General features: G+C 63.2%; 53 protein-coding genes and 1 tRNA gene (2 of these 54 only partly in view). 28 read left to right on the forward strand and 26 right to left on the reverse strand.

What is annotated here, in order from left to right; translation table 11 throughout:
* Both AC04SI_RS10740 and AC04SI_RS10745 read right to left on the reverse strand, forming a co-directional pair.
* Positions 1-804, reverse strand: partial view of a trimethylamine methyltransferase family protein gene (locus AC04SI_RS10740; protein ID WP_404277327.1) — the 5' portion only. The gene continues 750 nt to the left of window position 1, outside the view; only the first 804 of its 1554 coding nucleotides appear in the window; it begins with the start codon at positions 802-804; its stop codon lies beyond the left edge, outside the window.
* Positions 805-816: 12 nt separating this feature from the next.
* Positions 817-3231 carry a GcvT family protein gene (locus AC04SI_RS10745; protein WP_404277326.1) on the reverse strand — a complete coding sequence of 805 codons (2415 nt, stop codon included), beginning with the start codon at positions 3229-3231 and terminating at the stop codon, positions 817-819.
* 113 nt (positions 3232-3344) lie between these two features.
* Here AC04SI_RS10745 and AC04SI_RS10750 point away from each other — a divergent pair, with 113 nt between their 5' ends.
* From AC04SI_RS10750 to AC04SI_RS10770, 5 genes are all read left to right on the forward strand, one after another.
* A complete protein-coding gene (locus AC04SI_RS10750) occupies positions 3345-3983 on the forward strand; it encodes a TetR/AcrR family transcriptional regulator (RefSeq protein ID WP_404277325.1) in 639 nt (212 codons plus the stop codon).
* Between the two features lie 158 nt (positions 3984-4141).
* The gene (locus AC04SI_RS10755; protein WP_404277324.1) at positions 4142-6301 is read left to right on the forward strand and encodes a transglycosylase domain-containing protein; all 2160 of its coding nucleotides are present in this window, start codon (positions 4142-4144) and stop codon (positions 6299-6301) included.
* An 89-nt stretch (positions 6302-6390) separates the two neighbouring features.
* Positions 6391-6975: a DUF1214 domain-containing protein gene (locus tag AC04SI_RS10760; protein WP_404277323.1), complete on the forward strand. Its 585-nt coding sequence runs from the start codon at positions 6391-6393 to the stop codon at positions 6973-6975.
* Positions 6968-7516 carry a DUF1254 domain-containing protein gene (locus tag AC04SI_RS10765; protein ID WP_404277322.1) on the forward strand — a complete coding sequence of 183 codons (549 nt, stop codon included), beginning with the start codon at positions 6968-6970 and terminating at the stop codon, positions 7514-7516. Before AC04SI_RS10760 ends, AC04SI_RS10765 begins: the two co-directional genes overlap by 8 nt.
* Before the next feature lie 394 nt (positions 7517-7910).
* Positions 7911-8972 carry a hypothetical protein gene (locus tag AC04SI_RS10770; RefSeq protein ID WP_404277321.1) on the forward strand — a complete coding sequence of 354 codons (1062 nt, stop codon included), beginning with the start codon at positions 7911-7913 and terminating at the stop codon, positions 8970-8972.
* A gap of 15 nt (positions 8973-8987) precedes the next feature.
* On the opposite strand, the gene AC04SI_RS10775 is transcribed toward AC04SI_RS10770, so the two are convergent.
* The 3 genes from AC04SI_RS10775 to AC04SI_RS10785 all read right to left on the reverse strand — a co-directional run bounded on the left by AC04SI_RS10775 (position 8988) and on the right by AC04SI_RS10785 (position 11912).
* Positions 8988-9335 (reverse strand): DUF1491 family protein, encoded by a 348-nt coding sequence (locus tag AC04SI_RS10775; protein WP_404277320.1) that lies wholly within the window; start codon positions 9333-9335, stop codon positions 8988-8990.
* An 83-nt stretch (positions 9336-9418) separates the two neighbouring features.
* Entirely contained in the window at positions 9419-10207 is a 789-nt protein-coding gene (locus AC04SI_RS10780; RefSeq protein ID WP_404277319.1) for a peptidoglycan-binding domain-containing protein, read from the reverse strand.
* Positions 10182-11912, reverse strand: coding sequence for an ATP-binding protein (locus AC04SI_RS10785; RefSeq protein ID WP_404277318.1), 1731 nt, complete (start codon positions 11910-11912; stop codon positions 10182-10184). Before AC04SI_RS10785 ends, AC04SI_RS10780 begins: the two co-directional genes overlap by 26 nt.
* 525 nt (positions 11913-12437) lie before the next feature.
* On the opposite strand from AC04SI_RS10785, the gene AC04SI_RS10790 reads away from it, so the two are divergent.
* A complete protein-coding gene (locus AC04SI_RS10790) occupies positions 12438-12818 on the forward strand; it encodes a DUF5330 domain-containing protein (RefSeq protein WP_192183435.1) in 381 nt (126 codons plus the stop codon).
* Positions 12819-12935: 117 nt separating this feature from the next.
* Positions 12936-13364, forward strand: a complete 429-nt coding sequence (locus tag AC04SI_RS10795) for a SufE family protein (RefSeq protein ID WP_404277458.1) — start codon at positions 12936-12938, stop codon at positions 13362-13364.
* Positions 13365-13485: 121 nt separating this feature from the next.
* Here AC04SI_RS10795 and AC04SI_RS10800 read toward each other — a convergent pair whose 3' ends face one another.
* Both AC04SI_RS10800 and AC04SI_RS10805 read right to left on the reverse strand, forming a co-directional pair.
* Positions 13486-13911 carry a Ros/MucR family transcriptional regulator gene (locus tag AC04SI_RS10800; RefSeq protein WP_404277456.1) on the reverse strand — a complete coding sequence of 142 codons (426 nt, stop codon included), beginning with the start codon at positions 13909-13911 and terminating at the stop codon, positions 13486-13488.
* Between the two features lie 414 nt (positions 13912-14325).
* Positions 14326-14697 carry an SH3 domain-containing protein gene (locus AC04SI_RS10805; RefSeq protein ID WP_404277317.1) on the reverse strand — a complete coding sequence of 124 codons (372 nt, stop codon included), beginning with the start codon at positions 14695-14697 and terminating at the stop codon, positions 14326-14328.
* 111 nt (positions 14698-14808) lie between these two features.
* Here AC04SI_RS10805 and AC04SI_RS10810 point away from each other — a divergent pair, with 111 nt between their 5' ends.
* Both AC04SI_RS10810 and AC04SI_RS10815 read left to right on the forward strand, forming a co-directional pair.
* Positions 14809-16920 (forward strand): S9 family peptidase, encoded by a 2112-nt coding sequence (locus tag AC04SI_RS10810; RefSeq protein ID WP_488474205.1) that lies wholly within the window; start codon positions 14809-14811, stop codon positions 16918-16920.
* A gap of 180 nt (positions 16921-17100) precedes the next feature.
* Positions 17101-17490, forward strand: a complete 390-nt coding sequence (locus AC04SI_RS10815) for an SET domain-containing protein (protein ID WP_404277454.1) — start codon at positions 17101-17103, stop codon at positions 17488-17490.
* Between the two features lie 10 nt (positions 17491-17500).
* Here AC04SI_RS10815 and AC04SI_RS10820 read toward each other — a convergent pair whose 3' ends face one another.
* From AC04SI_RS10820 to AC04SI_RS10835, 4 genes are all read right to left on the reverse strand, one after another.
* Entirely contained in the window at positions 17501-18451 is a 951-nt protein-coding gene (locus AC04SI_RS10820; protein ID WP_404277315.1) for a c-type cytochrome, read from the reverse strand.
* A gap of 9 nt (positions 18452-18460) precedes the next feature.
* Positions 18461-18898, reverse strand: a complete 438-nt coding sequence (locus AC04SI_RS10825; RefSeq protein ID WP_404277314.1) for a c-type cytochrome — start codon at positions 18896-18898, stop codon at positions 18461-18463.
* A 151-nt stretch (positions 18899-19049) separates the two neighbouring features.
* Positions 19050-19649 (reverse strand): superoxide dismutase, encoded by a 600-nt coding sequence (locus AC04SI_RS10830; RefSeq protein ID WP_404277313.1) that lies wholly within the window; start codon positions 19647-19649, stop codon positions 19050-19052.
* Between the two features lie 201 nt (positions 19650-19850).
* Positions 19851-20729 carry a branched-chain amino acid aminotransferase gene (locus tag AC04SI_RS10835; protein ID WP_404277312.1) on the reverse strand — a complete coding sequence of 293 codons (879 nt, stop codon included), beginning with the start codon at positions 20727-20729 and terminating at the stop codon, positions 19851-19853.
* A gap of 151 nt (positions 20730-20880) precedes the next feature.
* On the opposite strand from AC04SI_RS10835, the gene AC04SI_RS10840 reads away from it, so the two are divergent.
* Both AC04SI_RS10840 and AC04SI_RS10845 read left to right on the forward strand, forming a co-directional pair.
* Positions 20881-21543 carry a haloacid dehalogenase type II gene (locus tag AC04SI_RS10840; protein WP_404277311.1) on the forward strand — a complete coding sequence of 221 codons (663 nt, stop codon included), beginning with the start codon at positions 20881-20883 and terminating at the stop codon, positions 21541-21543.
* Positions 21544-21742: 199 nt separating this feature from the next.
* Complete coding sequence (locus AC04SI_RS10845) at positions 21743-22546, forward strand: L,D-transpeptidase (protein ID WP_404277310.1); 804 nt, start codon at positions 21743-21745, stop codon at positions 22544-22546.
* A gap of 155 nt (positions 22547-22701) precedes the next feature.
* Here AC04SI_RS10845 and AC04SI_RS10850 read toward each other — a convergent pair whose 3' ends face one another.
* From AC04SI_RS10850 to AC04SI_RS10870, 5 genes are all read right to left on the reverse strand, one after another.
* A complete protein-coding gene (locus AC04SI_RS10850; RefSeq protein ID WP_404277309.1) occupies positions 22702-23088 on the reverse strand; it encodes a RidA family protein in 387 nt (128 codons plus the stop codon).
* A 90-nt stretch (positions 23089-23178) separates the two neighbouring features.
* Positions 23179-24495: an MFS transporter gene (locus tag AC04SI_RS10855; protein WP_404277308.1), complete on the reverse strand. Its 1317-nt coding sequence runs from the start codon at positions 24493-24495 to the stop codon at positions 23179-23181.
* 37 nt (positions 24496-24532) lie between these two features.
* Positions 24533-25321, reverse strand: a complete 789-nt coding sequence (locus AC04SI_RS10860) for an SDR family oxidoreductase (protein ID WP_404277307.1) — start codon at positions 25319-25321, stop codon at positions 24533-24535.
* A 1-nt stretch (position 25322) separates the two neighbouring features.
* Entirely contained in the window at positions 25323-26309 is a 987-nt protein-coding gene (locus tag AC04SI_RS10865) for a D-2-hydroxyacid dehydrogenase family protein (protein WP_404277306.1), read from the reverse strand.
* A gap of 16 nt (positions 26310-26325) precedes the next feature.
* Positions 26326-27048, reverse strand: a complete 723-nt coding sequence (locus tag AC04SI_RS10870; protein WP_488474206.1) for an RraA family protein — start codon at positions 27046-27048, stop codon at positions 26326-26328.
* Between the two features lie 182 nt (positions 27049-27230).
* Between AC04SI_RS10870 and AC04SI_RS10875 the strand changes: the two genes are divergently transcribed.
* Positions 27231-28178, forward strand: a complete 948-nt coding sequence (locus tag AC04SI_RS10875) for a LysR family transcriptional regulator (protein ID WP_404277304.1) — start codon at positions 27231-27233, stop codon at positions 28176-28178.
* 16 nt (positions 28179-28194) lie between these two features.
* Here AC04SI_RS10875 and AC04SI_RS10880 read toward each other — a convergent pair whose 3' ends face one another.
* Positions 28195-29202 carry an MBL fold metallo-hydrolase gene (locus AC04SI_RS10880; protein ID WP_488474207.1) on the reverse strand — a complete coding sequence of 336 codons (1008 nt, stop codon included), beginning with the start codon at positions 29200-29202 and terminating at the stop codon, positions 28195-28197.
* 505 nt (positions 29203-29707) lie between these two features.
* Here AC04SI_RS10880 and AC04SI_RS10885 point away from each other — a divergent pair.
* A complete protein-coding gene (locus AC04SI_RS10885; protein ID WP_404277302.1) occupies positions 29708-30190 on the forward strand; it encodes a GlcG/HbpS family heme-binding protein in 483 nt (160 codons plus the stop codon).
* Positions 30191-30246: 56 nt separating this feature from the next.
* Positions 30247-31014: a hypothetical protein gene (locus tag AC04SI_RS10890; protein ID WP_404277301.1), complete on the forward strand. Its 768-nt coding sequence runs from the start codon at positions 30247-30249 to the stop codon at positions 31012-31014.
* Between the two features lie 59 nt (positions 31015-31073).
* On the opposite strand, the gene AC04SI_RS10895 is transcribed toward AC04SI_RS10890, so the two are convergent.
* The gene (locus AC04SI_RS10895; protein ID WP_488474208.1) at positions 31074-32009 is read right to left on the reverse strand and encodes a LysR substrate-binding domain-containing protein; all 936 of its coding nucleotides are present in this window, start codon (positions 32007-32009) and stop codon (positions 31074-31076) included.
* Positions 32010-32276: 267 nt separating this feature from the next.
* Here AC04SI_RS10895 and AC04SI_RS10900 point away from each other — a divergent pair, with 267 nt between their 5' ends.
* Positions 32277-33323 (forward strand): Kelch repeat-containing protein, encoded by a 1047-nt coding sequence (locus tag AC04SI_RS10900; RefSeq protein WP_404277299.1) that lies wholly within the window; start codon positions 32277-32279, stop codon positions 33321-33323.
* A gap of 51 nt (positions 33324-33374) precedes the next feature.
* Here the strand turns inward: AC04SI_RS10900 and AC04SI_RS10905 are convergent, their stop codons facing one another.
* Complete coding sequence (locus AC04SI_RS10905) at positions 33375-34922, reverse strand: helicase HerA-like C-terminal domain-containing protein (protein ID WP_488474209.1); 1548 nt, start codon at positions 34920-34922, stop codon at positions 33375-33377.
* A 243-nt stretch (positions 34923-35165) separates the two neighbouring features.
* Here AC04SI_RS10905 and AC04SI_RS10910 point away from each other — a divergent pair, with 243 nt between their 5' ends.
* The 4 genes from AC04SI_RS10910 (at position 35166) to AC04SI_RS10925 (ending at position 39409) form a co-directional block, all read left to right on the forward strand.
* On the forward strand, positions 35166-36608 hold the full coding sequence (locus tag AC04SI_RS10910) for a methylmalonyl-CoA mutase subunit beta (RefSeq protein ID WP_404277297.1): 1443 nt from the start codon (positions 35166-35168) through the stop codon (positions 36606-36608).
* Entirely contained in the window at positions 36605-38725 is a 2121-nt protein-coding gene (scpA, locus tag AC04SI_RS10915) for a methylmalonyl-CoA mutase (RefSeq protein WP_404277296.1), read from the forward strand. The genes AC04SI_RS10910 and scpA overlap by 4 nt, the downstream gene beginning before the upstream one ends.
* Before the next feature lie 70 nt (positions 38726-38795).
* Complete coding sequence (locus AC04SI_RS10920; protein WP_181062136.1) at positions 38796-39026, forward strand: AbrB/MazE/SpoVT family DNA-binding domain-containing protein; 231 nt, start codon at positions 38796-38798, stop codon at positions 39024-39026.
* A complete protein-coding gene (locus AC04SI_RS10925; protein WP_404277295.1) occupies positions 39023-39409 on the forward strand; it encodes a type II toxin-antitoxin system death-on-curing family toxin in 387 nt (128 codons plus the stop codon). Before AC04SI_RS10920 ends, AC04SI_RS10925 begins: the two co-directional genes overlap by 4 nt.
* Here the strand turns inward: AC04SI_RS10925 and greA are convergent.
* A complete protein-coding gene (gene greA, locus AC04SI_RS10930) occupies positions 39406-39879 on the reverse strand; it encodes a transcription elongation factor GreA (RefSeq protein ID WP_192183736.1) in 474 nt (157 codons plus the stop codon). The genes AC04SI_RS10925 and greA overlap by 4 nt on opposite strands.
* Before the next feature lie 118 nt (positions 39880-39997).
* On the opposite strand from greA, the gene AC04SI_RS10935 reads away from it, so the two are divergent.
* Entirely contained in the window at positions 39998-41374 is a 1377-nt protein-coding gene (locus AC04SI_RS10935; RefSeq protein ID WP_404277294.1) for a TIGR03808 family TAT-translocated repetitive protein, read from the forward strand.
* Here AC04SI_RS10935 and AC04SI_RS10940 read toward each other — a convergent pair.
* Complete coding sequence (locus AC04SI_RS10940) at positions 41367-42371, reverse strand: asparaginase (RefSeq protein ID WP_488474210.1); 1005 nt, start codon at positions 42369-42371, stop codon at positions 41367-41369. The two genes, AC04SI_RS10935 and AC04SI_RS10940, sit on opposite strands and share 8 nt — an antisense overlap.
* 28 nt (positions 42372-42399) lie before the next feature.
* A complete protein-coding gene (locus tag AC04SI_RS10945; protein ID WP_404277292.1) occupies positions 42400-43566 on the reverse strand; it encodes an acetyl-CoA acetyltransferase in 1167 nt (388 codons plus the stop codon).
* 203 nt (positions 43567-43769) lie between these two features.
* Here AC04SI_RS10945 and betI point away from each other — a divergent pair, with 203 nt between their 5' ends.
* From betI to betB, 5 genes are read left to right on the forward strand one after another with little or no spacing between them, the layout of a single operon-like run.
* On the forward strand, positions 43770-44360 hold the full coding sequence (betI, locus tag AC04SI_RS10950; protein WP_404277291.1) for a choline-binding transcriptional repressor BetI: 591 nt from the start codon (positions 43770-43772) through the stop codon (positions 44358-44360).
* Positions 44357-45880: a choline-sulfatase gene (gene betC / locus AC04SI_RS10955; protein WP_404277290.1), complete on the forward strand. Its 1524-nt coding sequence runs from the start codon at positions 44357-44359 to the stop codon at positions 45878-45880. The genes betI and betC overlap by 4 nt, the downstream gene beginning before the upstream one ends.
* A complete protein-coding gene (locus AC04SI_RS10960; RefSeq protein WP_404277289.1) occupies positions 45877-46878 on the forward strand; it encodes a threonine/serine dehydratase family protein in 1002 nt (333 codons plus the stop codon). The genes betC and AC04SI_RS10960 overlap by 4 nt, the downstream gene beginning before the upstream one ends.
* Complete coding sequence (gene betA / locus AC04SI_RS10965) at positions 46871-48523, forward strand: choline dehydrogenase (RefSeq protein WP_488474211.1); 1653 nt, start codon at positions 46871-46873, stop codon at positions 48521-48523. The genes AC04SI_RS10960 and betA overlap by 8 nt, the downstream gene beginning before the upstream one ends.
* A 49-nt stretch (positions 48524-48572) precedes the next feature.
* Positions 48573-50036, forward strand: coding sequence for a betaine-aldehyde dehydrogenase (betB, locus tag AC04SI_RS10970; RefSeq protein WP_404277287.1), 1464 nt, complete (start codon positions 48573-48575; stop codon positions 50034-50036).
* A 72-nt stretch (positions 50037-50108) separates the two neighbouring features.
* Here betB and AC04SI_RS10975 read toward each other — a convergent pair whose 3' ends face one another.
* Together AC04SI_RS10975 and AC04SI_RS10980 are read right to left on the reverse strand one after the other, a co-directional pair.
* Positions 50109-52349 (reverse strand): AGE family epimerase/isomerase, encoded by a 2241-nt coding sequence (locus tag AC04SI_RS10975; RefSeq protein WP_404277286.1) that lies wholly within the window; start codon positions 52347-52349, stop codon positions 50109-50111.
* A gap of 48 nt (positions 52350-52397) precedes the next feature.
* Positions 52398-53297 (reverse strand): LysR family transcriptional regulator, encoded by a 900-nt coding sequence (locus tag AC04SI_RS10980; RefSeq protein WP_488474212.1) that lies wholly within the window; start codon positions 53295-53297, stop codon positions 52398-52400.
* 98 nt (positions 53298-53395) lie between these two features.
* On the opposite strand from AC04SI_RS10980, the gene AC04SI_RS10985 reads away from it, so the two are divergent.
* Entirely contained in the window at positions 53396-54283 is an 888-nt protein-coding gene (locus AC04SI_RS10985; RefSeq protein WP_404277283.1) for an NmrA/HSCARG family protein, read from the forward strand.
* A gap of 36 nt (positions 54284-54319) precedes the next feature.
* Here AC04SI_RS10985 and AC04SI_RS10990 read toward each other — a convergent pair whose 3' ends face one another.
* The gene (locus tag AC04SI_RS10990; protein ID WP_404277282.1) at positions 54320-55840 is read right to left on the reverse strand and encodes a phosphomannomutase/phosphoglucomutase; all 1521 of its coding nucleotides are present in this window, start codon (positions 55838-55840) and stop codon (positions 54320-54322) included.
* 200 nt (positions 55841-56040) lie between these two features.
* Between AC04SI_RS10990 and AC04SI_RS10995 the strand changes: the two genes are divergently transcribed.
* Positions 56041-56117, forward strand: a tRNA-Pro gene (locus AC04SI_RS10995).
* 186 nt (positions 56118-56303) lie between these two features.
* A complete protein-coding gene (locus tag AC04SI_RS11000) occupies positions 56304-56645 on the forward strand; it encodes a hypothetical protein (protein WP_488474213.1) in 342 nt (113 codons plus the stop codon).
* Positions 56646-56672: 27 nt separating this feature from the next.
* On the opposite strand, the gene AC04SI_RS11005 is transcribed toward AC04SI_RS11000, so the two are convergent.
* A protein-coding gene (locus AC04SI_RS11005) for an ABC transporter ATP-binding protein (protein WP_404277452.1) crosses the window boundary here: on the reverse strand, positions 56673-56899 show its end. The gene runs 1393 nt beyond the window's last position; only the last 227 of its 1620 coding nucleotides appear in the window; the start codon falls outside the window, past its right edge — the gene reads right to left on this strand; the stop codon is at positions 56673-56675.

The raw sequence follows: 56899 nt of genomic DNA on the forward strand, positions 1-56899 counted from the left end.
GCAGAACGGTGTGATGATCGACACCTGGCCGGCGCGGGCGAAGTCGATGATGCCTTGCGCCATTGGAATGTCGAGCTGGCGCGGCGAGTTGGTGTTGATGACGGTGTAGCAATGGGCGCCGGCAAAGAATTCTTCTTCGGAGAACCCGCGCGCCAGCCTGATCATCTCGAACCCGTCTTCGACCTGCGGCGTGCCGCGCGCGAAAATGAACGGGACTTTGTCCGACAGCGTCAGCTGGGCGCGGTTGACGGCATAGTGGCGGAAGCGATTGTCGACGTCCTGCGGCTCGATGCACGGGCAAAGCATATGCAGCACGTCGAAATGCTGGATCAGCTTGGTCAATTCCTCAAAAGCGGCAAGCGTTCCTGGCCGCCGGCCGCGTTCGAGATCGGTGACGTTGGGCGCGCCGGCCCCGGCGAGGAAGGTCATCGAGCCGAGTTCGAGCATCAGGTCACGGCTACGGTCGCCCGCCAGCGCCCGGATGGATTTTGGCGCCGAGGCCAGTGCGGTCGCGACGATGTCGCGGCCGATGCGTACCATCTGGCTGTCCTCGTCGACCAGCGCGCCGGCGCGGGCGAAACGCTCACGCGCTTCGGGCAGCAACACCTTGATGCCGAGTTCCTCCAGCACGCGCAGTGCCGTATCGTGGATCGCCGCCACCTGATCGTCCGAAAAGACCGGCTGCGGCAGGAACGGGTTTTTCAGCGAGCGGTAGTCCGGGCGGCGGCTCGACTCGCTGCCGGCCTCGCCGGTGCGGCCGCGCCGGCGCTCGCGCCTGGTGTCGCGTGCAGCGTCATCAACCATAACAGTTCCTCCTCATTGCCGCATCGCCTTGCCCTCGGGGTCGTAGGGCGAGGCCGGAATGACGCGCGCCGGCCGCTCGACGCCGACGATATGCACCGACAAGGCGGTGCCTTCTCGAGCAAAATCGCGATCGACAAGCGCCAGCGCCAGGCTCTTGCCGACCGTGTAGCCATATCCGCCTGAGGTGACGAAGCCAACGCGCCGGCCCTGATGCCAGACCGGTTCGAAGCCGCTGGCGTCGGCGTCAACGGCATCGACCTCGAGCGTCACCAGGCATTGTCTGATGCCGCCGCCATCGCGCTCCGTCAGCGCCGCATCGCGGCCGATGAAATCGCCCTTGGAGAAAGCAATGAAACGGTCGAGTCCGGTCTGGGTAGGCGTGTAGGCCTGGGTGAATTCGCGCGACCAGATGCCAAAGCTCTTTTCCAGCCGGAGCGCATTCAGCGCATAGAAGCCGACTTCCGCTAGGCCGAGATCCTCGCCGGCCGCAAGCAACGTGTCGCGCAAGGTGGCATGCATGGTGGCCGGACAATTGATCTCGAAGCCGACCTCACCGGCGATCGACAGCCGCGCGACACGTGCTTGCGCCATGCCGATGTCGAACGCGCCGCAGGCCATGAACGGCAGGGCGTTCGCCGAGACATCCTGATGCGTGGTGCGCGCGACGATTTCCCGGGCATCCGGCCCGGTGACGAGGAAACCTGAGATCGTGTCGGAAATGTCGGTGACAGAGACGCCGTCGGCACCATGCCCCTCGAACCAGCGCATGTGGAATTCCCTGAGATAGTAGGAGCCCATGATCCAGTATTGGCCGCCACCCCAGTTGAAAACGGTGAGATCGCCCTTCAGCCTTCCGTCATGGCCGAGCATCGGCGCCAGCCTCACCTGCCCCGGCTTCGGCAGCCTGCAGGCTAGTAGCCGGTCGAGCCAGGCTTCCGCGCCCGGCCCGGACACGGCGTAGCGCGAGAAGGCGGAGGTGTCGACGAGACCGGCGGCGCGGCGCACCTGCAGCGCCTCGTCGCCGACGATGTCGAAGGCGTTGGAGCGCTTCAGCGTGGTGTTTTCGCGAAAACCCATCGGCGCGAAATAGGCGGGGATTTCCAAGCCCCAGGACGAGGTCCATTCGCATCCGGCAGCGCTCATGCCGTCATAGGCGCCGGGGCGTTTCAGCGGTCGGCCGGCAGGCAGGCGCTCGTTGGGAAAGGTCATGACGAAGCGGCGGGCATAGAACTGCCGCGTCGTCTGTTTCAGATACTCGCGGTTGGCGGCAAAGGCGCCGTAGCGGGCGATATCCATGCCGAAGATGTCGGCCTCAGGCTCACCATGGATCATCCATTCGGCCAGCGATTTGCCGACGCCGCCGCCCTGGCTGAAGCCGGCCATGACACCACAGGCGACCCAGTAGTTGCTGAGGCCGCGCACCGGCCCGACGATCGGGTTGCCGTCGGGCGTGAAGGTGAAGGCGCCGTTGACCCATTTGCGGATGCCGGCGGTGGCGAGGCAGGGAAAGCGCTCATAGGCTTTGGCGAGTTCCGGGCTGATGCGGTCGATGTCTTCCGGGATCAGCTCGATGCCGTAATCCCAGGGCGCGCCGTCCATGTTCCAATGCTTCGGGTTCTGCTCGTAGACGCCGAGCAGCACGCCCTTGCGCTCCTGGCGGAGGTAGGCAAAGCCATCGAGATCGACGGCGAGGCCGAGTTCCTTGTCGAGGGCGGCGACCTCCGGAATGTCCTCGGTGACGAAATAGTGATGCTCCATCGGCGTCACCGGCAGCTCGACGCCAGCCATGCGGCCGAGCTGCTTTGCCCAGAGACCGCCGGCGTTGACGACATGCTCGGCGACGATCATGCCCTGTTCGGTGAAGACGTCCCAGCCGCCGTCGGCGCGCTGCTTGAGGTCGAGCACCCGGTTGCGCAGGATGATTTCGGCGCCGCGCTTCTTCGCCGCTCCAGCATAGGCATGGGTAGTACCATAGGGGTCGAGATGGCCTTCGTTGGAATCGTAGAGGCCGCCCAGCACATCGCTGACATCGACGATCGGGCAGATCTCCTTGATTTCTTCCGGGCTCACCAGCCGCGCCGTCTCGATGCCGACCGACTGGAACACCGCCCAAGCCGATTTCAGCCATTCCCAGCGGGCGGGGTCGCTGGCCATGTTGACGCCGCCGGTCATGTGCAGGCCGGCATTCTGGCCGGACTCGGCCTCGATCTCGCGATAGAGTTTTATCGTGTAGTCCTGCAACGCCGCGACGTTCGGGTCGGCGTTCAGCGCATGGAAACCGGCAGCCGCATGCCAGGTCGAACCAGCGGTCAGTTCGGCGCGCTCGATCAGCGCCACGTCTTTCCAGCCGAAGCGCGCCAGGTGGTAGAGAACCGAGGCGCCAACCACCCCACCCCCGATGACGACTGCGCGATAGTGCGACTTCACGAGCCTCTCCCTCTCGTTGGAGGCTCTCACCATACAGGCACTGTACATATGTGTCTAGACACTTGTGTACAGACCGCTTGCACGCCGCTGCGCGCCATGGCACTTGTGCGGACATGATCATGATTGCACCCCAGGACGAGCCGGCGCCAGGCAACATCAAGGTGACGCGCTGGGACTGGATCAATCTGGCGCTGCAGACGCTGATTTCGGACGGCATCGAAAGCGTGCGCGTGCTGCCGCTCGGCCAGAAGCTCGGCGTCTCGCGCTCGAGCTTCTACTGGTATTTCCAAAGCCGCCAGGACCTGCTCGACCAGTTGCTCGCGCACTGGCACGACACCAACACCAAGGCGATCGTCGAACGCGCCGGGCGCCCGGCCGAAAGCATCATCATGGGCGTCATGAACGTCTTCGAATGCTGGGCCGACGAGCGGCTGTTCGATCCCCGGCTGGACTTTGCCATTCGCGAATGGGCGCGCCGCTCCGACGATGTGCGGCGCATGATCGACCAGGCGGACGACGAGCGCCTCGTCGCCATCCGCGACATGTACCGCCGGCACGGCTACGACGAGGAAGACGCCTTCATCCGCGCCCGCGTGCTCTACTACATGCAGATCGGCTATTACGTGCTCGACCTCAAGGAGCCGGTCGAGGCCCGGGTCAGTCATCTCGCCGCCTATCTGCGCAGCTTCACCGGCCAGGAGCCGAGCGAGGCCGACGTGGCGCATTTCATGCGCTTCATCGCGGCGCGCTGACATCGGCCGGGCGCTATCAGCCTCGAAGCCTTCTCTACCCAGTCAACAAACCGCGCGGCGTGGCTTCGCTGCCCTTGTGAGCAGTGCTAAAATGGACGAATAGTCTTCTCCGGGGCGCCGTCTTGAAATCAGGTCACGGCGTGGGGCGGAATTCTGGAATGACCAGTCCTTTGATGCCACGCAAGAGAAGAGGTCCGATCGCCGCGGCGCTGCTGGCGGTGGATGCGTGGCTCGATTCCTCGCTCTACGAGATCGGCTTCAAGGCACGCCAGTTCTGGGAAGCAGCTACCATCTTTTCCCGGCGTTTCCGTGTCAAAGGCTGGCGGCGCGGCATCGTCGAAGTGCTGAGCGAAGGGTTTACGCTGGGCGCCGGCGGCATCGTGGTGCTTTTTGCGCTGGCCTTGCCAGCCTTCCAGATCACCACCGGCGACTGGCGCACCCAGGGCGACTTCGCCGTCACTTTCCTCGACCGTTACGGCAACGAGATCGGCCAGCGCGGCATCATCCAGCGCGATTCGGTGCCGGTCGACGAGATGCCCGACCATGTCATCAAGGCGGTGCTGGCGACCGAGGACCGGCGTTTCTTCGACCACTACGGCATCGACGTGCTCGGCCTGTCGCGCGCGATCTTCGAGAATGTGCGGGCCAATTCCGTCGTCCAAGGCGGTTCCAGCATCACCCAGCAACTGGCCAAGAACCTGTTCCTGAGCAATGAGCGCACCTTGCAGCGCAAGATCAAGGAAGCCTTCCTGTCGCTCTGGCTGGAGGCCAATCTGTCGAAGAAGGAGATCCTGCAGCTCTATCTCGACCGCGCCTATATGGGTGGCGGCACGTTCGGCATCGAGGCGGCGGCGGATTTCTATTTCGGCAAGAGCGTCAAGGATCTGAACCTCGCCGAGGCAGCGATGCTGGCCGGCCTGTTCAAGGCGCCGACCAAATACGCACCGCATATCAACCTGCCCGCCGCTCGCGCGCGGGCCAATGTGGTGCTGTCGAACCTTGTCGATTCCGGGTTCATGACCGAAGGCCAGGTGCTGCAGGCGAGGCTGCATCCGGCCGACGTCGTCGATCGCGGCGAACAGAAGAGCCCGGACTATTTCCTCGACTGGGCCTTCGACGAGGTCAAGAAGATCGCCGCCAAGTCCGGCCAGCACTCGCTCGTCGCCCACACCACGTTCGATGCCAACATCCAGAAGGCGGCTGAAGAGTCCGTCGAATTCCACCTGCGCCAGTTCGGCAAGGAATACAACGTCACCGAAGGGGCGGTGGTGGTCATCGAGACCAATGGCGCGGTCAGGGCGATCGTCGGCGGCCGCGACTATGGCGCCAGCCAGTTCAACCGCGCCACCAAGGCACTGCGCCAGACCGGCTCGTCCTTCAAGCCCTATGTCTATGCCACCGCCATGGAGCACGGCTTCACGCCGGACTCGGTTGTTTCCGGCGGCGCGATCAGCTGGGGCGGCTGGTCGCCGCACAATTACAATGGCGGCTCGGCCGGCAACGTGACGCTGATCACGGCGATCGCCAAATCGATCAACACCGTGCCGGTGCGACTGGCCAAGGACTATCTCGGCATCGGCCCGATCAAGGCGATGGCCGAAGCGATGGGCGTGGAGTCGCCGCTCGAAGGGCACAAGACCATGGTGCTCGGCACGTCGGGCATGACGGTCATGGACCAGGCGACCGGTTACAGCGTGTTCGCGCAGAACGGTTTCGTCGGTTCGCGGCACGGAATCACGCAGCTCGTCACCCGTAGTGGCGAGGTGGTCTACGACTGGGCCAAGGACGCGCCGCCGACGCACCGCGTGCTGTCGGAACAGGCGCTGAAATACATGAACACCATGCTGGCGGCAGTGCCGGTGATCGGCACGGCACGGCGCGCTCTGCTTCCCAACATCGTGGTCGCCGGCAAGACCGGCACGACGCAATCCTACCGCGATGCCTGGTTTGTCGGCTTCACCGGCAATTACACCGCCGCTGTCTGGCTCGGCAATGACGACTTCACCCCGACCAAGAACATGACCGGCGGCACGCTGCCGGCGATGGTGTGGCAGCGGCTGATGGTCTACGCGCACCAGAACATCGACTTGAAGCCGATCCCCGGCCTCGATCATCCCTTCGTCGATCCGGAAGTCGCGGCCAAGGCCGAGGAGGCGGCAAAGAAGAACGCCGAGCAGGCGGAGGCCGAAGCCGCCGCCGAGCGCCCGCCGGTGCTGTCCAGCCGCACCACTCAGACGCTGCGGGAGATGACCAAGATGTTCCAGGCAGCGCCCGTGCTCGAGCCGCCCAAGGCGCCGGAGACGCTGTCGGCGCTCTGAGCGGCCAATTCAGCCGGACGCCGGCCTTGCCACGAGCCCCTGCCCCGCGATATCCCCGAGCGGCAATCCTTTGTTGTTCCCGGCCCCTGATGCTCAAGAACGCCTTTCTGACGCTCGTCGCGCTTGCCATCGCCATCGGCGGCGGCGGCAGCAGCGTCTGGTATGCGCTGAAGGCACAGGACGGCGTCGGCGCGATCAGGATCGGCCAGTGGACCGCCTTCCCCGAGATCGGCACGCAAGCGGCCGACCCCTATTCGAAGGCACGCGTGGCACGCGAGGGCGTGCTGGCGCTCGGCCGGGCCGAGGGGCTCTCCTTCATCGCCGAACGCGATGCCGGCGGCGACCAGCTCAGGCGCGAATGCGCCTACATGATCGAAGGCGGCTTCCCAACCGCCCGTTTCTGGACCCTCTATGCCGCCGACCAATCGCTCGGCGTGGTCGACACCGACAGGCCGAGGCTTGCGGCTCTGCAGTCCTATCAGGTGCTGCGCCAGCCCGACAATTCGGTGATCATCACCGTCGGCAACCGCCCGGCCCCTGGCAATTGGCTTCTGACCGAGGGCTTCGGACGGATGTATTTCGTGCTCACCTTCTACGACACGCCGATCGCCAGCAGCACCGGCCTTTCCGATGTGACGCTGCCCAGGATCGTGAAGGCCGGCTGCAATGCGTAAGTTGCTGCACACCGTCCTGCTCGGTCTGCTCGGTGCCGGCATCGTGCATATCGTCGTCTTGATGCTGGTGCCGGAATTTTCCGAACGCGACGCCTGGTCGCGATTGGCGATGGCCTCGGACCTCTATAAGATGACCAGGCTCGACGCCGAGGCCGGCGGTGCGCCGGTGGTGAAATCCGTCGATCCCCTATTTTACGCCGCGGCCTGCCGCTTCGACCTCGCCGAGGGCATGGTGCGTATCAAGGCGCCCGGAAACGTACCGTTCTGGTCGGTCTCGGTCTATGACCGCAGCGGCCACAACCTCTATTCCTTCAACGACCACAGCGCCACCGGCGGCGTGCTCGATACCGTGGTGCTGACGCCGGCTCAGATGATCGATGTGCGCAGGCAACTTCCCGAGGAGCTGCAGGGCGCGATCTTCGTCGAAGCGCCGATCGAGGAAGGCATCTTCGTCATCCGCTCCTTCGTGCCCGACGACAGCTGGAAACCTGTCGTCTCACAGTTCCTGGAGCAGAGTTCCTGCGAGCTGCAGGACTACTGATTTCGACCGCGGCGCCCTAATGATGCGGGACCGGCGTCCTCGGCGCACCCGGCTTGTCCGGACCGCTTGGCCTCGCATCGCCGGTTAGCGGCGAAGGTTCGTAGCGGACGCCGGGGAAAATGATCACCGCCGCCGGCGTACCGGTGTTTTGACTTGCTCGATTGGTTGGTGCCGTTCGCGGCACGAAAGACAGTACCATGCCCATGGTTCGCGCATTCCTCTCGGTTGCCCCGGAGCACAACGCAACGCCTCCAAATATGATTAAGGCGGGCAGAGGGTTAACGGAGCGCTAACGGATCGTCGCTAACTTGATCTTTGTTCTTGGTAATCGCGAAACCGACACAGTCCCGGTCGAGCGTGGTCCAAGTCGTGTCGAGTGTCGGGCGTATCCTCCGTGTCATCTTCGGATTTCAGGCAAATCGCTATTCGGGCTGAAGCGGGAAAGGCCGAAAGGTTGTTCCGCGCCGTGGTGTCGGCATTCTGCTCACTCACCCGGCCCTCGCGCCGCGAGATCGCCCAGCTCGAAGATCTGACGCTGCCGCTGTTCAGCGAGGTTTCGGTCGAATCGCGCCGCTATGTCGCCGCGGCACTTTCCGAATGCGAGTATGCGCCTAGCGCCCTGGTGCGGCGCCTGGCCGAGGAGCCGGTCGATACCGCCGCTCCCCTGCTGATCCGCTCGCGGGCGCTGAGCGACATCGACCTCATCGCGCTGATCGGACGGCACGGCCTGCCGCATGCGCGCGCCATTGCGCGGCGCAAGGACCTGAACCCGACCATATCGGATCTGATCAAGGCGCTTGAAAAGCCGACGCTGGTCAGGATGCGGCCGCCGCAGACGATCGTGACGGCAATGCCGGCGAAAACCGAGGCAGCGCCGGGCAATGCAGAAGCGGTGCCGGCGAAGGAAGCGGCCGCCGCTGCAGCCGACGCGGAAACGCGGGAGCCCCGCGGCAATGCCGCCGAGAACGCAAGGCGCCGGCTGCGCGCGATGATGCGCCCCGATACGGCCGGCGAGGATGTCAGCGTCAATCCGTTCCTCGGCCAGGCGAGCTACGTCAAGCTGCGCGAGACGGCGCTGACCGGCAATGCCGCCTTCTTCCAGACCGCGCTCGCCGATGCGCTCGACATCGATTTTCAGACGGCGCGGTCGCTGATCGAACAGTCAAGCCATGCCGCGCTGCTTACCGCGCTCAGGGCACTCGACCTCAGCGAGGACCGGGCCTTTCTGATCGCGGTCGCCGTCTTCCCGAGGGAGTTTCCGCATCCGCAGGCAATCCGGCTGTTCCTCGACCGTTACCGGCTGCTGCATCGCGAGGCGGCGCTGGACAGGGTGCGCGGCTGGAAGGCAGAGGCATTGTCGCGAGCGATCCGTGGCAATGGCCCCGAAGTGGCGAATGCCGAGAGCCGCCAGTCGTCGAACGGCGACGATCCGGCCGCCAGCCGCAAGGCATCCTAGAGATCAATCCAAGCCTTAGTCCGTCTTGACCGAAAGCAGTTCCTCGACCGGAACAGCGCCGGCCTCGATCTCGAGCACCCAGATATCAGGATCGAATTTCTTCTCCCGCTCCAGCCTGGCGTCGAGCATTGCGGCATCGTCGCCCGAACCGAGCAAGGTGAAGAAGCGGTCGTCGGGCTTCGCCGAATCGTAGCTTGTCTGCGGCGCCGGCCCGAACAGGGCGACCTCACCCAGCCTGCTCCGCGCAAGCACGAAGACGGCGCCGGCCTCGGCCGCACCGCGCTTGACCACGGCGGCAAAACCGCCAGCGGCAAACACCCGGCGCAACAGGGCCGACACCCACAGATCAGTGGTTACACGCATGGGAGGTTTCCGGTCGACATGCGCGGCTCCTTACAGCATCGCGCCGGAAACAGGAACGGTTCGGTCAGCCACTGCCCCCAGGGTCAGTTGGTCAGGCCGATCTCGCGCATCTTGACGTAGACGAGCTCGTCGGGCTCGCCGGTTTCGGGCAGTCCGAAGAGCGACTGGAATTCCTTGATCGCCGCCTTGGTGCGGGCGCCGACGACGCCGTCGAGCTGCATGTCGTCATTGCCGAATGCCTTCAGCCCGGCCTGGATCTTGATAATGCGGGCATCGGGCGCCTGAGCCTCTGCATTGGAGGGCGCGGAGGCCGGGATGGGTGCGGGCGTCGGATCGGCGACGGCCGGGGCGGCGGCAGCGGTGTCCACGGGCCTCGGCACCGGATGCGGAATGGCCGCTGTCGTCTGCCTGGCGCCGAGCTGATCGAGCAGCACGGCGTCGATTTCGCCCGAGGCCGGCAGACCGACTTTCTGCTGGTAGGCCTGGATGGCTTTGCGCGTGTTGGGACCGGAAATGCCGTCGACGGTGCCGGAGTAGAAATCGAGGTCCTTCAATATGCCCTGGACCTCTTCGATTGTCGGGTCGCTTTTGACCGGCGCCGGACGCACGATGTTGATGGTGGTTTCGGGCTCGTCTGAGCCTGTGCGCGGAAAGTCCTCGATGCTCCTGGTGGCAAAGAACGCGCCGGCATGCGGAAACGGCTGGTACCAGAGCGCATTGGCCGAGACGTAGAACAACGTGACCAGGAAGGCGGTCGAGCCGCCGACCAGGACAGGGTTGCGCGAGATCATGCCGCCGACGGCCATCGCGCCGTCCTCGAAGGCACTGCCGCGGCGCTTGACCGCCTTAGCCTGTTTTGCGGAGCGAGCCATTCCTGTCCCCCTTCGTCATCACCGCGGGCATTGCCAGCACGCCGCCGTCCTTGCCCTTCGAACGTCCCTTCGGCCCGTTCACCGGCAGGCTGATCGTCACCGTGGTGCCCTCGCCCAGCATGCTCTCGATCGACATCGTGCCGTCGTGCAGCGCCACCAGGCCCTTGACCAGCGACAGGCCGAGACCGGTTCCCTCGAAGCGGCGCGTATAGTCGTTCTGGATCTGCATGAACGGCTTGCCGAGATTTTCAAAATCCTCCTCGGCAATGCCGATGCCGGTGTCGCTGACCCAGAAATGCAGCCGCGAGCCGACCCGCTTGGCGCCGACGAGCACGTCACCGCCATCGGGCGTGAACTTGATGGCGTTGGAGACGAGGTTGATCAGGATCTGCTGCACGGCGCGGCGATCGGCATTGATCTCGCCAGAGTCGGGGGCGATCTGCGTCGTAAGGCGGATGCTCTTGGCCTCGGCCTGCAACTGCATCATCGACCGGCACATGTCGACCGCTTCGACGAAACGGAACGGTTCCAGCTCGGTCGCGTAGGCGCCGGCCTCGATCCTGGAGACATCGAGAATCGAGGTGACGACGCCGAGCAGATGCTGGCCGGAGTCCCTGACCAAGCCGACATATTCCTTCTGGCGCGGATCCTTGAAGGCGCCGAACATTTCATGCAGCAGCATGTCGGAAAAGCCGATGATGGCATTCAAAGGCGTGCGAAGCTCGTGGCTGACCACCGCCAGGAAGCGGCCCTTGGCCACTTCGGCGGCCGCGGTCGCCTCTTTTGCCGCGGCAAGCTCTTCGCGCAGCCCGGCGACGTCGTCGTTTTCGCGCAGCAGCAGCGTGAACGCATCCTGCTGATGCTCGGCCCGCATCAGGTCGAGGCGGAACGGCCTGAAATTGTCGGACGAAGCGCCGTCGCGCGGCAGCCGGACGCGCAGGTCGACCCGCCGCGCCACGGCCCCGTCGCGCATGTCGGCGAGCGCGCTGAGGTAGGCGACGCGGTCGGAAAGATGGACGCGCTCGAACAGGCCGGCGCCGAACAGAAGCTCCGGCGGCAGCTTCAGAATGCTGCGCGCCCTGGCCGAGGCATCCAGCACCTCGCCATGCCTGGCAACGCGCAGGACGACCGCATCGATCATATCCTCGAGATGGTCGCCGGCAGGGGTCGCATGCCCAGCGTTAGCCGGGTTGCGCAGCGCCGTCAGCCGCACAGCCAGCGTCAATGCCCAGGCCAGCGGCAGAAGCCAGTGCCAGGCGGCTATTTGCGACGGCCCGAGCGGCAGGATGGGACCGGCAAAGGGCTGCAGCAGGATCGCTGCGAGAGCGCATAGCGCACCCCACAGGCCAGCGCGCCTCGATCCGCCGATCCACCAGGCTTCGAACGGCAATGCCACGGCAAACAGGGCAATCGGTGAGGCCAGGCCGCCTGCCGCAAAGATCGCTCCGGTAAGCGCGAGGCCGCCCATCGCGAGCGCCGCCTGGCCGGCCAAGGCCATCCGCCCCGTCGCGGCGACAAGCAAGGCGGCGAACCAGCACAGGCCGAAGGCAGCGAAGATCGCAGCCACGGTGACGGCCGCGCCGAGGCTGGAGGTGACCAGCGTCACCGCGGCGCCTGCGGCAAGGAAGGGGGCTGCCAGCATGACGCCGATGAACCGGCGCTGGCGCAAGCGCTCATCCGGCACGGTGATGGTCGGATGAACCATACGTTCGCAGCCGGCCGCTATCGCGCCAGGCAATTCGACGTATCTGGCCGTAATCGAACTCAACGCACTCGCACCCGGTCGTGAATTTGCCCTGCTTTTTGCAGGTCGCTCTTATTGATCTGAAACTCGCATTGAGCGTTTAAGGAATGGATAAGGCAGGACCCGGCCGACGCCAGGCCCGCGGCAAATATCGGGACGCCGGCGCAGGCGATCTGCCGTCATGGTAAATGGAGCGTTATGCGGATCGGGCGCCGCCGTGCCTTCGGCCCAGGCTGGCAGCGTCACTCCGTGCCCGAGAATATTCATAAAAATCAAATAGATGCATGGTTACTGCTTGATGAAAAAAATCGACAGCTTTCAAGTCAAATCGATTGCAAAACCAATCGTTTCGAATTTGCCTAAAATTTGAGGAAAATCCTCGGTTTCAGCGCAAGCCGTCCTTTGCGCGGGTGTGCCACCATACTGCCCATAAAAGAGGTCATGCCGACGGATGCATGATCCGGTCACGGACGAGAGGGCATTGCGATGGGCTTTCTTATAAGGGCGGCTTTCTGGTTCTCGCTGGTGCTGCTGGCGCTGCCGCTGAATGTCGGCACCGACGAGGCCGGTCACGAGAGCGTCGGACCGATCCAGGCCCTGTTTGCGGCGCGCGAAGCGGTCGGCGACATCGCCGGCATTTGCGAGCGCAAACCCGATGTCTGCGAGACCGGCAAATCCGCCATGCACACGATTACCGCCCGGGCCAAGGAGACCGCCAAGATCGCGGCCGCCATGCTGGACGACCAGCAGGCAAGCGATCAGCAGGCTGCCGGACCCGACACCACGGTTGCCACCGGCAGTGTGGCCGAGACTATCGTCCTGCCGGCGACAGTCGAGATACCTGTAAGACTGCCGACGACCAACTGAGACCTTTTCCTGCCGCAGATCTTGGCGACACCGCAGGCGCGTCCGACCTCTCGACGCCTGCGGTGTTTTTCTTCTTTTTCCGTGACGCGACAGTGCCGGATGACTATATCCGGTATGATGACGACGACGATCCAGACGATCCGCGACGACTTTTCCCTGCTCGACGAGTGGGAAGACCGTTATCGCTATGTGATCGAACTGGGCGAAGCGCTGCCGCCATTTCCCGATGCCGAGCGTAGCCCCGCCAACAAGGTGCCGGGCTGCGTCAGCCAGGTCTGGCTGACCACCGAACAGGGACCGGGCGCCGATCCGGTCATCTCTTTCAAGGGCGATTCCGACGCCCATATCGTGCGTGGTCTGGTCGCCATCATGCTGGCGCTGTTTTCGGGACGGCCGGCGAGCGAAATCCGGGAGACCGACGCGGAAGCGACGCTGAAGGGCCTCGGCCTCGACGAGCACCTATCGCCGCAGCGCGCCAACGGCCTCCGCTCGATGGTCAAGCGCATCAAGCGCGACGCCGATGCGGCGCTGAAGCTGACCGCCTAACCGGACATAGGCCGGTATGATGGACTGTTCGTCTGCCGGCGGACACAGACAAATCCATTCAAAGCAAAACGGCGCCCGCAGGCGCCGTCTGTCGTCGAAACGAAATCAGCAAAGACCAGTATCAGCGGCCCTTGCGTTTGCGGCCGAGACCCATCTTCTTGGCAAGCTGCGAGCGAGCCGCGGCATAGTTCGGAGCAACCATCGGATAGCTCGCGTCCAGACCCCACTTCTCGCGGTATTCATCGGGAGTCAGATTGTAGTGGGTCATCAGGTGGCGCTTCAGCGACTTGAACTTCTTGCCGTCCTCGAGACAGACGATGTAGTCGTCATGGACGGAGCGCTTCGGGTTCACCGCAGGCTTCTGCTTGTCGGCGACAGGCGCCTCGGTGGCTCCGCCCACGCGCCCGAGAGCGGCATGGACATCGGCGATAAGGTTCGGCAGTTCGCCAACCGGCACGGGGTTGTTGCTGACATAGGCGGCCACCACATCGGCGGTCAGCTCGATCAGCGCATCGCTGTTTCTGGAAGGTGTTTCGACGATATCCATCATATTCAGGCCCCAACGAGAGTTGTTTCTAACTGCGCCCTTTTTTGGCCGGGCATCGCGCGAATTTTCATGCAGGTGAGTGACCCTGCGATTCGCGTCGGGGAATCTTAATGAGCCCGCGAACCAAGTAAGTCAATTCGCATATTACGCTATATTCAGCGATAGTAATCAAATATTCGCTGTTCAGCTTCAAAATTTCGTGCGCTGCGTAACTTAGCGAGATTTTTCTGACCCGACCAGCGCCGGCTGACGCGACGTCAGGCCTCCGTTACATCAGCAGCAACAGCTAAAAGGAGCGAATGCTTGGGCTTTGCTTGACCGGAAACAGGTCGAAAGGTTTCCCGATTCTAATGAAATCATGGGTTGCAGCGCATTACTGATGCGTGTGACTGAGCCGCAGGAAACCAGGGCCGGTCAATAGGGCGTGATGTACTTCCCATAGACCCACCCGGTGACGAAATGGCCGTTCTGCGCCGGATCATGCCAGATTTCGCACCAGCGATAGCGGATCTTCTGTTCCTGCCTCCAGTGCGGCTGACCGGCAATATCAAGCAGGTTTATGCCGCCGGTGCATTTGCCGGTCATCTGCAAGACTGTCCCGTTGGGATAGGCGGCCTGCTTCTGCGATTCACCTGATGGATATTTGCGCGCGTTGAGCGTGTCGCCGAACGGCACGTTGGCCACTTGCCAAGCCGCGAAGACGGTTGCATGAGACTGACCGGTGAAGGCCAGAACAGTCGAAGCAACGGCGAGAGCCGCAGCGGTGCGAATATGGAACTTCATCATCCCTCCTCCGGCCCATCTCCTGAGAGCCGCCCTCATCCTGCCGTCCTGCCCTTGAACCGGTGCTGGTCGGCGTGTTCATTTGCCATTCAAACAACTTCCCAGCGAGACGCAATGACCAGGACACCAGCCTTTCCGACCGCCAGCCCGCCGCAGCCCGAGAAACGGCCTGTCTTCGACACGCATCACGGCTTCACCCGCACCGACGACTATGGCTGGCTGCGCGCCGATAACTGGCAGGCGATGTTCAGGGATCCTTCCCTTCTCGACGGCGACATCCGCGCTCACCTCGAAGCCGAGAACGCCTACCAGGCAACGCTGACGGCCGATATGGCCCCGCTGCGCAAGCGGCTCTTCGCCGAGATGAAGGGACGCATCAAGGAGGACGACTCCACCGTGCCGATGAAGGATGGCTCTTACGCCTACGGCTCGTCCTTCAAGCTCGGCGGCGAGCAGCCGCGATATTTCCGCACGCCGCGCGATGGCGGCGACGAGCAGATCCTGCTCGACGGCGACGCCGAAGCCGAGGGCAAGGCCTATTTCCGGCTCGGTGGCGTCGACCATTCGGCCGACCACGGGAAGCTGCTATGGGCGTTCGACGACAAGGGCTCTGAATTCTTCACGCTTCGCGTACGCGATCTCGCCAGCGGCAAGGAACTGACGGACCAGATCCCCGATACGGGCGGCGGCGGTGTCTGGGATGCCGGCGACAGCGGCTTCTTCTACACCCGCCTCGATTCCAACCATCGCCCGTCCAAGGTGTTGTTCCACGCGCTTGGCGACGGAACCGAAAACGACCGGTTGGTCTATGAGGAAACCGATCCCGGTTTCTTCATGGATGTCGGCGGCACGCGCTCCAACGAGTGGATCCTGATCGGCATCAACGATCACGAGACATCCGAATACCGGCTGATGCGCGCCGGCGATCCGCTTGCCAAGCCGAAGCTGGTGGCAGCGCGCGAAAGCGGCCTGCAATACGATCTCGAGGAAGGCGGCGACGTCTTCTTCATCCTGACCAATGCCGACGGCGCCAAGGATTTCAAGATCATGACGGCGCCGGCCGGCGACCCGGTGCGCGCCAACTGGCAGGAGCTGGTGCCGCACGAAGCCGGCCGGCTGATCCTGTCGGTGATCGGCTTCAAGGACCATATGGTCCGTCTCGAGCGCAAGGAAGGCCTGCCGCGCATCGTCGTGCGCGACCGCAAGAGCGGTGAGGAACATCTCATCTCGTTCGACGAGGAGGCCTTTTCGCTTGGCCTGTCCGGATCCTATGAATACGACACCGAGTTCATGCGCTTTACCTATTCGTCGATGACGACGCCGGCGCAGATCTTCGACTACAATATGCGCACCCGCGAGCGGGTGCTGCTGAAGACCCAGGAAGTGCCGTCCGGCCACGACCCGGCCCACTATGTCACGCGCCGTCTGATGGCGCCTGCCGCCGACGGCGAACTGGTGCCGATCTCGCTGATCCATCACCGCGACACGCCGCTCGACGGCACAGCACCTTGCCTGCTCTACGGCTACGGCTCCTATGGCATCACCGTGCCGGCTGCCTTCAACACCAATTGCCTGTCACTGGTCGATCGCGGCTTCGTCTATGCGATTGCCCATGTCCGCGGCGGCAAGGACAAGGGCTATGGCTGGTACGACGACGGCAAGCGGCAGCACAAGATGAACACCTTCACGGATTTCATCGCCTGCGCCCGCCATCTCGTGGCCGAGCGCTACACCGCGCATGACCGTATCGTCGCGCAAGGCGGCTCGGCCGGCGGCATGCTGATGGGGGCGATCGCCAACATGGCGCCGGAGTGTTTTGGCGGCATCGTCGCCGAGGTTCCGTTCGTCGATGTGCTCACCACCATGCTCGACGCGACGCTGCCGCTGACGCCGCCGGAATGGCCGGAATGGGGCAATCCGATCGCATCGGTGGAGGACTACCGGACCATCTCTGTCTATTCGCCCTATGACAATGTGGCGGCGCTCGACTATCCGCCGATCCTGGCGCTGGCGGGGCTAACCGACCCGCGCGTCACCTATTGGGAGCCGGCCAAATGGGTGGCGCGGCTGCGCGAGCGCAAGAGCGGCGACAACCCGGTGCTGTTCAAGATCAACATGGACTCAGGCCATGCCGGCGCCTCCGGTCGGTTTTCCAGGCTGGAGGAGATCGCCTACACCTATGCCTTCGCGCTCAAGGTGACAGGCAAGGCCGATCTGGCCGGGTGAATGCGATGCGATGCCCCGCCTTGGGTAATGATTTTTTGATTTGCGCATGACCTTTTTCGAAGCTTTGAATGAGCGGCAAGCGCCGCTGATTTTCCGCTCGCAATTGGCATCGCCGCGCGCTACCCAATGCTCGGCTTTTCAGAGCCGCACCTGCCCGTCACAACCTCGCAAGGGTCCGCCATGCTGCTCGTCGACGTCTATCTCGACAAATCGTCCATCCAGGGCATCGGCGTCTTCGCCAAGAAACACATTCCACGGGGCACGCTGGTCTGGAAGCTCGACCCCCGGTTTGACCGGCTGATCGAGGTCGACACCTATGAGGGTGAGACCGGGCCGGTGAAGGGCTATCTCGACCGCTACTCCTATCCTGATCGGCGCAACCCCGGATACATCGTCTTCGAAGCCGATGACGCGCGCTACATGAACCATGCCGATGAACCGAACTGCGACGTCTCCTCGCCCGAGGAGACTTATGCGTTGCGCGACATCGCGCCCGGCGAGGAATTGACCTGCGACTACAATCACTTCTTCGACAGCGGCTTCGATTTCCTCGGGGACCGCCACCCGTAAATTGCGCTGATCAGCCCGCCGGCTTTTTGCGTGCGGGATAGCCGTTGGGATGCGGCGGGGCCGCCTTGAGATAGGCGGCGATGGCCGCGCGGTCCTCGGGCGTCAATTGGGCCATGTTCCTTTGCACGTCGACCATTGCGCCGCCAACAGAATCGAAGTCCGGTGTGAAGCCGGTTTCGAGATAGTTGGCGATGTCGGCATCCGACCAGTCACCGATGCCGCCCTCGCCCGAGGTGACGTTGGGCACGATACCGCTGCCTTCGGCGGCAGTCGCACCCGCCAGCCACTCGGCCTTCTTCGTTCCTCCCGCAAGATCGCGCGGCGTGTGGCATTCGCCGCAATGGCCTGGCCCCTCGACCAGATAGCGGCCCGCCATCACCTTGTCCGGCGTGCCTTCAGGCAAAGCGATCACCGGCTGCGGGCTGAGATAGAGCAGCTTCCACAGGCCAATGCCGCGGCGGATGTTGAAGGGGAAGCCGAGCGTATGGCCCGGCGCCTTGCCGGCCACCGCCGGAAGCGTCTTCAGGAAGGCGTAGAGGTCGGCAATATCAGATGGTTTCATGCGGGCGTAGGAGGCGTAGGGAAACGCCGGATAGAAGTGCTCGCCGCCCGGCGAGACGCCGTTCAGCATGGCGTTGGCCAGGTCTTCCTCCGTCCAGGCGCCAATGCCGTCCTTGGCATTCTGCGAAATATTCGGCGGCACGAAAGTGCCGAACGGCGTCTTGAGCTGAAGACCACCGGCCAGTTGCAGACGCGCCTCGCCTTGCGAGCCGGGCTTGGCATGACAGGAGGTGCAGCCGCCGGCATAGAAGATGCGTTTGCCCCTGGCGGCATCGCCGGGACCGAGCTGCGCCACGGTTTCAGCGTCGAGCCTGACCGGCGCCGACATAAACCACGCGGCAACAGCGCCGACGCCGCCCAGAACGAGGGCGGCGCCGATGAGCTTTTTCAGCAAGGGCATTGCCCGCCGTCAGCCCTTCTTGATCCTGTATCCCTCGTGGCAGGTGCCGCAATCACCGCCGATGGTGTTGAACTGCGCCTTCAGGGCATCGACATCGGCGGGGGCGGCCGCGACCGCCGCCTTGACGTCGGCGACATATTTATCGTTGGCCGCCTTGAAGCCGGCCGTGTCTTCCCAGATCTTCGGCGACGCCTTGGTGTCGCCCTTGTCGCTGCCGGCCGGGAAGAGGGCATCGACGTCAAGTTTCTCGGCATTCGCCTGCAGCGACTGCAACGCAGTCAGCACGGCGGCAGCATCGAAAGCCTCCTCACCCTTGACCACTTTCGACAATCCGCCGGCAATCTTTCCACGTTCCTTCATCAGGGCCTGGCGATCCATGATCGGGTCGGCAAACGCCGCCGAACCGGCAAAGGCGAGCATAGAGATGGCGATGACAAGCTTTCTCATTCAATTGGCTCCATGGTGAAGATAGTTCGAGACAAAACAATAACGGCGTGGATGGCCTGAATATTCCCCTCCCCCAGGTGCAATTTTGTTGACGCTGCTTCAGCGCCGAAAAAGAAAAGCCCCGGTCGACCGGGGCTTTTCAAAAGTGCGATCAGGCTTTTTCGTAGAGTTCGAGGACGTGGTCCCAGTTGATGAGACTGTCGACGAAGGCCTCGAGGTACTTCGGCCGGGCATTGCGGTAGTCGATGTAATAGGAGTGCTCCCAGACGTCGACGCCGAGGATCGGCGTGGCGCCATGGACCAGCGGGTTCTCGCCGTTCGGCGTCTTCGAGATCGTCAGCTTGCCGTCCTTGACCGAAACCCAGGCCCAGCCCGAGCCGAACTGGGTGGTGCCGGCGGCGACGAAGTCCGCCTTGAACTTGTCGTAGCCGCCAAGGTCGCTGTCGAAGGCCTTCTGCAGCGCGCCCGGCAGCTTGTTGCCGCCGCCGCCGCCCTTCTTCATCCACTTCCAGAAATGGATGTGGTTGTAGTGCTGGGCGGCGTTGTTGAAGAGCCCGGCATTCTTGCCGAAGGACTGCTTCACCACGTCCTCGACCGACAGGTCGCCCATCCCGGCCTCGGCGGCCAGCTTGTTGCCGTTGTCGACATACGCCTTGTGGTGCTTGTCGTGGTGGTATTCCAGCGTCTCCTTCGACATGTAAGGCTGGAGCGCCTCGTAGTCGTACGGCAGAGCGGGCAATTCGAAAGCCATGGATGGTACTCCCTCATGGAAAAATCCGGTGTCGATACCGGACTAACATAGGTCTGGAATGATTAGGGACAACTCCGGAATGAAGCGCCGGTTCCCTTTCTAGAGAGGTTCCGGAAAACTGTCACACGGTTTTGCGAATGGACCCTGCGTCAAAACAAACGGCGGGCAAGCGAAGTAGCCCGCCGCAAGTCGCCTGGCGGCTCAGGCGGCGGACGTCGAATGCGCCCAGTCCCAATAGAGTTCGCGCGCCTTCTTGGCCACCGGCCCCGGCTGGAGGTTGCGCTCCTCGATACGGGTGATCGGCACGACCTTGGAATGGTTGCCGGTCGAGAAGATCTCGTCCGCCTCGAGGAAGTCGCGCACCGACAGCGTCTTTTCGGTGGTCTTGAAACCATAGTCGCCGAGCAGGTTTATGGTGCGCGAACGGGTGATGCCGGACAGGAAGGTGCCGTTAGCGGCCGGCGTCAGCACATGGCCGTCCTTAACCAGGAAAATGTTCGAGGTTCCGGTCTCGGCGACATTGCCCAGCATGTCCAGCACCAGCGCATTGTCGAAGCCGCGCATCTTGGCTTCGAGGATGGCGCGGCCGTTGTTGGGATAGAGGCAGCCGGCCTTGGCGTTGGTCGGCATGGTCTCGATGGTCGGCCGCCGGAACGGCGACACGGAGACCGAAAAACCCGCCGGCGAGATCATCGGCGATTCGTAGAGGCAGAGGCAGAAGCGGGTCGAGGCCGGATCGGCCGGCACGCCCATGTAGCCGCCGTGCTCGGCCCAGTACATCGGCCTGATGTAGACCGCGGTCTTGCCGTCGAACTTCTTCAACCCGTCCCAGGTCAGCCCGACGATCTTGTCGGTGGTCATGGTGGGTTTCAAGCCGAGCGCGATCGCCGACGCATTCACCCGCGCTGCATGAAGCTCGAGGTCGGGCGCGACGCCTTCGAACCAGCGGGCGCCGTCGAAGACGCTGGTGCCAAGCCACATAGCGTGGCTGCGCGGTCCCAGGATGGCGACATTGCCCTCATGCCAGTCGCCGTCGACGAAGGTCCATGTCACGGATTGCGCCGCTGCCGCCAGTGTCATCGCTTGCTTCCCTGAATGATATTCCGGGGCAGCATAGGAAGATGCTTTGACGGCTGCCGTCAACCGGCATCGCCGAGAATCGTTCAGGCCAGCATGAGCGCCTTGCAATCAATGCTTGCGCCTTTTGCCTGCTCGCCTCAAAACTGTCGCCATGCATCACGCAGCCTATGTTTTCGACGCCTACGGCACGTTATTCGACGTGCATGCCGCCGTGCGACGCCATGCCGACCAGATCGGCCCGGACGGCCAGCTGCTGTCCGAAATCTGGCGCGCCAAGCAGCTCGAATATTCCTGGGTCAGGACGCTGATGGGCGCCTATGTCGATTTCTGGCAGCTGACCGAGCAGGCGCTGGATTTCGCACTTCGCAAGGTGCCCTCGGCAGACAAAGGGCTACGGACCAAGCTGCTCGACGCCTATTGGCGCCTCGACTGCTACCCAGAGGTGCCGGCCGTGCTCAAGGCGCTCAAGGCGTCGGGAGCAAAGCTCGCCATCCTCTCCAACGGCTCGCCTGAGATGCTGGAGGCGGCGGTCAAGTCGGCGGCGCTCGACCAGGTGCTGGACGACGTCTTTTCCGTCGATACTGTCAGGCGCTTCAAGGCCGATCCGTCGGTCTACGACATGGTGAGCACTGGATGGCGTCTCTACCCGGCGGCGGTGTCGTTCCAGTCCTCCAACCGCTGGGACGTCGCCGGCGCCACCAAATTCGGCTTCCGCACGGTGTGGATCAACCGCGCCAACCAGCCCGACGAATACCGGGATCTTCCACCATCACTGATCCTGCCGTCGCTAGAAGGTCTGATGACCGGTGGATGAAACCGCTCCCGCCCATGGTTCAAGGCCTGTGACGTGGCCTGTTGCTGTTGGGCAACAGATGCATGGCAGTCACAGCTTTGCCTTTGTTTGTCCACCGTCAGGCCAGAATCGGAACCGCCTATCGCCACCGACCGTTAGGTGGACCGCACGCTCGGTACATTCACGCTATCTTGCAAACTAAGACCTAGAAAAGGCAACCATGTTCACACCCGATTCGTCCTCCCTTCGCCTGAGCCGCCGCGGCTTTCTTAATGCCGCCGCGCTTGGCGCAGCCTCGGTCGCGGTTTCCGCCTGCGGCACAATCGGGCAGCAGCCGGTCGAGCCGCCACCGCCGGCCTATGTCGAGCCGCCCCTGTCCGATTATGCGATGATGTACGGTCCGATGAGCGACGGAGGCTTCGAGGTTCCCGCCATACCGTACCAGAAGATCGACCCACAGTTCCTGCGCCAGATCGTTCCCGACCCGACCGGCCAGAGGCCGGGCACCATCGTCGTCGATACGACCGGCCACCACCTCTATCTCGTGCGTGAGGGCGGCCAGGCGATCCGCTACGGCGTCGGCCTTGGCCGCGCCGGCTTCGAATGGGCGGGAGATGCCGTCGTCCAGTGGAAGCAGAAATGGCCGAAATGGACGCCGCCGGACGAGATGGTCGCCCGGCAGCCGGAGCTGAAGGAATACAGTGCCGACAATGGCGGCATGCCCGGCGGGCTCAAGAACCCGCTCGGCGCACGCGCGCTCTATCTGTTCCAGGGCAACCAGGACACGCTCTATCGCCTGCACGGTTCGCCGGAATGGAATTCGATCGGCAAGTCGGTATCGTCGGGCTGCGTTCGCCTGATCAACCAGGACATCATCGACCTCTACGACCGCGTGCCTTCGAAGACGCCTGTGGTCGTTACCGCCAATATCGGTCAGCCCATGGTGGCGACGGCGAACCGCAGGGCTATTCCGATCGACGCCGGCGTCCCGGATGGATCGACCCTGCTCGGCCCTGTGAACTGATCCCGAATTCGATTTTCTGAGCTCGTCGTACAGGGCGGCGAATGTCGCCGCCCTGTGGCTCACGTCAGCATCGAATGTGGGTCGGTGCGCAACGCACACCTCGCGGTGTGCTGTTGGACTAGCCTATCAGCCACACACCAGCCTTTGCGCCGAGATCAAGCGACATCCTCGATGACGGCAATGAATTCGGATTGCACCAGAGATGGGCTATCCGGGGGCAATGGCCGAACGTGCCGAGCCGGGCGCGATTGCGGATCAGGAAACATCCGCAGCCATTCTTGGTTCACGGCATTCCTGTCGCTGCTGTCACGGAGATAGATTTCCACCTTGATGATGTCCGCCGCGCTGCCGCCGGCGGCTTCGATGATGGCAAGCATGTTGGCAAAAACATTGGCGGACTGATCGGCCATGCCGGAGGGCAGCTCGTGCGTGATCGGGCTCACCCCGTGAACCGCGCCTGAGAACACCATATTGCCAATCCGACAGGCATTGGGAACCGGATGCCTGTGGCTCAGTCCCTTCACCGAAATGCTCTTGCGCATGGTCTGATGATCCTCCGCGAGATCTGGTTCGTGAGGTGCTGGTGGCGAGTCTAGGAATCAAGGTTGCTGCAAGAGCAAAACCGAAGCCGGCTATCGTCTCGCGCGCACAACGGCGGCCTCGGCAGGCGGGGAAGAAACGCCGCTGTCGGGGCGCGGCGCGAGAGGCTCATAACCAGGAGTGAGTTGAATTCCACGCGTCTCGGGCAGCATGAGGGTTGCGGCAAAGGCGATGCTGTAGCCCAGCAGCGCAACCAGGCCGATCGCCTCCGCCAGAGTGATGTATTGCGCCAGTATTCCAATGGTGGACACGGCTACCGCGCCTGCCGCCTTGCCGAAATTGTAGGCGAAACTCTGGCCGCTGGCGCGAATGGCGGAGGGGAACAGCTCGGTGAAGAACGGGCCCAGCGCCGCATAGTTTCCGATCGTGAAGAAACCGAACGGCGCTCCCAGGACAACCAGCGGCCAGCCGGAGAGCGGCAAAAACATGTACGCGATGGTGATCAGCCAGGAACACAGGAGAAACAGCTGGAACGTGCGGCGCCGTCCCAGATAATCGGACAGGTATGCGCTCGCCAGAAATCCGAAAAACGAGCCACCGGTCGCCACGAACACGTAGTACCCCGAATCGCTCGGCGACAGTTCGCGCACTGTCTTCATGAAGGTGGGCAGCCAGTTGACGATCGCACCGCCAACGCCAATCACGCCGAAGGCAAGCAATGAGGACAGGATCGTTATCCGCAAGGTTTCCGGCTGGAATATTGCGCCCAATCCCGGACGAGTCCCGGTCTTCTCAACATGTGCGCGCGTTTTGACGAAAATCTCCGGCTCCTCGATCTTGCGGCGCAAATAGAGAACCAGAAGGCCGGGGAGAACACCGATCATCAACAGAACGCGCCATCCATACTCCTGGGGCAGATGCGCCAGAACCAGGCCTGCCAATATGGCGGCAGCGCTCCATCCAACGCCGAAGCCGCTCTGGACGGTGCCCACGGCCTTGCCGCGATGTTCGGCGCGAATGATCTCGCCCATGAGAACCGCGCCGGCGGCCCACTCGCCGCCAAAGCCCAGCCCTTGCATGATGCGCAGGACCATCAACTGCTGGAAGTCCTGCGCAAAACCGGCAAGGAAGGTGAAGGCGCAGAACCACAGGATCGTGAACCGCATGATGCGGGCACGGCCGAAACGGTCGGCAAGATATCCGCAGGCCCATCCTCCGATCGCCGCGGAGAGCAGCGTTGCCGTGGCCAGATAGCCGGCCTGCGCCGTCGTCATTCCCCAGGCCGCAATGAGAATTGGCAGCACGAAACTGAAGAGTTGCGCGTCCATCGCATCGACTGCCCAGCCGGCGAAGCAACCCCAGAAGGTGTTCCGCTCCCGCTCCGTCAACTCCCTGTACCAAGCGAACATCTTTTCCTCCCGTGATTTTCTTTGCTGTAAGGCTGGGTCAAACGACCAATGGAGTGAGACCTCCGTCCATGGTCAGCGACGCCCCTGTCACGTAGGAGGATCTTACGCTGGCGAGAAAAAGCGCGGCGTCGGCCACTTCTTCAGGATTTGCGTAGCGCCGCAGCGGGATGCGCTGCTCGTTCAATCGCAGCAGCTCCTCCGGCGTCTTGCCCGTCATTTTGGACTCGACCTCAAGCGACAACTGCAGACGCTCGGTCATGGTGGCGGCGGGATTGATGACGTTGACCCTTACCCCGGCGTGCCCCCAGGCAGCCGCCAGCCCCGCCGAGGCGAGCATCAGCGCCGCGTTGGCGGCCCCTCCCGGCAAATGCATGGGTGATGCGATTTTGCCGCCGGTGCCAACGATGTTGACGATCGTGCCGGCGCGCCGTGCCACCATCAGGGGCAGGACGTAGTCCGTAACGTTCATGTAGGTGAAGAATTTCGCGTCCATCGCAATACGCCACTTGTCTGGCGTCAGTTCGTCCGGAGGAACTCGCCTGGCGCCGCCGGCTGAATTGACCAGGGACGCGATCGGACCCACCTGATCCTCGAGTGCGGCGACCATTTCCTTTGCCGCAAGCTCGTCCGACAGGTCGGCGGCGAAACTCGCTACCGACAGGCCCTCGGCAGCGAGTGCTGTTTTCGCGGCATCCAGGTTCTGCTGGCTGCGCGAGACAATCACCACGCGAGCGCCCTCCCTGCCGAAGGCCCGGGCGCAAGCCAGCCCTATTCCCTTGCTGCCGCCAGTTATCAGGACGACTTTGCCGTCGAGTTCGAGGTTCATATCAGTGATCCTGTTTTAAGCCGTCGGCGTTGTGCAAGTTGATCGGACTTCCCTCAGCGAACGCGACGATCTGGTCGAACGCGTTGCCGTAGGCGAACTCGTAATTGTCGCGTTCGACGTAGCCGAGATGCGGCGTGCATAGCGCGTTGGGGAGCCTGAGCAAGGCGTCGTCCGGATTGGTGAGCGGCTCGCGTTCGAACACATCGACGGCCGCCTTGCCGGGTCGGCCATTCTTTAGCGCCGCCACCAAAGCTCCCGGCTCAATCAACTCGGCGCGGCTGGTGTTCACAAGCAGGGCCGTTGGCTTCATCAAGGCCAGGTCATCAGGACCAATCACACCGGTGGTCTCGGCATTCAGCCGCAGATGCAAACTGAGGACATCCGACAGCCTGAACAGCGAATCCTTGTCCGCGGCGGTGTCAAACCCCTCGGACCTGGCGCGAGCGAGCGAGCCCTCGCGACCCCAAACCAGCACATCCATGCCGAAGGCCTTGCCGATGCGCGCCACCATCGAGCCCAGGCGGCCGAAACCATAGATGCCCAGGACACGGCCTCTCAAGCCGAGCCCGATGGTCGTCTGCCAATGGCCTTGCCGCAGCGAGGCGCTCTCGAACGGAATGTTGCGCATCGCTGCAAGGATCAGCCCCCAGGTAAATTCCACCGTCGAATAAGACGGGCGCGACGTAAGAGCGGACGAAACGACGACGCCATGCCTCTCGCACGCCGCCAGGTCGATATGGGGGATGTGTCCGTTCTGGCTGATGAGCTTCAGATTGGGCAGGCGGCTGAGCAGATCTTCATCGATCCTGGTGCGCTCGCGCATCAGCACAAGGACGTCTGCGTTGGACAGACGATTTGCGAGCAGGTCGATGTCGTCAACGATATCGGTCCAGATGGTAATTTCATGACCTTCCAGCCTGGAAAAGCAGTCCAGTGTCCGGACCACGTCCTGGTAATCGTTGATGATGGCGACGCGAAGCTTTTTCACTGGATGATCCACCGCTTCATGCATTGCCCGGCAGGTCTGCGACCGAGGTGCCAGCGTCGATTGCTTCGCACTTCGCCCATTCAAAAGCTGACTTCTTCAGCGCCTTTGCGAGGACCTCGGCGGCCCGGGCGATCGGGATGAAGCAGACGCCTGTTTCGTCCGCAACGACAATATCGCCGGGAGCAACCCGGACGCCGGCAATCTGGATATCGCCGTTGATCTCCACGGTCTCGATCCGCCACTTGCCGGTGACGGGCGTGACCTCGGTGGCCCAAAGCGGATAGCCGACCCGTCGCGAATGCCCGAGGTCGCGAATGCCTCCGGAGACGATTGCACCTGCCTCCCCCTGTCTCTTTCCCGTCTGGGCCGAGATCCCGCCCATGTTCGAAACGCCGGCGACGCCGTCGATGACCACCACGTCGCCCGGCAGAGCCAGATTGTGGGCTTCGAACTCCGCCATCCGGTTGACGTGGTTTCGCGCCGTCTCGTAGACATGCTCGCGCTGCAGGATGTTGCGTACCGTAAGTGCTGGACCAACGATTGACGTTGAAGGCAGGGTCGGCTTCAGAAGCGATGCGCCAGTCGCACCGGTGATGCCGAGTTCATCCAAAATATCCGAAATAACGCTGGTGGCGTCGCCGATCCGCTTGAAGCCGTCGATCAGCTCCTTCGGCGGACGCGGCGTCCGCATCAGCCGAATTCGGTCGGCGCTGATCTTGCCGGTAAGTTTCGGCAGCACGTCCGCGAAAGCGAGATCATTCATGGCGTATCCTCTGTTTTGGGCGGAGCTTTTAGCACCAGTTGCGAGGTGCGCGCATTCACTCGCATGCGTTCGGTGGCTCGTTCGAAACAGGATTGCTTGCCGCGGGCAGTGCGTCCAATTTAGAATTAGACACAAGCGTCATTTCCTGGGTGAATAACGTGCGCCTCGATCTGAACCTGATCGCAGTCCTCGAGGCTATCATGCTGGAAAGGAACGTGACGCGTGCGGCCTCGAGCCTGGCAATGAGCCAGCCGGCGGTCAGCAATGCATTGCGCCGCGCCCGCAAGCTGACGAAGGATCAGCTCTTCCTCAAGACAGCGATTGGTGTCCAGCCGACGGCCCGCATGGTCGCGATGTGGCCCGAACTGCATCGCTCGCTTACGGCAATCCGCGCCTCTTTCGCGCCGGACGATTTCGATCCCGCATCGGATGCGACCAGTTTTCGAATTGCCGTCACCGACAGTCTCGCCATGGAAGGTGTCAGCTCAATCACGCTGACGTTGCAGGCGGCGTCCCCACGCGCCCGCGTTTCCTTTGCGGTTCATACCCATGAAAGCTCTCTGGAAGGGATCGACCGCGGTACGCTTGATTGCGCCGTCGGCATGTTTGCCTCGCTGCCAAGAGATGTGCATGTGCAAAGCCTGCGGACGGATCGCTATGTCTGCGTCATGCGCAGCGGGCACGAATTTGCCGACGGACTAACGCTCGATCAGTTCACCGCCGCGGCGCATGTTCTGGTAACCCCATCCGGTCTGGAACTGGGATTGGTGGATGGCTGGCTCGGCCTGACGGGGCGGACAAGGACGATCGCCGTCGTCGTCAATCACTTTGCCGACGCGCTGAGGATCGTCTCCCGCAGCGACCTTCTGACTTGCGTGCCGCTGGGCTTCTTCAACGGACCCTGGCGCACCATTGCTGCCGAGCGACAGCTGGTGGCGCGAGACTTGCCCTTCGAGACAGAGAAGTTGCTCTACAAGCTGATCTGGCACGAACGATTGCACACCCACCCTGCCCACCAATGGTTTCGTTCGCTGGTAGGAGATGTCTGCGGATCGCGCTTCGACGGCCCGCCGACTGAAGATGCTGCCCCAGCTACGCAAACATAGTCTGGCTTATGGAGGCCTATCCCTGTTCGTAATTTAGGGGCACGTAGGTGTAGGCGTTCTCGGCCTCGCGTCGCACATGGCCCAGCCCAGGAAACGATATGTGCGCACCGCCCACGATGTAGCCATTTTCTGCCGCATCCGCGAATGCGAGTTGGTGCACGCGTTCGGCCTCGGATGCGTCCGCATCGTACTGGATCGTGACGGAAGGGTCTTTGAACTGTACGGCGGCGACGTGCACGACATCGCCCCACAGCACTATTTTCTCGCCCTTGCTCTCGACCACGTACATGGTGTGTCCGGGCGTGTGGCCATAGGCTGTTTGCGCGCGCACACCCGGCACGAGATCGGTGTTGCCTTCGAAAACGGCGAGCTTGCCGGCTCGCATATATGGCGTAATCGATGCGATGGCGCCCTGAAAGAACCGCTTCGCTTCAGCCGGAGCAGCGCGCATATTTGCCTCGCTTAGCCAGTAATCGGTGTCCCGCTTCTCGACACGCACAATCGCGTTGGGAAAAGCCCTCTGGCCCTCGGCCATGAGACCGCCAACGTGATCCGTGTGCAGATGTGTAAGGTAGAGCTCGTCGACCTGCTCCGGCCGATAACCCGAGGCGCGCAAATTGCTGAGTAGATGGCCCGTCGTTGGCCCCAATAGCGTGCCTGCACCAGCGTCGATCAAGACCAGCTTGGCTCCGGTATTCACGAGGAAGGAATTGTGCGAGGTCTCGACAAGGTCGCCGAGATAGTTGCGTTTCAGGGCTTCTTCGATCCGAGCCGGGTCGCCCTGCAGCAACTTCGTGGCAGGGAGCATATTGCTGCCGTCGGACAGCGCCGTTATCTCAAAATCGCCGACCGCCAGGCGATAGAACCCGGGTGCCTGGCTTTTCACCATGGGCGCATCTGCGAGCAGAGGCGTCGCAAAACCGCAGGCCAGGCAAAGACAGCCAGCTGCCAAAAAGGCGCGACGGGTAGGATTGACGGCGTCGCCGCTGGGCAGCTGGACAGAGCCTTTGGTGTCGTCGAACAAGCGATCGAGCGGCATCCGGGGAGCGACCATTCTCGGACCTCTGTTTGCGTTTGTCGGGGCACTGCAGCTGGACTTCCGCCTCGCTGCTCACTCGCCGAAGTTCTGCACGCCTCGGCCGGGCTGTTGCGGGCGTACCGTTGCCGAGATGGCCAGCCCCGTCCAATTCAGAGTTTAGGGGCAGCATCATAACTCCGTTGAATAACGGCGGCTTAACCGTCGCGCACCAGGCGGCTTGCGTTGGGCGCAATTCATCGCGTTCGTGTGCCGCCTATCGGCCGCGTCATTGTCCGTGCAAACCCATTCTTTCACATCCCCAAATACTCCATTTCGGAATTCGTCATTCATTCGCGGGACGGCCAGGAATATCCATGTCCAGTGACCAACGGCATTCACTCTCAGATCTACCAATGATTGATGAGCGCCCGTCAGGTCTTCTCGTGAAGCGGCAACGACCTTCGCTTCGTCTCGACGAAACAAGGTCGCATGACCAACGAAAGGTTCAAATATGTCTATGTCAAAATGGGCCGCGGCCGCAGCAGCAGCCATTGGCTTTCTCTCGGTTACCACCTTAGCATTTGCCAGCGACGCTGATGTTTATGGTCCCGACATCACTCTGTCGGAGGCCAAGCAGGTTGCCGCCGGCGCTATCAAGGAATGCGCAGCCAACAAGTGGCTCATGGCCATCGCCGTCGTCGATACGCACGGCGCCCTGGTCTATTACGAAAAGGCAGATAACACCGAGGTGGCGAGCGCCCAGATCGCCTTGGACAAAGCAACTTCGGCAGCCGTCTACAAGCGTCCGACACGCGACTTCTTCGACGTCACGGCCAAGATGGGTCCATTCATGCTGAACATGGATCACGTCATCGCAGCGCCTGGCGGCATTCCGGTCATGAAGGACGGCAAGATCGTCGGTGCGATCTCGGCTAGCGGCGGCACGGGCGCGCAGGACGAGCAGTGCGCCAAGGCCGGCCTTGCCGGCTTTTGATCCTCGTTCAGCGACGGCTCCGGACGGAGCTGCCGCACTCCAAAGGAACCATTGACATGATGCATCTCAAATCGCTGGGTAACCGTCTTGCCGCGGCCGCCGCGCTCACCATTTCGCTTGCATTGCCTTCGCTCGTAAACGCCGCCGAGCTTTATAGCGGAAGCAATTCCGATGTCCGCACGGTTCTCTACTACAAGGCTTCGACGGCTGCGCTCTCCAGATTCCTGCCAGCAGGCTGGGAACTCAGCCCGTTTACAACAGCACCTTCCGCCGGCGCCAACCTCCAGGTGGAATTTGTGGACCAGCTCTATGCGGTGGATCCCAAGGGTACAGTCGGAGCTCCGTACCGCTACGTGCTTTTCGGCATCCCTGTTCACAAGACGGGAAGCAGTGAGAACGTGCTGATGTTGTTCGATGGCCTTTCGCGCGGTGGAGCCGGTCCTTACGGCATTGCCGAAACGGCCAAAGACGACGTCAATCGTGGGGTTCACTATAACTCGAGCCCGACGACGGTGAGCGAGAACTGGAACTTCGAAGGCAGCGGTGAGAAGGTTTCACTGCAAACGGAATTCGAACGTGGCCCGATGACCCTGGAGAAGGGCGACAGTCACGTCTACTCGCAGCTCAAGCCAGAATTCTCGCGCATCTATCGCTACAAGGAGGCTACTGACGTTGTGAAGTCCGGCGACGCAAACCATCTCCGCAGCCTGTCCTTGAAGGCCGAAGGCAGAAAGTTGACCGCGATCTTCGACGGCAGCGAGAGCCTTGTCTCGGTCGTATCGTTGCCTGTCTATTCCCGCGACATCCTTGTTCCGCAACCCTGAACTCCGCTTTCTTTGGGGGCGGCGGCCACCCAACAGGTTGCCGCTGCCCTCCAAGGTTTCTACTGCGCCTGCGGCTTTCCGTTTGCAGGCACATGTAGCGCGGGTCGATTCTGCTTCATGAACGTTATGAAGGCAGCAAGGGCTGCAGGTATCTGTCGGCGGCTGGGATAGTACAAGTAGATCCCGGAGATCGGGGAACCCCACCCCTCGAGGACAGTCACGACGCGTCCCGATCGCAGCTGTTCCTGCAGTAGAACGGCTGGCACCAGGCCGATTCCGGCGCCTCCGGCAATTGCACTGGCAACCGCACGAAGATCGTTGGCCACGACATGCGTGCCGGTGGCGGGTTCGGCCTTCTCATCCCCCTTGTAGAGGGTCCAGGGCTGGATCGTGCCGTCCCACGGGGATCGAAGGCGAACGCACCGGTGATCCACGAGCGCGCCGGGCGCGCTGGGCTCGCCATGAGCCAGCAGGTAGTCTTTCGCAGCAAAAAGAAGTTCGTTGAAAGGTTCGGCGATCCGGACGGCGATCATATCCTTCTCGATGCGTTCTCCGACCTGAATGCCCGCGTCGATGCGGTGTTCCACCAGATCAAGGTGAAGATCCTCGACAAGGATTTCGAACTCAATTTCGGGGTGCCTTGCAAGGAAGCGGCCGATAAGAGGGGCTATCAGGACAGTTGTTGCCGTCCGTGAACCCAGAATTCTCAGTTTCCCGCCCGTAGCGCTACGGAACTTGTTCAATCCGTCGAGGACACTGTCCAGTCCGCTCAATATCGGGCCTATGTTGGTAAGAAGCTCTTCGCCCGCCGCGGTCAGCGACACGCTACGGGTGGTTCGTGTGAGCAGTCTCACGCCGAGCTTCTCTTCCAGACCCCTCAGCGTTTGGCTGAAGCTGGGTAGCGACACCCCCAGTGCGGCGGCGGCCCTGGTAAAGTTCAATTGCCGAGCGGCCTCCGCGAAGGCGATGAGCTCCCGCAGTTCTGGCTTGTGCATTTGTCCTCCTCGCTAGGGCCTGCCGTCGATTGACGGTTCGGTAAGTGCTCAAGCTTCAATTTCCCGACCGGCGCGGCGTCGCGGCCGAAGCTCTGACAAGGCCGCTTCGGAATAGCAAGGTTGAGCATCACATTGTTTGGCGGGCCCAAAGAGCCCATTCCGTAATCGATAATTCTACCTGTTCATACGTTCAGTTACCTCCTGTTGCGAGACGAAGGCGTTCAGGCAACTCCGGGTCGGCGCCTAACCGCAACCAAGGAGCTTCCTATGAAGACGAAATTGCTGGTTTCCGCTGCGATGATAAGTCTGGCACTCAATCTTGCGCCAGCGTTCGCCCAGGATGGCACGTGGCAGATGGGAACGCCGATGCCTGAGCCTCAGAGCGAGAATTCCAGCGCTGTGGTTGGCAATCAGTGGTTAGTCATTGGCGGCATCGACGTGCCGGAGGTTATGCCCGTCGGCACGGTCGTGATGTATGACGAAAATACGAAGGCCTGGTCGAAGAGGGCGGCAATGCCTGAGCCGGCCCATCATACTGCAACTGTAGCTTACGACGGCAAAGTGTACGTGTTCGGTGGTTTCGTCGGAGAGCCGGGCACCAAAGAATGGCAACCGACAGCTGATGCTTTTGTCTACGATCCGAAGACCGACGGCTGGTCCAGGCTTCCACCTATGCCAACTGCCCGCGGAGCGGCAGCGGCTGTGGTGCTCGACGGAAAAATCTACGTGGTCGGCGGCGCACATGCCCATGAACATGGCCGTGACATGAAGGAGCCCCTTTGGGCCGACGTTCCCAACATCGTCGGCAGGACTGTCGAGGTCTACGACCCCGCATCCAACACTTGGACAAGCCGATCTCCCATGCAGACCGGCCGCAATCACTTTCTCGCCGCTGCTGTCGGTGGAAAAATTTATGCGATTGACGGTCGAATTGGTCTGCCCTTCGTGACCAAGAGCGACGTCACCGATCTGGTCGAGGAGTACGATCCCAAATCCGATTCCTGGACCTACAAGGGCCGTTCCCCCACGCCGCGGGGCGGGGTGTCGGGCAGTGCCTATGGTGGAAAGATCTATGTGACGGGTGGCGAGTACCAGGACCCGGCAGGCAAGCGCACATTCTGGGCCTTCGAGGCCTACGATCCCGCAACCGACACGTGGCAGACCCTACCGCATATGCAGATTGCCCGCCACGGCTTCGTAGCCGGTTTCATTGGCAACGAGTTCCATGTCGCTGGTGGCTCCTTCCAGTCCGACGGCATGCCTGGGATCAATGCTCAGATGAACACCCACGAGTTCTACACCGTGCCCAAGTAGTTCAATTCAATGCCGATCCCGATCGATATGCGGGCTTTAGGTCGATGCAGTTCAGCGCCCCCTGGCGAGGCTTCCCAAAATCCCGCGCACGATCGCCCGTCCGACCGACGAACCCACTGAGCGCACCACCGATTTGATCGCGGCTTCGGCCACGGTCTGGCGGTTGGACGGCCGTGGCGCCGGTGCGCGGCGGCCGCCTGGCTGCGGCGCGGGGTCGTCATTGCCGAAGCCGGGAATGGTCCAGCGCGAGCGGCCGCTGTCGGCCTGCTGCGCCTGCTCTTCCGCCTCCTGCGCCTCCTTGGCCTTCTTCTGCAGCATCTCGAAGGCCGATTCGCGATCGACGGTCCGGTCGTACTGGCCGGAGACCGGGCTCTCGCCGATCAGTTGGCGGCGCTCGTCGGGCGTGATCGGACCCAGCCTGGACGACGGCGGGCGGATCAGCGTCCGCTGCACCATGGACGGCACGCCCTTGGTTTCCAGCGTCGAGACCAGCGCCTCGCCGGTGCCGAGCTGTGTGATCGCCGTGGCGCAGTCGAAATCGGGATTGGGGCGGAATGTATCGGCGGCGGTCCTGACCGCCTTCTGCTCGCGCGGCGTATAGGCGCGCAGCGCATGTTGGACGCGGTTGCCGAGCTGGGCGAGCACGGTTTCGGGGATATCGAGCGGGTTCTGGGTGACGAAATAGACGCCGACACCCTTGGAGCGGATCAGGCGGACCACCTGCTCGACCCGGTCGACCAGCACCTTCGGCGCGTCCTCGAACAGGAGATGCGCCTCGTCGAAGAAGAACACCAGCTTCGGCCTTTCGGGATCGCCGACTTCGGGCAGTTCCTCGAACAGTTCCGACATCAGCCAGAGCAGGAAGGTGGCGTAGAGCCTGGGGTTCATCATCAGCTTGTCGGCGGCCAACACGCTGATGGCGCCGCGCCCGTCGCGCGTGGTGCGCATGATGTCGGCGATGTGCAGCGCCGGCTCGCCGAAGAAGTTCGCCGCCCCCTGCTGCTCCAGCACCAGCAGCGTGCGCTGGATGGCGCCGACCGACGGCTTGGTCACATTGCCGTAGCGGGAGCCGATCTCGTCGGCGCGCTCGGCGATGTTGGCAAGCAGCGCCTGCAGGTCCTTCAGGTCGAGCAGCAGCAGGCCGTCCTCATCGGCGATGCGGAAGGCGATGTTCATGATGCCCTCCTGCGCCTCGGAAAGGTTCATCAGCCGCGACAAGAGCAGCGGCCCCATTTCCGAGACGGTGGCGCGGATCGGGTGGCCCTGCTCGCCGAACAGGTCCCAGAAGATGACCGGGAATTCCTGGAAATCATAGGGATCGAGCTTGACCTGCTCGGCCCGCTTGACCAGGAAATCCTGCGCCGTGCCCATCATGGCGATGCCCGACAGGTCGCCCTTGATATCGGCGCAGAACACCGGCACGCCGGCGTTGGAAAAGCCCTCGGCCAGGATCTGCAGGCTAACCGTCTTGCCGGTGCCGGTTGCGCCGGTGATCAGGCCATGGCGATTGCCGTATTGCAGCAGAAGCTGCTCGGCGCGCTGATAGCTGTCGTCGGGCTTGCGGCTGGCGCCGATGAAAATGCTCTTGTCGTCAGCCATATGTCCGGTCTCCGCAAACTGATCCGTCGAAAATGTCAGGCTCATCCGAGCTATAGTAACGCTATCGTGCAGCGGCAATGGCCGCCATTGAAATTGGCCTTTCGAAACTTGCGGATTTTGCGCATGTTTGGCAATCGGTTAGCTATCCCCGGGAACTGGCGGAACGGATGCCGCATTGTGATATCCAACCGGGGACCTTAGACTGGACTCCCGGCTGATGCGGCCGAGAAAACGGGGAATGCAATGGGCGCCGGCGCCTTGACCATGGATGTCGACCTTCCGAACGTTGAGCGCCAGCGCTGGCTGGCCTTGGCGGAAAAGGCGCTTGCCGGCGGATCCTTCGAGGACAAGCTGGTGTCGCATAGCGATGACGGCATCCGCATCGAGCCGCTTTACGAGCGTTCGGTCACGGCTGAGCCGCTGGTGCGGGCAAATCCGAGAGCGCCATGGATTGTCAGCCAGCGCATCGACGATCCGGATATCGGCCGCGCCAAGGCGCAGGCGCTGGACGATGTCGCGCAAGGCGCGACCGGGCTGTCGCTGGTTTTCGAAGGCGCGCCGAACGCTTTTGGCTACGGCCTGCCGAGGACGGCCGAAGCGCTGGAAACGGTTTTGGACGGCGTGCCGCTCAACCGCGTCCAGATCCGCATCGATGCCCATCCCTGGAGCCGTGCGGTGGCCGACTGGCTGGTGGCGTTCCTCGGCAAGCGGCGCTCCGACCCGGCAAAGCTCAATCTGTCCTTCGGTATCGATCCGGCGGCGATCTTTGCCGGCACCGGCCGGCTGCGCATGTCGATCGAGGCGCTGCAGGCCTCGATGCCGCAATCGCTGGCGCATTTCTTCTCGATGGGCGTGCCGGGCGTGCTGCTCGAGGCGGACGGGCGCGTCTTCCACAATGCCGGCGCGACCGAGGCGCAGGAACTCGGCACGATGCTGGCTTCGGCGGTCTCCTATCTCAGGATGTTCGAGCAGGCGCGCCAGCCGCTGGTCTATGCCGCACCCCATATCGGCTTCGCGCTCAGCGTCGACCAGGACCAGTTCCTGTCGATGGCCAAGGTCCGCGCCTTGCGCCGGCTGTGGGCCCGAATCCAGGAAGCCTGCTCGATCCCGGCCTCGACGGCCAGCATCCATGCCGAGACGTCCTATCGCATGATGACCGCGGCCGATCCGGAGACGAACATATTGCGCACCGCGATCGCCGGTTTTGCCGCGGCCGCTGGGGGCGCCGATTCAATCTCCGTCCTGCCGCATACGATCGCGCATGGACTGCCGGCCGGCTTTGCCCGTCGCGTCGCCCGCAACACGCAGCTGATCATGGCCAATGAAAGCCATGTCGACCATGTCGCCGATCCGGCGAGCGGTTCGGGCGCCGTCGAAGCGCTGACCGCCGATCTGTGCGCGGCCGCCTGGGAGGAATTCCAGCGGATCGAGGCGGAGGGTGGCGTGCTGGTCAGCCTGCAGCAGGGATACATCCAGAACCGCGTCCAGACCGCGTCCGCGAAGCGCAATGCCGCATATCGATCGGGAGAACGCGCAATCGTCGGCACGACGCTTTTCCGGTCCGGCACCGAGCGTCCGGTCGAGACGCTGCCGGCTGAGCGGCGGCCAGCCCTGACCGAGGGCGTGGCAGTGTGTGAGCCGCTGTTTCCGGTCCGCATCGATCAGTCGATCGGAGCCGGATCATGATCCCGGATTTCAGCCAGATCGGCTGGTCGGCGCCACGGCGCATGCCGGCCGAGGTCAAGGGCCAGCGGCTGACGCCGGAAGGCATTGCGGTCAAGCATCTCTACAGCCAGGGCGATCTCAAAGGATTGCCGCATCTCGACACCTATCCCGGCCTGCCACCCTTCGTGCGCGGCCCCTACCCAACCATGTATGTCCAGCAGCCGTGGACGATCCGGCAATATGCCGGTTTCTCGACGGCCGAGGAATCGAACGCCTTCTATCGGCGCAATCTTGCCGCCGGCCAGAAAGGCCTTTCGGTCGCTTTCGACCTCGCCACCCATCGCGGCTATGACAGCGACCATCCGCGCGTCGCCGGCGATGTCGGCATGGCGGGCGTCGCCATCGATTCCATCCTCGACATGCGCCAGCTTTTCGACGGTATTCCGCTTAATGAGATGACGGTGTCGATGACCATGAACGGCGCGGTGCTGCCTATCATGGCTCTTTACATCGTGGCGGCGGAAGAACATGGCGTTGCGCCGAAGGATCTCGCGGGAACCATTCAGAACGATATTCTGAAAGAGTTCATGGTGCGCAACACCTACATCTATCCGCCAAAGCCTTCGATGCGGATCGTGTCGGACATTTTTTCCTACACGTCTCAGCATATGCCGAAGTTCAATTCGATCTCGATCTCCGGCTACCACATGCAGGAGGCGGGAGCGACCGCCGACCTCGAGCTCGCCTACACGATTGCCGACGGCATCGAGTATGCCCGTGCCGGCGTCGCCGCCGGCCTCGACATCGACCGCTTCGCGCCACGGCTTTCCTTCTTCTGGGCCGTCGGCATGGACTTCTTCATGGAGGTCGCCAAGCTCAGGGCCGCGCGCCTTTTGTGGTCGAGCCTGATGAAGAAGAATTTTTCGCCGAAGGACGAGCGCTCGCTGTCGCTGCGCACCCATTGCCAGACATCCGGCTGGTCGCTAACGGCGCAGGATCCCTACAACAACATCACCCGCACCATGATCGAGGCGATGGCGGCCACGCAGGGCCATACCCAGTCGCTGCACACCAACTCCTTCGACGAGGCGATGGCGCTGCCGACCGACCATTCGGCGCGCATCGCCCGCAACACGCAGCTCATCCTGCAGAAGGAATCGGGCACCACGCGCATCGTCGATCCGTGGGGTGGCTCGGCCTTTGTCGAACGGCTGACGCATGATCTGGCGGCGCGCGCGCTTGCCCATATCGAGGAGGTCGAAAGCCTTGGCGGCATGGCCGCCGCGATCGAAAAAGGCATCCCAAAACTGCGCATCGAGGAGGCCGCCGCCCGCACCCAGGCCCGCATAGACTCCGGCGAGCAGACCCTGGTCGGCGTCAACGCACATCGCCCGGAGAAAGACATCGAGGTCGACGTGCTGAAGATCGACAATGCCGAGGTCCGGGCTCGGCAGTTGTCGAAGCTGCAGCGGCTGAAAGGCACGCGCGATGTCAGCGCGGTCGAGAGCGCGCTCGCGGCACTCACCCGCGCCGCGGAGAGCGGCGAGAACCTGCTCGAATTCGCCATCCGCGCTGCGCGCGCAAGTGCCACGGTCGGCGAGATTTCACTGGCGCTGGAAAAGGTGTTCGGCCGCCATGTCGCCTCGGTGCAGACGATCTCCGGCGTCTATCGCAATGCGCTTGGCGACAATCCGGCGGTCGACCGGTTGCAGGACAAGATCGCGGCTTTCGAGAAAAAGGCTGGCGCCAAGCCGCGTATTCTGGTCGCCAAGATGGGCCAGGACGGTCATGACCGTGGCCAGAAGGTCATCGCCACCGCCTTCGCCGATCTCGGCTTCGACGTCACGGTCGGTCCGATGTTCCAGACGCCGGAAGAGATCGCGAAACTGGCGGTCGCGCAGGATGTCCATATCGTCGGCGCTTCGTCGCTGGCGGCGGGACATCTGACGCTCATTCCCGAACTCAAGGGCGCGCTGAAGAAGCTCGGCCGCGGCGACATGCTGATCGTCGCCGGCGGCGTCATCCCGCCGCAGGACTACGACGCCGTGCTCAAAGCAGGTGCGGCGGAAATCTTCCCGCCGGGTACCGTCATCCCGGAAGCGGCGGATCGTTTGCTGGACAGACTGCTGGCGGGGTAGCTTGTTATAATTCCGGTTGCAACATCCGGCATGTTGCGTTATAATCGATGTTGAAACAGGACATTTCAACATGAACACCACCATTCGTAAGATCGGCAATTCCGACGGCTTGATCCTGCCCAAAGAGCTTCTTGAGCAGCTGAATCTGAAGACGGGCGATAAGGTAGCTGTCGTTCGGGAGGGCGAGGAGCTCCGGCTGCGCCGCCTTGAGGACTCTGCCGAGGAATTCGAGCGCAAGATGAAGATCGCGCGTGAGCGGATGAAGAAATACGAGGTTGCCTACCGCGCGCTGGCGAAATGATCGAGCATCATTCGCGGGAATTCGTTGAAGCGATGCATGCAGAACAGTTACGCCTTCACGGCGGAGCGCCGGGTATCGGCGACGAAGGCATGCTGGAATCAGCGCTCGCCAGACGGCAGCAGAAAGAGGCCTACGGCGAGCCCGATCTTTGCGAATTGGCGGCCGCCTATCTTTTCGGCATCGCCAAGAACCATCCGTTCGTTGACGGCAACAAACGCACGGCTTTTGCGGCAGCCGACTTGTTTCTCTACTTCAACGGATTGAGCTTAGAAGCTGAGCAGGCGGATATCATCCAGTTGCTTATGATGGTCGCAGCCAGCGAAATCGATGAAGCGGGCGCGACAGCGTTCTTCCACGATCATGTCGTCAAGCTTGAAGACTAGCTGTCCGAGAGCTTGACGATCTCCCACTCCTTGCCGTTGACGCTTGCCACGTCGCCGACCTTCTTGCCGAACAGCGCTACGGCCATCGGCGAGACATGGGAAATCGAACCCTTGGCCGGGTCGGCCTCATCTTCGCCGACGATCTTCCAGTGCACCTTCCTGCCGTCATCGCCTTCCAGTGTGACGCCCATGCCGAAACGAACCAGGTCGCTGCCCGGCTCCGGCACGGATAGCTCGGCGCTTTCGCGCCGGGCAGTCCAGTAGCGCAGATCGCGCGACACCAGCGCAATGCGCTCGCGGTCGGCCCTTTTCTCGGCCTTGGCCAGTTCATCGCGCAATTCGGCCAATTCAGAGTCTATCAGCGCGAGACCGCGCTCCGTCACCAGGTTGCGGTGCTGGCTGACCGGCCGCTCGCCGATGCCGGCAATGGCGTTTTCGCTGTCTTCCTCGCGGGTGAAGGCCCTGCTCATAAACCAAACTTAGGCGTGTAGCAGTGACTTCACAAGCCATTGCCTGCGTTCCGGCCAGGTCGGTCCGGCCTGGCACGTTTCCTGCGACTTGAGCGACAAACGCCAGGAATCTGTGCCGATGTTGAACAGACGAACGCTTCTCACGGGAACCGCCGGTTTTGCGGTCATCGGCCTTGCGCTGAGCAGGGTCTCGGCGAAAGTCCTGCCTGGCATCGAGAATGCCTCGATGCGCGGCTCGATCGACGCCACCGAGCTTGGCGTACAGCCCGGTGCGCTCGACGATCAGAGCAAGGCTTTTGCCAAACTGCTGCGCGACGCCACCGAGCGCGACATGCCGGTGTTCCTGCCGCCGGGAACCTATGTCGTGTCCAATCTGACGCTTCCAGCCCGTGTCAGGCTCTCCGGCGTGCCGGGCGCAACGCGGATCGTCTATGGCGGCAACGGCCATCTGATGATGGCCGAGCAGGCTGAGCATATCGATCTCAGCGGGCTGGTGTTCGACGGCGCTAACCGCTGGATGGCCGACTATGCACAAGGGCTGCTCGACCTGCGCCGCGTCGCCCACCTGATGATCGACAATTGCCAGGTCACCGGCAGCCGCAAGAACGGTCTGGCGCTGGAGCATGTGACCGGCCGCATCGAGCGTTCGGACATATCGGGCGCGGCGGACGCCGGCATCTATTCGGTCGAGGCCGGCGGCCTGGAGATATCGGGCAACACCGTGTCCGACTGCGGCAATGGCGGCATCCTCGTGCATCGCTGGCAGCAGGCGGAGGACGGCACCATCGTCAGCGGCAACCGCGTCCAGCGCATCCAGGCGCGCAGCGGCGGCACCGGCCAGAACGGCAATGGCATCAACACCTTCCGCGCCGGCAATGTCGCCATTTCGGGCAACAGCGTTTCGGACTGCGCCTTCTCGGCGATCCGCGCCAACAGTTCGAGCAACCTGCAGGTCACCGGCAACACCTGCTCGCGGTCCGGGGAAACCGCGCTCTATTCCGAATTCTCTTTTGAAGGCGCGATCATCGGCAACAACATCATCGATGGCGCGGCCAACGGCATCTCGATCGTCAATTTCAACGAAGGCGGCCGTCTGGGAGTGTGCTCGAACAACATCGTGCGTAACCTCTCGACGACGGGCCCCTACCCCGCCGATGCCCCCGGCTTCGGCGTCGGCATCAGCGTCGAGGCCGACACCACCGTCTCTGGCAATGTCGTCGAGAACGCACCGCTCTACGGTATGCAGATCGGCTGGGGGTCGTATCTGCGCAATGTCGTGGCGACCGGAAACATCATCCGCAAGGCCGGAACCGGCATCGTCGTGTCAGTCGTCGAAGGCGCCGGAACGGCAGTTATCTCGGACAACGTCATCGACGGCGCGAAAAACGGCGCCATCATCGGCCAGCGCTGGGCGGAACCGGCGACGGGTGACCTCGCCTCACTGGGCAATGCCGGCTATGCGCATCTGACGGTTGAACGAAACCACGTTAGCTGAGCGCCGCCGTTGGCCGAAGCGAACCCACCTTGACGCCGATGCGGCTCTCGATGGCCGGATTGGCTTGTTCGATCAGCTTTGCCGCCAGCGCCTCATCGGCGCGCAGCAGCTTCGCCAGCACGGCAGCGGTCATGGCTTCGGCGGCACGTCCGGCGCCGTCGTCGCATTTGAGCGCAATGCCCAGGCCCAGTTCGGGAACTGCCGCACAGTAGACGCCTTCGGCGCCGGTCTTGACGAAAATGCGGCCGGGCGCGGCCTGCATCAACGCGACGTCGGCCCTGCCGGTGCCGGCGACGAGAAAAGGCTCGGCCATGCAGGCGGAAAACAGCCGCTTCGCCGCCTTGGCGCGCACAGGTTCGAGGCCCGCACCCGTCGCCATGCGGGCAAAGCCCAGCGCAAAGTTTTTCAGCGGCACGGCATAGGTCGGGATCGAGCAGCCGTCTGTGCCGCAATGATCGACATCATGGGCGGCGCCCGTCACCGCCTGCATGGCGTCGCGGACCAACTCCTGGAAGGCATGGCCCGCCTTGACGTAGCCGCGATGCGCAATGCCGGTGTGCACGCAGGTGCAGAGGAAGCCGGCATGCTTGCCGGAGCAGTTGTTGTGCAGCGGGTTCGGTACGCCGCTGGTGCGCGCCAGCGCCACCGTCGCGTCATGATCCATCGGCCAGTGCGCGCCGCATTCGAGTGCGGTCCGGTCAAGGCCGGCCTTGGCCAGCATCGCGTCGGCCAGTTCGGCATGTGCCGGTTCGCCGGAATGCGAGGCGCAGGCGAGCGCCAGTTCCCGGTCGCCGAACCCATAGGCGTCTGCAGCACCGCTTTCGACCAGCGGCAGCGCCTGGATCGCCTTGACCGCCGAGCGCGGAAACACCGGGCGCGCCGTGTCGCCGAGCTCCCAGACGGGCTTGCCGTCGGCATTGAACACGGCGACCGCACCGCGATGGCCGCTCTCGACCACCGCGCCGCGCAAAACCTCGACCAGAACCGGATTTGTCATGAAATCACCCGCGAAATGCGGGCCGCTTCTACCTGATCCGGTCGAGAATGGAAACGTAGTTGGCGACCGCGGCACCGCCCATGTTGAAAATGCCGCCGAGCTTGGCGCCCGGCACCTGGATGCCGCCGGCCTCGCCGACAAGCTGCATGGCGGTCAACACATGCATCGACACGCCGGTAGCACCGATCGGGTGGCCCTTAGCCTTAAGCCCACCGGAGGGGTTGACCGGCAGCCGGCCGTCCTTTGCCGTGGTGCCGTCCAGGGCCAGTTTCGCGCCCTCGCCCGGCTTGGCCAGGCCCATCGCCTCATATTCTATCAGCTCGGCGATGGTGAAGCAGTCATGCGTCTCGACGAAGGAGAGGTCGTCCAGCGTCACGCCGGCCTTTTTCAGCGCCTGGTTCCAGGCCTGCTCGCAACCTTCGAACGCGAGGATGTCGCGCTTCGACATTGGCAGGAAATCCTGCACATGCTCGCTGGCGCGGAAGGCGACCGCGCGGCGCATCTTGAGCGCTGTCGAAGTGTCGGCCAAGACCAGAGCGGCCGCACCATCGGAAACCAGCGAACAGTCGGTGCGCTTCAGCGGGCCGGCGACGAAGGGGTTCTTCTCGCTTTCCTGACGGCAGAATTCGTAGCCGAAATCCTTGCGCATCTGCGCATAGGGGTTGTCGACGCCGTTCTTGTGGTTCTTGGCGGCAATCATCGCGAGTGCGTCCGACTGGTCGCCATAGCGCTGGAAATAGGCCTGCGCGATCTTGCCGAACACGCCGGCGAAGCCGGCCGGCGTCTCGCCGTCCTCCGGCAGGTAGGATGCCTTGAGCAGGTTCTTGCCGATCTCGGGACCGGGCGTCGTCGTCATCTGCTCGGCGCCGACCACCAGCACCACGCGGGCGGCATTGGCGTCGATGGCGCGAATGCCTTGCCGGACCGCCGCCGAGCCGGTGGCGCAGGCGTTCTCGACCCGGGTCGCCGGCTTGAAGCGCAGCCGGTCGTCGGCCTGCAGCACCAGGCTTGCGGTGAAATCCTGGGCGGAAAACCCGGCGTTGAAATGGCCGAGCACGATCTCGTCGACATCGTCCGGGCCGATGCCGGCGTGGTCGAGCGCGTCCGTTGCCACTTTGACGATCAGGCCCTCCAGCGTCTCGCCTTCGAGCTTGCCGAAGCGCGAATGCGCCCAGCCGACGATGCATGCGGTCATATGGCGGTCTCCATCCTCGGCGCCAGTTTAGCACGTAAGGCAACGGCGCGCTGTTCAAGCATTGTTCAAGCATGAACCATTTCTGTCGATCCGTGAAGGGCCGGAACCGAACAATCGCTTGGTGCAGCGCACACGCTCTGTCAATTTTTTGTTGATTGACGGGTCAATAAAAAATAATCATGGCGAAAGAGCCGGGAACAAGAATGCCGAAAGTCGGAATGGAGCCATTGCGCCGCAAGGCGCTCATCGACGCGACGATCTCGGCGATCGGCGAGCGCGGCTCTCTTGACGTGACCATGTCGGAGATCGCCGGCCGCGCCGGCGTGTCGTCGGCACTTGCCCATCACTATTTCGGCGCCAAGGACGAGCTTTTGCTGGCGACGATGCGGCACATACTGGCCGAACTGACCGCCGACACTTTGCGCGCCCTGGGTTCGGCCAAAACCTCACGCGAGCGTGTTTCGGCGGTGGTCGCGGTCAATTTCTCCGATCTCCAGTTCCAGCCGGAAACGATCGCCGCCTGGCTCGCCTTCTATGTCGAGGCTCAGAAATCGGCCGCACTTCGCCGGCTGCTCAAGGTCTATGCGCGGCGGCTGCATTCCAACCTGTTGAGCGGGCTGACCAGCATCCTGCCGCGCACCGAAGCCGACCGCGTCGCCGAGGCGACAGCGGCGCTGATCGACGGGCTATACATCAGGCGCGCGTTGAAGGACGGCGTGCCCGATGCCGCGACGGCGATCGCACTGGTCGAGGACTATCTCGAAACCAAACTCAACGGCCGGAGCGCGCAGTGAATCGACCCAATTTCCTCATCGTCATGGTCGATCAACTCAACGGGACCTTGTTCCCGGACGGACCGGCCGACTTCCTGCATGTGCCGCATCTGAAGGCGCTTGCCGCCCGCTCGGCGCGCTTTGCCAACAACTATACGGCCTCGCCGCTCTGCGCGCCGGGCCGTGCCTCGTTCATGAGCGGGCAATTGCCGTCGCGTACCGGGGTCTATGACAATGCCGCCGAATTCGCGTCTTCCATCCCGACCTTCGCGCATCATCTGCGTGCCGCCGGCTACTACACCTGCCTATCCGGCAAGATGCATTTCGTCGGACCGGATCAGTTGCACGGTTTCGAGGAGCGGCTGACCACCGACATCTATCCAGCGGATTTCGGCTGGACGCCGGATTACCGCAAGCCCGGCGAGCGCATCGACTGGTGGTATCACAATATGGGTTCAGTGACCGGCGCCGGCGTCGCCGAGACCACCAACCAGATGGAGTATGACGACGAGGTCGTGTTCCTGGCCACGCAGAAGCTCTACCAGCTCTCGCGCGAGCAGGATGATGCCACCCATCGACCCTGGTGCCTCACCGTTTCGCTGTCGCACCCGCACGACCCTTACGTTGCGCGCAAGCAGTACTGGGATCTCTACGAACATTGCCAGGCGCTCGACCCTGAAACCGGGTTCATCGCGCATGACGAGCAGGACGCGCATTCGCAGCGGCTCTATCATGCCTCTGACTACCCCTCCTTCGACATTACCCGCGAGCAGGTGCGCCGTTCGCGGCGCGGCTATTTCGCCAACATCTCCTATGTCGACGACAAGCTCGGCGAGCTTCTGGACGTCCTCAAGCGCACGCGCATGCTCGACGACACCGTCATCCTGTTCTGCTCGGACCATGGCGACATGCTCGGCGAGCGCGGCCTGTGGTTCAAGATGAACTTCTTCGAAGGCTCAGTGCGGGTGCCGCTGATGATAGCCGGCAAGGGTGTGCCGGCCGGTCTGGTCGAAGCGCCGGTCTCCAATCTCGACGTGACGCCGACGCTTTGCGACCTCGCCGGCATCGACATCGGCGCCATCGCGCCGTGGACCGATGGCCAGTCTCTGCTGCCGCTTACCAAGGGCGGACAGCGCGCCGCGCCTGCGCTGATCGAGTATGCCGCCGAAGGCTCCTACGCGCCGCTGGTGGCGATCCGCGACGGCCAATACAAGTTCGTCCATTGCGAGCTCGACCCGCCGCAATTGTTCGATCTCGAGGCCGACCCGCTCGAGCGGGACAACCTTGCCGCCGACCCGGCCAATGCGGCCTTGGTGGCGGCGTTCATGGACAAGATCCGGGCGCGCTGGGACATGGCCGGTTTCGACGCCGCCGTGCGCGAAAGCCAGGCGCGCCGCTGGGTCGTCTATCCGGCGCTGCGCAACGGCGCCTATTACCCCTGGGATTTCCAGCCGCTGCAAAAGGCCTCGGAGCGCTACATGCGCAACCACATGAACCTCGACAATCTCGAAGAGAGCAAAAGGTATCCGCGAGGCGAATGATGACAATTCTCGTCCCCTCCCTCGATCACCTCAAGCAGGCCTATGCTGTTACTTCGAAGGCGACGCAGATCACGCCGCTGCTGGAATCGGCCGCACTTGCCCGCGAGACGGGTGCCGCCCGCGTCTTCATCAAGCCGGAATCGCTGCAATGGGCCGGTTCCTTCAAGGTGCGCGGCGCCTATTGGCGGCTGAAACGGCTTTCGCCTGACGAGGCCAAAAAGGGCGTCGTCGCCTATTCCTCGGGCAACTTCGCGCAAGGGCTGGCGGCTGCCGGCCAGGCGCTCGGCATCCCCATCGCCATCGTCATGCCGATCGACGCGCCGGCCGCCAAGCGCGACGCGACCGCGGGGTACGGCGCGCGCGTCGTGCTGACCGACCATGGCGAGCGGGCCCGTGAAGAGGTCGCGGCGGCCAAGGCGCGCGAGATCGCCGAGACCGAAAACCTCACGCTGCTGCATCCTTTCGACGATCCGGAAATCGTCGCCGGCCAGGCCGGCGCCGGGCTGGAAGCGCTGGAACAACTCGACGCCAAGGACACCAAGGCCGACCTCCTGTTCTGCTCGGTCGGCGGCGGTGGACTGATCGGCGGTGTGTCGCTCGCCTTCCACTATCTGTCGCCGGCCACCGAAATCATCGGCGTCGAGCCGGAGGGATTCAACGGCATGGGCTCGTCGCTGGCGCATGGCGCCATCGAGACGATGCCGATCGGACCGAAGTCGATCTGCGACGGGCTGATGTCGCGGCGGCCGGGTGACGCGCCGTTCGCGGCGGTCAAGACGGCTGGCGTTCGCGGCATCACCGTCGACGACGCGTCGGTGCGCAACGCAATGCGGATCGCCTTCGAGCGGATGAAGCTCGTGCTCGAACCGTCGGGCGCTGCGTCGCTCGCGGCACTGCTCGGCGGCAAGGTGGATGTGGCGGGCAAAACCGTCCTTGTTGTGGCTACCGGCGGCAATGTCTCGCTCGCCGATTTCATGGCGCATATGAACCATGCTTGAAGCAGATTTCGTCATCATCGGCTCCGGCTCGGCCGGCTCGGCCATGGCCTACCGGCTGTCGGAAGACGGCAAGCATTCGGTGATCGTCGTCGAGTTTGGCGGCACCGATCTCGGGCCGCTGATCCAGATGCCGTCGGCACTGTCGATCCCGCTCAACATGAGCCTCTACGACTGGGGTTTTGCCAGCGAACCGGAACCGCATCTCGGCGGCCGCGTGCTGGCGACGCCGCGCGGCAAGGTCATCGGCGGCTCGTCCTCGATCAACGGCATGGTCTATGTGCGCGGCCATGCGCGCGACTTCGACCATTGGGCCGAAGAGGGCGCGACCGGCTGGGGCTTCGCCGACGTGCTTCCCTACTTCAAGCGGATGGAGGACTCGGATGGCGGCGAGGACGGCTGGCGAGGCAAAAGCGGCCCGCTGCATGTGCAGCGCGGGCCGCGACGCAATCCGCTCTACGGCGCCTTCGTCGAAGCAGGCCGCCAGGCCGGCTTCGAGCTGACCGTCGACTACAACGGCGCCAAGCAGGAAGGCTTCGGGCCGATGGAGCAGACGATAAGCGGCGGCCGCCGCTGGTCGGCGGCAAGCGCCTATCTGAAGCCGGCGCTCAGGCGAAGAAATGTTAGCCTGCTCAAGGGTTTCGCCCGGCGGGTGATCATCGAGAATCAGCGCGCCATTGGCGTCGAGATCGAAGCTCACAAACAGATTCAGGTCGTTAAGGCGCGACGTGAAGTGATCGTCGCCGCTTCCTCGATCAATTCGCCCAAGATCCTGATGCTGTCCGGCATCGGCCCGGGCGCGCATCTTCAGGAAAACGGTATACAGGTCGTGGCCGACAGGTCTGGCGTTGGCCGCAACCTGCAGGATCATATGGAGCTCTACATCCAGCAGGAATCGACCAAGCCGATCACGCTGAACTCAGTGCTCAATCCGTTCTCGAAGGCGCTGATCGGCGCGCAGTGGCTGTTCTTCAAAACCGGCCTCGGCGCGTCCAATCATTTCGAAGCGGCCGCCTTCGTGCGCTCGCAGGCCGGTGTCGACTATCCTGATATCCAGTATCATTTCATCCCGGCGGCGGTGCGCTATGACGGCAAGGCGGCGGCGAAGTCGCACGGCTTCCAGGCGCATGTCGGACCGATGCGCTCGAAGTCGCGCGGCTCGGTGACGCTGCGCTCGCCGGACCCAAAATCGAAGCCGGTGATCCGCTTCAACTACATGTCGCATCCGGACGACTGGACCGAGTTCCGCCACTGCATAAGGCTGACGCGCGAGATCTTCGGCCAGAAGGCTTTTGACGGCTTTCGCGGCAAGGAGATTTCGCCTGGCAGCCATGTCCAATCGGACGAGGATCTCGACGCTTTCATCCGGGATCACGCCGAGAGCGCCTACCATCCTTGCGGCACCTGCAAGATGGGCCGCGCCGACGATCAAATGAGCGTCGTCGATCCGGAATGCCGCGTCATCGGCGTCGAGGGATTGCGTGTCGCCGATTCCTCGATCTTCCCGCGCGTCACCAACGGCAACCTCAATGCGCCGTCGATCATGACCGGCGAGAAGGCCGCCGACCACATCCTCGGCCGCACGCCGCTGGCGCCGTCCAACCAGGAACCCTGGATCAATCCGCGCTGGCAGGTGTCGGACAGATAGAGCATTGTCGGGCGGACTGAACGATCCGCATGTAAATTGGAGAACAGCCATGCGCGCCCAGCCAACGGCATCGCACTATGTCAACGGCCGCTACCTGGACGACGAGCGCGGTGCGCCGTTGCCGGTCATCTATCCGGCCACCGGCGAGACGATCGCGACATTGCATTCGGCGACGCCCAACGTGCTGGAGCTGGCGATCGAGGCCGCGCGGGCGGCACAGCCCGCCTGGGCACGTTTGAAGCCTGTCGAGCGCGGACGCATCCTGCGCCGCGCCGCCGACATTCTGCGCGCACGCAATGCCGATCTCGCCCGCATCGAGACTTTAGATACCGGCAAGGCGATCCAGGAGACGTTGGTGGCGGACGCGCCGTCGGCGGCCGACTGCCTGGAATATTTCGGCGGCGCGGTCGCCGCCTTCAATGGCGAGGCCATCGATCTCGGTGGACCCTTCGCCTACACCAGGCGCGAGGCGCTCGGCGTCTGCGTCGGCATCGGCGCCTGGAACTACCCGATCCAGATCGCCGGCTGGAAGTCTGCGCCGGCGCTCGCCATGGGTAACGCCATGGTGTTCAAGCCGTCGGAGAACACACCGCTGTCGGCGCTGGCACTGGCCGAGATCTACACCGAGGCCGGCCTGCCCGACGGGTTGTTCAACGTCGTGCAGGGCTATGGCGATGTCGGCGCCGGCCTCGTTGGCCATGATGTCGTCGCCAAGGTCTCGGTGACCGGCTCCGTGCCGACCGGCCGCAAGGTGCTGTCGCTCGCCGGCTCGAAGATGAAGCATGCCACGATGGAGCTCGGCGGCAAGTCGCCATTGATCGTCTTCGACGACGCCGATCTCGAAAGTGCCATCGGCGGCGCCATGCTCGGCAATTTCTACTCGACCGGTCAGATCTGCTCTAACGGCACGCGCGTCTTCGTGCAGAAGGGCATCCACGACCGCTTCGTCGAAAGGCTGGTCGAGCGGACCAAGAAGATCCGCATCGGCGACCCGCTCGACCCCGAGACGCAGATGGGACCGCTGGTCAACAAAGCGCAACACGAAAAGGTCGTCGGCTATATCGAGATCGGCAAGCAGGATGGCGCAACGCTTGCCTGCGGCGGCAATGTACCGTCGCTGCAGGGTTTCCAGGGCGGCTTCTTCGTCGAGCCGACAGTGTTCACCGGCGTTACCGATACGATGCGCATCGCCCGTGAAGAAATCTTCGGGCCTGTCATGAGCGTGTTGAAGTTCGACAGCGAGGACGAGGTGATCGACCGCGCCAACGACACCGAGTTCGGGCTTGCCGCCGGCGTCTTCACGCGCGACCTGCAGCGCGCCCATCGCGTCATCGCCGAATTACAGGCCGGCACCTGCTGGATCAACGCCTACAATCTGACACCGGTGGAAATCCCCTTCGGCGGCTTCAAGCAGTCAGGTATCGGGCGGGAGAATTCGCTGGCGGCGCTTGCGCATTACTCGCAGCTGAAGGCGATTTATGTCGAGACTGGGGATGTGGCGAGCCCATATTGAGGTTGGCGATTGGCGAAAGCCGACATGAGAGCCGATCTCCCCCTTGCGAGGGATGTCGGCAGCTTCAACCTCTCAGCTACCCTTCTCCGCCGTCCCATCCAGATACTGCGTCAGCGCGCAAACCAGATGATAAAAAATACTGGCCGGCACGTCTGATGCCAGCGAACGGCCGCGCTCGTCGATGCGGTCGATCCAGAGGCCGAGCGGCGCCGGGTCGATGTGCCAGCGGAACAGACGACCGACGCGGGCTTCGATCTCGGGCTTCAGGTCCGGCCCGCCTGAGCCATCCAGCGCGATCGCCGCCTTGACCGCCTCGGCCTGCGGCCAGCTGCGCGACACAAGGTCAAGCGGCAGGCCCTGCCTGGAGACGGCGCCGTAGGACAGGCCGGTGGCGCGGTTGAGGCCGTTGGCGATCGCCGAGGCATAGAGTTTTCGGGCAAAGCCGCTCAACTCGGTCTGGCCGCTGCGGGCGGCGAAATCGACCAGCAGCGAGGCCCATTCGAAATGATGGCCAGGTTCGGTCCCCTGGCCTTTCTCGCCGGTGGACGGCTTCCATTCCCGGTCGAAATATTCGCCCAGCGTCCAGCTTTCCGGGTCGAAGAAATGGCTGCGGAAGAGGTCGATGATGCGCGCCGCGCGGCGCAGATAGGCGCGCTCGCCGGTCGCCTGATGCCAGGCGAGGAAGGCCTCGAGCAGGTGCATATGCGGGTTGGAGCGCCGCTCGCCCTCGCCGCTCGAGGTTTCCAGGAAGCCGGTCATGCGCTCATCCTCGAGATGGGCATCGAGGAAGGCGAAGGTCTCCTCGCCGAGCAGCAAGGCATCGGGATTGCCCGACATATGGGCGTGCGCCAGTGCCAGCAGAACGCAGGAATGATCGTAGGCGTCCTCGGCGGAATCCGCGACCGAACCGTCGACATTCAGAGTGCGCACCCAGCCGCCGCTGTCGGTGCGGCCCTTGCCGGCCATGAAGTCGATGCCGTGGCTGATCAGCCGGTCGGCCGGGCCGGTCCAGCCGCGCGCCTTGGCGACGGCGAAGGCATAGACCTGCCTGGCCTGCGTACGCATGCGCTTCGGCTTCAGCAGCGGCGCGGCGTCGAAGCCGAGCGCCTCGTGGAAGCCGCCATGGCGCTCGTCGACGCCTGATGTCGACCACAGCGGCAAGGTCTCCTCGAACAGCCAGTGACGAACACGCCGCCGCCAGGCGCCGCTTTCAATGACCCGGTCATGCGCTGGCGTGAAGCGGGTCTCCAGCCGGCCCGACTTTTCCAACTGTTCGACGATCTTCTTGACGTGCTGGCTGTGGCTGACCGGGGCGACGAAGGTGGCGTCGGCGGTCGAGACAATGGCGACGTCCTTCATGCCGATGGCCGACAGGAGCCGACCGTCGCTGCGGATGTAGGAGTTCTCGCAGTCGATGGCGACCACATCGCCGACGATGACATTGCCCTGGCTGTCGGAAGGACCGACATCGAGCAGCGACTGCCAGGAGCCAAGGTCGTTCCAGCGAAAGCCGGCCGGCACCATGGCGATGCCCGTCGCCCGCTCCATGATGGCGTAGTCGATCGAGGTCGAGGGAATGGCCGCGTAGAGTTCCAGCGGCATGTAGAGGCCGGAGAGGTCCGATGTCGCCGCCTTGTAGGCCGTTTCTGTCGCCTGCCAGATTTTTGGCTCAAACGCCGCGAACGCATCGCGCATGGCGCCGGCGCGAAAGAGGAAGATGCCGGTGTTCCAATAAAAATTTCCGGCCTCGAGATAACTCTGCGCGGTCGCGAGATCGGGCTTTTCGACGAAGCGCGACACGTCGAAGATGCCGGCCTTGTCGCGCGATACCTCGATATAGCCGTAGCCGGTCTCGGGCTGGGTGGGCTTGATGCCGAACACCACCAGCCGGCCATCGCTGGCCGCCGCGGCACCCGCTTCGATGCTCTCCCAGAATTGCCGCGTGGTGGAAATCTCATGGTCGGACGGCACCACCAGCACCAGGCTGTCGCCGAATTCCGACAGCGTGCGCAACGTAGCCAGCGCGACAGCGGCGGCGGTGTTGCGGCCGGTCGGTTCGAACAGCGGGCCGCCGCCGGCGAGATCGAGGCCGGCGAGATCGGCATGAACACGCTCGGCGTGACGCTCGGCGGCGATCAGGAAGATCGGCGTCTCGCCATCTGGCCTTGCCGTCAGGCGGCGCAAGGTCTTGGCCAGCATCGAGCCATGACCGGAAAGGTCATGGAACTGCTTCGGATTGTCCTCGCGCGACAGCGGCCAGAGCCGCGACCCGACGCCGCCGCTCATGACAAAACTGACGATCCGCTCGCTCATTCAGGTCTCGCGCTCAAGGTTGTGGCCGACTGCTTACTACACATGCCTTTAAGCTGTGTTTAGCCGATTGGAAATGCGCTCGGCCGCCAGCTCGATGAAAGCCTTGACCAGCGGCGAAAGGTGGCGGCTGCTCGGATAAAGGACATGCAGCCCGCCGGCCGGCGTCGTGTAATCTTTGAGAACACGCTTCATGCGCCCTTCGCTGATGAGCGCCTCGGCCATGCCGTGCGGCAATTGGGCGATACCGAAGCCCGCAAGCGTGGCCGCAACGACTGCCTGCATCTCGTTGGCGGCGAAGCGCCCGTCTACGGCGACCGTCACCTGACCGTCCGGCCCCTCCAGCACCCAATGAGCGCCGGTAGCCGAGGCACCCGCGATGACACAGTCGTGGCCGACGAGATCCGTGGGTGCTTCCGGCACTCCGCGACGCGCGAGATAGTCCGGGCTGGCGCAGAGCAGCCTGTGGGTCGAGCCGAGCTTGCGGGCGATCAGCGTCGAATCCTGCAGGACGCCAGTGCGGAAAGCGAGGTCGATCCCGTCCTCGACCAGATTGAGCCTGTCGTCGGTCAAGCGGAGCTCGACCTTGGCCTTTGGATACATCGCCAGAAACTCAACTACGGCGCCGGTGAGGAAATATCCCCCGAAGCCGACGGGTGCTGAAATGCGGATCGTGCCGGAAGGTTCGGCCCTTGCTTCCGCGAGGCGCAGATTTGCTTCCTCGAGCGTCCGCAACGCCTGGCTGCTCTGCTCATAGTAGAGGCGCCCGGCGTCCGTCAGATTGAGGCTGCGTGTCGTGCGCTGCAGAAGACGGACCCCGACCTCGCGCTCGAGCGCGGCTATGCGCCGGCTGACCGTCGTCTTGGGCATGGCGAGCAGGCGCGCGGCAGCGGTGAAGCTGCCGGCTTCGACGACGCGAGCGAACACGACGATATCGTTGAGATCGAGCATTGTATCCGAATGTGGGACAAAGTTTTTCAATTATAGGCAGTTATGCATCAATATGGCAGTCCCTAAATTTGCTCCACCGCAACGAAGGAGCAGACTCAATGACCAGCAAACGAAGCATTTTGGTGACCGGCGCCACCGGCCAGCAAGGCGGCGCGGTTGCGCGCGCCCTGCTGTCGAAAGGACATCGCGTCAAGGCACTGACACGCAGGCCGGACAGCGATGCCGCAAGGCAGCTGGCGTTGGCGGGCGCCGACGTCGTGGGCGGCGATCTCGCCGACACAGCCTCCGTCGTGAGAGCCGCAAGCGGCGTCGACACCATGTTCCTGATGGGCAACAGCTATGAGGCCGGCATGGAGGAGGAGACGCGCCAGGGGATTCTTGCCGCCGATGCGGCGAAGACTGCCGGCGTCGGGCATCTGATCTATTCGTCGGTTGCCGACGCGGACAAGCAAACCGGCATCCCGCATTTCGACAGCAAGTATCTCGTTGAGAAGCATATCGTCGGGCTCGGCGTCCCCTACACGATCAGCGCGCCGGTCGCCTTCATGGAGAATGTCGTCGCGCCATGGTCGATCGGCGCGCTCAGCCAGGGCACGCATGCCTTTGCGATGCCCCCGAAGCGCGTCCTCCAGTTGGTCACCCTGATGGATATCGGCGCTTTCGTTGCCGCTCTGGTCGAGCAGCGCGAACAGGTGTTCGGCAAGCGCTTTGATTTTGCCGGGGACGAGTTGTCCGGCGAGGAACAGGCGAAGATCCTGACGCAAGCCATCGGCCGCCCAATCCACTACCAGGAAATCCCGATCGCCGTGGCCCGCGAGCAGAGCGAGGATGCGGCACTCATGTTCGAATGGTTCGACCGTATCGGTTACGACGTCGATATCGCCGCCCTGCACAAGGAATTCCCGGAGGTCCGCTGGCACAGTTTTGCCGACTGGGCGCGCGCATTCGACTGGAGCGCACTCAAGCGGGCATCTTCCTCCGCCTGACTGCTCTTCGCCTGAACCCAAAGCCGAGGCCTGAACCTAAATGGTCTGATTGTAGGCGCCAACCTCGGCGCTGCGGCGCAGCACGGCGTCGACGGCTTCGAACATCTGCCGGCGCCGCTCCGACGATACCGGGCTCTCCACCACGACGACCAGCTCCGGTTTGTTGGAGGAGGCCCGCACCAGACCCCAGGTGCCGTCCTCGGCAACGACGCGCACCCCGTTTACCGTGACGAGTGCGGCGATTTTCTGGCCGGCGAAGATAGCGCCGTCGCGCTGCATTGCCTGAAAGTCGGAAACCACCCGCTCGACCACGCCATACTTCACATCGTCCGCACAGTGCGGCGACATGGTGGGCGTGCCATAGGTAAGCGGCAGCGCGCGGTAGAGATCGGCCATCGAACTGTCCGGGCTGCGATCGAGCATCTGACAGATGGCGATAGCGGTGATCAGCCCATCGTCATAGCCGCGGCCGATCGGCGGGTTGAAGAAGAAATGGCCGGACTTTTCGAAGCCGGCGACGGCGCCGAGTTCGGCGACGCGGCGCTTGATGTAGGAATGGCCGGTCTTCCAGTAGTCGGTGACGGCACCGTTGGCGCTGAGCACGCTGTCGGTGTTGAACAGGCCGGTCGACTTGACGTCGACGACGAAGGTCGTGCCGGGATAGATCCGCGAAATATCTCGCGCGAGCATCACGCCGACCTTGTCGGCGAAGATCTCGTTGCCTTCATTGTCGACGACGCCGCAGCGGTCGCCATCGCCGTCGAAACCGAGGCCGACATCGGCCCCTGTCTCCAAAACCTTGTCCCTGATGGCATGCAGCATCTGCATGTCCTCCGGGTTCGGATTGTAGCGCGGGAAGGTATGATCGAGCTCGACGTCGAGCGGGATGACCTCGCAGCCGATGCGCGCCAGCGCCTCCGGTGCGAAGGCGCCGGCGGTGCCGTTGCCGCAGGCGCAGACCACCTTCAGCTTGCGCGCTATGCGCTTGTCTCCGACCAGGTCGTCGAGATAGGTCGCGCGAAAACCGGAGACGAATTCGTAGGAACCGCCGCCGGCAAGGTCGAAATCGCCTGCCAGCACGATTGTCTTCAGCGCGCCCATCTCCTCGGGGCCAAAGGTCAGCGGCCGCGTCGCACCCATCTTGACGCCGGTCCAGCCGTTTTCGTTGTGCGAGGCGGTGACCATGGCGACGGAGGGCGTATCCAGCGCAAACTGGGCGAAATAGGCCATCGGCGACAGCGCCAGCCCGATATCCTTCACCCTGGCGCCGGCGGCCATCAGGCCGGACACCAGTGCCAGCTTGATGCCAAGCGAATAGGAGCGGAAATCATGCCCGGCGACGATGTCGGGCCCGGCGCCGAGACGACGGATCAGCGTGCCCAGCCCCATGCCGAGCGCCTGGACGCCGATCAGGTTGAGCTCCGGCTGCACCGTCGAGCCCGGATGGCCGAACCACCAGCGCGCGTCGTATTCGCGAAAGCCGGACGCCTTGATCAGCGCGTCGGTTTCGAATTCGAAGCTGTTGGGCCGGGCATCGCCAACGATTTTTAGGGGCAAGACAGCAGAACTCCAGGCGGCAGAAAATACGATCTATCGAGGCAGCGGCTTAGCACGCAAGCCTTTAGACCGTGTTTATCCCGGGGGAAAATCCGAGCATTCCGGCCATGCCGGACGAAAGCGGACGAAATGCGACAGAAGCGCTGCCATTGCCGCTTGCAGGAACGAAGTACGGCGGCTATAAGCCCGCGGTCTGGTCACGGAGTGTAGCGCAGCCTGGTAGCGCACCTCGTTCGGGACGAGGGGGTCGCAGGTTCAAATCCTGCCACTCCGACCAGAAAAAACAAGCACTTGGGTGTTTGTTCCTCCCGCCGCCCCCACATCAATCGAGCAGCTCCAAATGCGTGCCGGATCGTGGCCAGTCGCGATGATGCTCGACAGCAAGCCCTCACTTTGACCTAATGGCGCCCTGCCCTAGTTGCACGGGTATGATGGAGTCAGGAATGGCGAGACCGGACAAGACATGAAGCTGACGTCGACGGCCGCCTTGCCATTCACCCTGGCCGCTATGCTCCTTCTTGCAGCAGGCTGTTCGTCGACGGGCAGATCGCTCGACCCGGCGAAATACGACAAGATGACGTGCACCGAGCTCAACAGCGCGCTCGGCGACACGGCCAGCGACATTTCGCAAACCGCTATCACCCGCGGCAAGGTTGCCAATACCAGCGTCCCACGCTGGCTGCTCGGCGGCTCGACCGTCAAGACAGCGGTCGCCAACCGCGAGACGGCCAGAATCGAACGGCTCCAGCAGCAACAACTAGCCATCGTCGCGGCAAGGAAGCGCCAGTGCCCTTCTTCGCAATGAGTGGCAAGCCGTCGGACGACTGTCGCCTCAGGCGCTCAACCGAAACCGCGTGACATCGATCGCCGCGTTCATCAGCGTTTGCGTGTAGGCGGCTTGCGGATTGCTGAAGATTGCCTCTGTCGGCCCTTCCTCGACGATCTTGCCCTGCTTCATGACGATGATGTAGTCGGCCATGGCGCGCACGACGGCGAGGTCGTGGCTGATGAACAGATAGGACAATCCGTGGTCGGCCTGCAGCTTGCGCAGCAATTCGA

It is taken from the genome of Mesorhizobium sp. CNPSo 4689, assembly GCF_057784325.1.

Coding starts and splice junctions, on each gene's coding strand:
- AC04SI_RS10750 (WP_404277325.1), top strand. CDS start 3,345: ATGATCATGATTGCACCCCAGGACGAGCCGGCGCCAGGCAACATCAAG.
- AC04SI_RS10755 (WP_404277324.1), top strand. CDS start 4,142: ATGACCAGTCCTTTGATGCCACGCAAGAGAAGAGGTCCGATCGCCGCG.
- AC04SI_RS10760 (WP_404277323.1), top strand. CDS start 6,391: ATGCTCAAGAACGCCTTTCTGACGCTCGTCGCGCTTGCCATCGCCATC.
- AC04SI_RS10765 (WP_404277322.1), top strand. CDS start 6,968: ATGCGTAAGTTGCTGCACACCGTCCTGCTCGGTCTGCTCGGTGCCGGC.
- AC04SI_RS10775 (WP_404277320.1), bottom strand. CDS start 9,335: ATGCGTGTAACCACTGATCTGTGGGTGTCGGCCCTGTTGCGCCGGGTG.
- AC04SI_RS10780 (WP_404277319.1), bottom strand. CDS start 10,207: ATGGCTCGCTCCGCAAAACAGGCTAAGGCGGTCAAGCGCCGCGGCAGT.
- AC04SI_RS10785 (WP_404277318.1), bottom strand. CDS start 11,912: ATGGTTCATCCGACCATCACCGTGCCGGATGAGCGCTTGCGCCAGCGC.
- AC04SI_RS10790 (WP_192183435.1), top strand. CDS start 12,438: ATGGGCTTTCTTATAAGGGCGGCTTTCTGGTTCTCGCTGGTGCTGCTG.
- AC04SI_RS10795 (WP_404277458.1), top strand. CDS start 12,936: ATGACGACGACGATCCAGACGATCCGCGACGACTTTTCCCTGCTCGAC.
- AC04SI_RS10800 (WP_404277456.1), bottom strand. CDS start 13,911: ATGGATATCGTCGAAACACCTTCCAGAAACAGCGATGCGCTGATCGAG.
- AC04SI_RS10805 (WP_404277317.1), bottom strand. CDS start 14,697: ATGATGAAGTTCCATATTCGCACCGCTGCGGCTCTCGCCGTTGCTTCG.
- AC04SI_RS10810 (WP_488474205.1), top strand. CDS start 14,809: ATGACCAGGACACCAGCCTTTCCGACCGCCAGCCCGCCGCAGCCCGAG.
- AC04SI_RS10815 (WP_404277454.1), top strand. CDS start 17,101: ATGCTGCTCGTCGACGTCTATCTCGACAAATCGTCCATCCAGGGCATC.
- AC04SI_RS10820 (WP_404277315.1), bottom strand. CDS start 18,451: ATGCCCTTGCTGAAAAAGCTCATCGGCGCCGCCCTCGTTCTGGGCGGC.
- AC04SI_RS10825 (WP_404277314.1), bottom strand. CDS start 18,898: ATGAGAAAGCTTGTCATCGCCATCTCTATGCTCGCCTTTGCCGGTTCG.
- AC04SI_RS10830 (WP_404277313.1), bottom strand. CDS start 19,649: ATGGCTTTCGAATTGCCCGCTCTGCCGTACGACTACGAGGCGCTCCAG.
- AC04SI_RS10835 (WP_404277312.1), bottom strand. CDS start 20,729: ATGACACTGGCGGCAGCGGCGCAATCCGTGACATGGACCTTCGTCGAC.
- AC04SI_RS10840 (WP_404277311.1), top strand. CDS start 20,881: ATGCATCACGCAGCCTATGTTTTCGACGCCTACGGCACGTTATTCGAC.
- AC04SI_RS10845 (WP_404277310.1), top strand. CDS start 21,743: ATGTTCACACCCGATTCGTCCTCCCTTCGCCTGAGCCGCCGCGGCTTT.
- AC04SI_RS10850 (WP_404277309.1), bottom strand. CDS start 23,088: ATGCGCAAGAGCATTTCGGTGAAGGGACTGAGCCACAGGCATCCGGTT.
- AC04SI_RS10855 (WP_404277308.1), bottom strand. CDS start 24,495: ATGTTCGCTTGGTACAGGGAGTTGACGGAGCGGGAGCGGAACACCTTC.
- AC04SI_RS10860 (WP_404277307.1), bottom strand. CDS start 25,321: ATGAACCTCGAACTCGACGGCAAAGTCGTCCTGATAACTGGCGGCAGC.
- AC04SI_RS10885 (WP_404277302.1), top strand. CDS start 29,708: ATGTCTATGTCAAAATGGGCCGCGGCCGCAGCAGCAGCCATTGGCTTT.
- AC04SI_RS10890 (WP_404277301.1), top strand. CDS start 30,247: ATGATGCATCTCAAATCGCTGGGTAACCGTCTTGCCGCGGCCGCCGCG.
- AC04SI_RS10895 (WP_488474208.1), bottom strand. CDS start 32,009: ATGCACAAGCCAGAACTGCGGGAGCTCATCGCCTTCGCGGAGGCCGCT.
- AC04SI_RS10900 (WP_404277299.1), top strand. CDS start 32,277: ATGAAGACGAAATTGCTGGTTTCCGCTGCGATGATAAGTCTGGCACTC.
- AC04SI_RS10905 (WP_488474209.1), bottom strand. CDS start 34,922: ATGGCTGACGACAAGAGCATTTTCATCGGCGCCAGCCGCAAGCCCGAC.
- AC04SI_RS10910 (WP_404277297.1), top strand. CDS start 35,166: ATGGGCGCCGGCGCCTTGACCATGGATGTCGACCTTCCGAACGTTGAG.
- scpA (WP_404277296.1), top strand. CDS start 36,605: ATGATCCCGGATTTCAGCCAGATCGGCTGGTCGGCGCCACGGCGCATG.
- AC04SI_RS10920 (WP_181062136.1), top strand. CDS start 38,796: ATGAACACCACCATTCGTAAGATCGGCAATTCCGACGGCTTGATCCTG.
- AC04SI_RS10925 (WP_404277295.1), top strand. CDS start 39,023: ATGATCGAGCATCATTCGCGGGAATTCGTTGAAGCGATGCATGCAGAA.
- greA (WP_192183736.1), bottom strand. CDS start 39,879: ATGAGCAGGGCCTTCACCCGCGAGGAAGACAGCGAAAACGCCATTGCC.
- AC04SI_RS10935 (WP_404277294.1), top strand. CDS start 39,998: ATGTTGAACAGACGAACGCTTCTCACGGGAACCGCCGGTTTTGCGGTC.
- AC04SI_RS10940 (WP_488474210.1), bottom strand. CDS start 42,371: ATGACAAATCCGGTTCTGGTCGAGGTTTTGCGCGGCGCGGTGGTCGAG.
- AC04SI_RS10945 (WP_404277292.1), bottom strand. CDS start 43,566: ATGACCGCATGCATCGTCGGCTGGGCGCATTCGCGCTTCGGCAAGCTC.
- betI (WP_404277291.1), top strand. CDS start 43,770: ATGCCGAAAGTCGGAATGGAGCCATTGCGCCGCAAGGCGCTCATCGAC.
- AC04SI_RS10960 (WP_404277289.1), top strand. CDS start 45,877: ATGATGACAATTCTCGTCCCCTCCCTCGATCACCTCAAGCAGGCCTAT.
- betA (WP_488474211.1), top strand. CDS start 46,871: ATGCTTGAAGCAGATTTCGTCATCATCGGCTCCGGCTCGGCCGGCTCG.
- betB (WP_404277287.1), top strand. CDS start 48,573: ATGCGCGCCCAGCCAACGGCATCGCACTATGTCAACGGCCGCTACCTG.
- AC04SI_RS10975 (WP_404277286.1), bottom strand. CDS start 52,349: ATGAGCGAGCGGATCGTCAGTTTTGTCATGAGCGGCGGCGTCGGGTCG.
- AC04SI_RS10980 (WP_488474212.1), bottom strand. CDS start 53,297: ATGCTCGATCTCAACGATATCGTCGTGTTCGCTCGCGTCGTCGAAGCC.
- AC04SI_RS10985 (WP_404277283.1), top strand. CDS start 53,396: ATGACCAGCAAACGAAGCATTTTGGTGACCGGCGCCACCGGCCAGCAA.
- AC04SI_RS11000 (WP_488474213.1), top strand. CDS start 56,304: ATGAAGCTGACGTCGACGGCCGCCTTGCCATTCACCCTGGCCGCTATG.